General features: G+C 64.5%; 48 protein-coding genes and 9 pseudogenes (2 of these 57 running past the window's edge). 38 read left to right on the top strand and 19 right to left on the bottom strand.

What is annotated here, in order from left to right:
- From QT386_RS14785 to QT386_RS14765, 5 genes and pseudogenes are all read right to left on the bottom strand, one after another.
- A protein-coding gene (locus QT386_RS14785; RefSeq protein WP_289274525.1) for an efflux RND transporter permease subunit crosses the window boundary here: on the bottom strand, positions 1-2,668 show its 5' portion. The gene continues 611 nt to the left of window position 1, outside the view; the window shows 2,668 of its 3,279 coding nt (coding positions 1-2,668); the start codon lies at positions 2,666-2,668; its stop codon lies beyond the left edge, outside the window.
- Positions 2,669-2,704: 36 nt separating this feature from the next.
- Complete coding sequence (locus tag QT386_RS14780; protein ID WP_289274524.1) at positions 2,705-3,748, bottom strand: efflux RND transporter periplasmic adaptor subunit; 1,044 nt, start codon at positions 3,746-3,748, stop codon at positions 2,705-2,707.
- 283 nt (positions 3,749-4,031) lie between these two features.
- Positions 4,032-4,560: pseudogene (locus QT386_RS14775) on the bottom strand (hypothetical protein).
- A gap of 257 nt (positions 4,561-4,817) precedes the next feature.
- Positions 4,818-5,678, bottom strand: a pseudogene (locus QT386_RS14770) (IS4 family transposase); the annotation flags it as partial.
- Between the two features lie 477 nt (positions 5,679-6,155).
- Positions 6,156-7,256, bottom strand: coding sequence for an AraC family transcriptional regulator (locus tag QT386_RS14765; protein ID WP_289274523.1), 1,101 nt, complete (start codon positions 7,254-7,256; stop codon positions 6,156-6,158).
- 120 nt (positions 7,257-7,376) lie between these two features.
- Between QT386_RS14765 and QT386_RS14760 the strand changes: the two genes are divergently transcribed.
- From QT386_RS14760 to QT386_RS14670, 19 genes and pseudogenes are all read left to right on the top strand, one after another.
- On the top strand, positions 7,377-7,697 hold the full coding sequence (locus tag QT386_RS14760; protein ID WP_289274522.1) for a 2Fe-2S iron-sulfur cluster-binding protein: 321 nt from the start codon (positions 7,377-7,379) through the stop codon (positions 7,695-7,697).
- Positions 7,698-7,711: 14 nt separating this feature from the next.
- Positions 7,712-9,127 (top strand): cytochrome P450, encoded by a 1,416-nt coding sequence (locus QT386_RS14755; protein WP_289274521.1) that lies wholly within the window; start codon positions 7,712-7,714, stop codon positions 9,125-9,127.
- 800 nt (positions 9,128-9,927) lie between these two features.
- Positions 9,928-11,042, top strand: a pseudogene (locus QT386_RS14750) (IS3 family transposase).
- A gap of 250 nt (positions 11,043-11,292) precedes the next feature.
- The gene (locus tag QT386_RS14745) at positions 11,293-11,565 is read left to right on the top strand and encodes an enoyl-CoA hydratase-related protein (protein ID WP_289274520.1); all 273 of its coding nucleotides are present in this window, start codon (positions 11,293-11,295) and stop codon (positions 11,563-11,565) included.
- Positions 11,556-11,720: a hypothetical protein gene (locus tag QT386_RS14740; RefSeq protein ID WP_289274519.1), complete on the top strand. Its 165-nt coding sequence runs from the start codon at positions 11,556-11,558 to the stop codon at positions 11,718-11,720. The genes QT386_RS14745 and QT386_RS14740 overlap by 10 nt, the downstream gene beginning before the upstream one ends.
- Before the next feature lie 12 nt (positions 11,721-11,732).
- A complete protein-coding gene (locus tag QT386_RS14735) occupies positions 11,733-11,855 on the top strand; it encodes a hypothetical protein (RefSeq protein ID WP_289274518.1) in 123 nt (40 codons plus the stop codon).
- Positions 11,856-11,863: 8 nt separating this feature from the next.
- The gene (locus QT386_RS14730; RefSeq protein WP_289274517.1) at positions 11,864-13,138 is read left to right on the top strand and encodes an OmpA family protein; all 1,275 of its coding nucleotides are present in this window, start codon (positions 11,864-11,866) and stop codon (positions 13,136-13,138) included.
- A 94-nt stretch (positions 13,139-13,232) separates the two neighbouring features.
- Positions 13,233-15,479: a PQQ-dependent dehydrogenase, methanol/ethanol family gene (locus QT386_RS14725; RefSeq protein ID WP_289274516.1), complete on the top strand. Its 2,247-nt coding sequence runs from the start codon at positions 13,233-13,235 to the stop codon at positions 15,477-15,479.
- Between the two features lie 697 nt (positions 15,480-16,176).
- Positions 16,177-17,631 carry an aldehyde dehydrogenase family protein gene (locus tag QT386_RS14720; RefSeq protein WP_289274515.1) on the top strand — a complete coding sequence of 485 codons (1,455 nt, stop codon included), beginning with the start codon at positions 16,177-16,179 and terminating at the stop codon, positions 17,629-17,631.
- Positions 17,632-17,742: 111 nt separating this feature from the next.
- Positions 17,743-18,921 carry a lipid-transfer protein gene (locus tag QT386_RS14715; RefSeq protein WP_289274514.1) on the top strand — a complete coding sequence of 393 codons (1,179 nt, stop codon included), beginning with the start codon at positions 17,743-17,745 and terminating at the stop codon, positions 18,919-18,921.
- Between the two features lie 14 nt (positions 18,922-18,935).
- Positions 18,936-19,394, top strand: a complete 459-nt coding sequence (locus tag QT386_RS14710) for a MaoC family dehydratase N-terminal domain-containing protein (RefSeq protein WP_289274513.1) — start codon at positions 18,936-18,938, stop codon at positions 19,392-19,394.
- Positions 19,391-19,810 (top strand): MaoC family dehydratase, encoded by a 420-nt coding sequence (locus tag QT386_RS14705; RefSeq protein ID WP_289274512.1) that lies wholly within the window; start codon positions 19,391-19,393, stop codon positions 19,808-19,810. Before QT386_RS14710 ends, QT386_RS14705 begins: the two co-directional genes overlap by 4 nt.
- Positions 19,811-19,842: 32 nt before the next feature.
- Positions 19,843-20,667: an SDR family NAD(P)-dependent oxidoreductase gene (locus QT386_RS14700; protein ID WP_289274511.1), complete on the top strand. Its 825-nt coding sequence runs from the start codon at positions 19,843-19,845 to the stop codon at positions 20,665-20,667.
- Between the two features lie 5 nt (positions 20,668-20,672).
- On the top strand, positions 20,673-21,833 hold the full coding sequence (locus tag QT386_RS14695) for an acyl-CoA dehydrogenase family protein (RefSeq protein WP_367401444.1): 1,161 nt from the start codon (positions 20,673-20,675) through the stop codon (positions 21,831-21,833).
- A 109-nt stretch (positions 21,834-21,942) separates the two neighbouring features.
- Positions 21,943-22,554: a class I SAM-dependent methyltransferase gene (locus tag QT386_RS14690; RefSeq protein WP_289274509.1), complete on the top strand. Its 612-nt coding sequence runs from the start codon at positions 21,943-21,945 to the stop codon at positions 22,552-22,554.
- A gap of 71 nt (positions 22,555-22,625) precedes the next feature.
- On the top strand, positions 22,626-23,465 hold the full coding sequence (locus QT386_RS14685) for an alpha/beta hydrolase (RefSeq protein ID WP_289274508.1): 840 nt from the start codon (positions 22,626-22,628) through the stop codon (positions 23,463-23,465).
- Between the two features lie 36 nt (positions 23,466-23,501).
- Complete coding sequence (locus tag QT386_RS14680) at positions 23,502-24,656, top strand: acyl-CoA dehydrogenase family protein (RefSeq protein ID WP_289274507.1); 1,155 nt, start codon at positions 23,502-23,504, stop codon at positions 24,654-24,656.
- A gap of 28 nt (positions 24,657-24,684) precedes the next feature.
- Entirely contained in the window at positions 24,685-25,815 is a 1,131-nt protein-coding gene (locus QT386_RS14675) for an acyl-CoA dehydrogenase family protein (RefSeq protein WP_289274506.1), read from the top strand.
- A gap of 23 nt (positions 25,816-25,838) precedes the next feature.
- A complete protein-coding gene (locus QT386_RS14670; protein WP_289274505.1) occupies positions 25,839-26,981 on the top strand; it encodes an acyl-CoA dehydrogenase family protein in 1,143 nt (380 codons plus the stop codon).
- Between the two features lie 48 nt (positions 26,982-27,029).
- Here the strand turns inward: QT386_RS14670 and QT386_RS14665 are convergent, their stop codons facing one another.
- The 4 genes and pseudogenes from QT386_RS14665 to QT386_RS14650 form a co-directional block, all read right to left on the bottom strand.
- A complete protein-coding gene (locus QT386_RS14665) occupies positions 27,030-27,965 on the bottom strand; it encodes an electron transfer flavoprotein subunit alpha/FixB family protein (RefSeq protein WP_289274504.1) in 936 nt (311 codons plus the stop codon).
- A gap of 151 nt (positions 27,966-28,116) precedes the next feature.
- Entirely contained in the window at positions 28,117-29,193 is a 1,077-nt protein-coding gene (locus QT386_RS14660; RefSeq protein WP_289274503.1) for an IS5 family transposase, read from the bottom strand.
- 68 nt (positions 29,194-29,261) lie between these two features.
- A pseudogene (locus QT386_RS14655) lies at positions 29,262-30,007 on the bottom strand (EtfB protein).
- 96 nt (positions 30,008-30,103) lie between these two features.
- A complete protein-coding gene (locus tag QT386_RS14650) occupies positions 30,104-30,778 on the bottom strand; it encodes a TetR/AcrR family transcriptional regulator (RefSeq protein ID WP_289274501.1) in 675 nt (224 codons plus the stop codon).
- Positions 30,779-30,990: 212 nt separating this feature from the next.
- Here QT386_RS14650 and QT386_RS14645 point away from each other — a divergent pair, with 212 nt between their 5' ends.
- From QT386_RS14645 to QT386_RS23470, 12 genes and pseudogenes are all read left to right on the top strand, one after another.
- Complete coding sequence (locus QT386_RS14645) at positions 30,991-31,161, top strand: hypothetical protein (protein WP_289274500.1); 171 nt, start codon at positions 30,991-30,993, stop codon at positions 31,159-31,161.
- 44 nt (positions 31,162-31,205) lie between these two features.
- Positions 31,206-32,381 (top strand): acyl-CoA dehydrogenase family protein, encoded by a 1,176-nt coding sequence (locus QT386_RS14640; RefSeq protein ID WP_289274499.1) that lies wholly within the window; start codon positions 31,206-31,208, stop codon positions 32,379-32,381.
- Between the two features lie 74 nt (positions 32,382-32,455).
- Positions 32,456-33,388, top strand: a complete 933-nt coding sequence (locus QT386_RS14635; RefSeq protein WP_289274498.1) for a ketoacyl-ACP synthase III — start codon at positions 32,456-32,458, stop codon at positions 33,386-33,388.
- A 153-nt stretch (positions 33,389-33,541) separates the two neighbouring features.
- A complete protein-coding gene (locus QT386_RS14630; RefSeq protein ID WP_289274497.1) occupies positions 33,542-34,330 on the top strand; it encodes an enoyl-CoA hydratase/isomerase family protein in 789 nt (262 codons plus the stop codon).
- A gap of 11 nt (positions 34,331-34,341) precedes the next feature.
- Positions 34,342-34,563, top strand: a complete 222-nt coding sequence (locus tag QT386_RS14625) for a hypothetical protein (RefSeq protein ID WP_289274496.1) — start codon at positions 34,342-34,344, stop codon at positions 34,561-34,563.
- Positions 34,560-34,625 (top strand): annotated as a pseudogene (locus QT386_RS23480) (hypothetical protein); the annotation flags it as partial. The gene QT386_RS14625 and the pseudogene QT386_RS23480, both read left to right, overlap by 4 nt.
- A 37-nt stretch (positions 34,626-34,662) precedes the next feature.
- Positions 34,663-35,415 (top strand): CoA transferase, encoded by a 753-nt coding sequence (locus QT386_RS14620; RefSeq protein WP_289274495.1) that lies wholly within the window; start codon positions 34,663-34,665, stop codon positions 35,413-35,415.
- An 89-nt stretch (positions 35,416-35,504) separates the two neighbouring features.
- Positions 35,505-35,737, top strand: a pseudogene (locus QT386_RS23475) (hypothetical protein); the annotation flags it as partial.
- On the top strand, positions 35,734-36,549 hold the full coding sequence (locus QT386_RS14615) for a hypothetical protein (RefSeq protein ID WP_289274494.1): 816 nt from the start codon (positions 35,734-35,736) through the stop codon (positions 36,547-36,549). The pseudogene QT386_RS23475 and the gene QT386_RS14615, both read left to right, overlap by 4 nt.
- A gap of 430 nt (positions 36,550-36,979) precedes the next feature.
- Positions 36,980-38,530 (top strand): long-chain-fatty-acid--CoA ligase, encoded by a 1,551-nt coding sequence (locus QT386_RS14610; protein WP_289274493.1) that lies wholly within the window; start codon positions 36,980-36,982, stop codon positions 38,528-38,530.
- Positions 38,531-38,835: 305 nt separating this feature from the next.
- A pseudogene (locus QT386_RS14605) lies at positions 38,836-39,135 on the top strand (DDE-type integrase/transposase/recombinase); the annotation flags it as partial.
- A 155-nt stretch (positions 39,136-39,290) separates the two neighbouring features.
- Positions 39,291-39,425 (top strand): annotated as a pseudogene (locus tag QT386_RS23470) (XRE family transcriptional regulator); the annotation flags it as partial.
- A 43-nt stretch (positions 39,426-39,468) separates the two neighbouring features.
- On the opposite strand, the gene QT386_RS14600 reads toward QT386_RS23470, so the two are convergent.
- The gene (locus tag QT386_RS14600) at positions 39,469-39,864 is read right to left on the bottom strand and encodes a helix-turn-helix domain-containing protein (protein WP_289274568.1); all 396 of its coding nucleotides are present in this window, start codon (positions 39,862-39,864) and stop codon (positions 39,469-39,471) included.
- Between the two features lie 224 nt (positions 39,865-40,088).
- On the opposite strand from QT386_RS14600, the pseudogene QT386_RS23465 reads away from it, so the two are divergent.
- The 4 genes and pseudogenes from QT386_RS23465 to QT386_RS14585 all read left to right on the top strand — a co-directional run.
- A pseudogene (locus QT386_RS23465) lies at positions 40,089-40,157 on the top strand (hypothetical protein); the annotation flags it as partial.
- Positions 40,158-40,184: 27 nt separating this feature from the next.
- Positions 40,185-40,535 (top strand): hypothetical protein, encoded by a 351-nt coding sequence (locus QT386_RS14595; RefSeq protein ID WP_289274492.1) that lies wholly within the window; start codon positions 40,185-40,187, stop codon positions 40,533-40,535.
- Complete coding sequence (locus tag QT386_RS14590) at positions 40,532-40,879, top strand: hypothetical protein (protein ID WP_289274491.1); 348 nt, start codon at positions 40,532-40,534, stop codon at positions 40,877-40,879. Before QT386_RS14595 ends, QT386_RS14590 begins: the two co-directional genes overlap by 4 nt.
- A 231-nt stretch (positions 40,880-41,110) precedes the next feature.
- Positions 41,111-41,422, top strand: a complete 312-nt coding sequence (locus tag QT386_RS14585; RefSeq protein ID WP_289274490.1) for a DUF2442 domain-containing protein — start codon at positions 41,111-41,113, stop codon at positions 41,420-41,422.
- 47 nt (positions 41,423-41,469) lie between these two features.
- On the opposite strand, the gene QT386_RS23460 is transcribed toward QT386_RS14585, so the two are convergent.
- Positions 41,470-41,853 carry a LexA family protein gene (locus QT386_RS23460; protein ID WP_367401447.1) on the bottom strand — a complete coding sequence of 128 codons (384 nt, stop codon included), beginning with the start codon at positions 41,851-41,853 and terminating at the stop codon, positions 41,470-41,472.
- Between the two features lie 421 nt (positions 41,854-42,274).
- Between QT386_RS23460 and QT386_RS14580 the strand changes: the two genes are divergently transcribed.
- The 3 genes from QT386_RS14580 (at position 42,275) to QT386_RS14570 (ending at position 46,090) form a co-directional block, all read left to right on the top strand.
- Positions 42,275-42,676 carry a hypothetical protein gene (locus tag QT386_RS14580; RefSeq protein WP_289274489.1) on the top strand — a complete coding sequence of 134 codons (402 nt, stop codon included), beginning with the start codon at positions 42,275-42,277 and terminating at the stop codon, positions 42,674-42,676.
- A 16-nt stretch (positions 42,677-42,692) separates the two neighbouring features.
- Positions 42,693-45,671, top strand: a complete 2,979-nt coding sequence (locus QT386_RS14575; protein WP_289274488.1) for a Tn3 family transposase — start codon at positions 42,693-42,695, stop codon at positions 45,669-45,671.
- Positions 45,672-45,763: 92 nt separating this feature from the next.
- Entirely contained in the window at positions 45,764-46,090 is a 327-nt protein-coding gene (locus QT386_RS14570; RefSeq protein WP_289274487.1) for a hypothetical protein, read from the top strand.
- Positions 46,091-46,106: 16 nt separating this feature from the next.
- Here QT386_RS14570 and QT386_RS14565 read toward each other — a convergent pair whose 3' ends face one another.
- The 8 genes from QT386_RS14565 to QT386_RS14530 form a co-directional block, all read right to left on the bottom strand.
- Positions 46,107-47,162: a DUF4238 domain-containing protein gene (locus QT386_RS14565; RefSeq protein WP_289274486.1), complete on the bottom strand. Its 1,056-nt coding sequence runs from the start codon at positions 47,160-47,162 to the stop codon at positions 46,107-46,109.
- Positions 47,159-48,586 carry a UvrD-helicase domain-containing protein gene (locus QT386_RS14560; protein ID WP_289274485.1) on the bottom strand — a complete coding sequence of 476 codons (1,428 nt, stop codon included), beginning with the start codon at positions 48,584-48,586 and terminating at the stop codon, positions 47,159-47,161. The genes QT386_RS14565 and QT386_RS14560 overlap by 4 nt, the downstream gene beginning before the upstream one ends.
- A 4-nt stretch (positions 48,587-48,590) precedes the next feature.
- The gene (locus tag QT386_RS14555; protein WP_289274484.1) at positions 48,591-50,312 is read right to left on the bottom strand and encodes an ATP-dependent endonuclease; all 1,722 of its coding nucleotides are present in this window, start codon (positions 50,310-50,312) and stop codon (positions 48,591-48,593) included.
- Positions 50,313-50,512: 200 nt separating this feature from the next.
- On the bottom strand, positions 50,513-51,844 hold the full coding sequence (locus QT386_RS14550; protein WP_289274483.1) for an MFS transporter: 1,332 nt from the start codon (positions 51,842-51,844) through the stop codon (positions 50,513-50,515).
- Positions 51,837-54,989 carry an efflux RND transporter permease subunit gene (locus QT386_RS14545; RefSeq protein ID WP_289274482.1) on the bottom strand — a complete coding sequence of 1,051 codons (3,153 nt, stop codon included), beginning with the start codon at positions 54,987-54,989 and terminating at the stop codon, positions 51,837-51,839. Before QT386_RS14545 ends, QT386_RS14550 begins: the two co-directional genes overlap by 8 nt.
- 8 nt (positions 54,990-54,997) lie before the next feature.
- The gene (locus QT386_RS14540; protein WP_289274481.1) at positions 54,998-56,257 is read right to left on the bottom strand and encodes an efflux RND transporter periplasmic adaptor subunit; all 1,260 of its coding nucleotides are present in this window, start codon (positions 56,255-56,257) and stop codon (positions 54,998-55,000) included.
- Complete coding sequence (locus QT386_RS14535; RefSeq protein ID WP_289274480.1) at positions 56,254-57,513, bottom strand: TolC family protein; 1,260 nt, start codon at positions 57,511-57,513, stop codon at positions 56,254-56,256. The genes QT386_RS14540 and QT386_RS14535 overlap by 4 nt, the downstream gene beginning before the upstream one ends.
- A gap of 59 nt (positions 57,514-57,572) precedes the next feature.
- Positions 57,573-57,671: the 3' end of a hypothetical protein gene (locus QT386_RS14530; RefSeq protein ID WP_289274479.1), read on the bottom strand. It continues 270 nt past the right edge of the window; the window shows 99 of its 369 coding nt (coding positions 271-369); its start codon lies off the right edge, out of view; its stop codon occupies positions 57,573-57,575.

Here is a 57,671-nt window from a genome sequence, read left to right as displayed (position 1 = left end):
GCACGCCAGGCGCAGCCAGTCCGTCGAACTCAGGCTCCATGTCCATGATGGCAAAGGCCGGCGCCGTGGCGGCGACCACATTGCCGCCGACATAGGTCACGCGCTCGTTGTCCTTTCGCAGAATGGGATGCTCCCGCGGCCGGCGGACCACGCGGACCAGTTCGGAAAGCGGCACTGTCCCGCCCTGCGCGTTGCGTACCGCCACGCGGTCGAATCTGTGCGGGTCTACCTCGTGCTCCCGCGGCACGCGCAGGCGGATCGGAACCGGATTGTGCTCGCCCGGGACGTGGGCCTGCGACACCACCATGCCGTCCATCACCGCGCGCACGGTCTGCTCGACATCCGCCGTAGTCACCCCCGAAAGCAGGGCCTTTTCCTTGTCCACGACCAGGTCGATCTGCTCGCCGTCCACGGCCACAGTATCGAACACATCCACCATGCCCCAGGTCTGGCGGAAGCGCGTCTTCACCGCAGCGGCCAGTTCACGCAGCGTGTCTTGGTCCTCGCCGTGGATATTCGCCAGCACCACAGCCCGGGTCGGCGGGCCCGGCGGCGCCTCCATGAAGCGCAGGTCCAACTGCGGATACCGCGCACGCAGGGGCGCCGTCGCCTCCCGCAGCTCCTCCACGATCTGCATAGAGGTCTTGCGGCGCAGCGACTTGTCGATCAGGTTGACCCGGATTTCCGCTTGGTTCGGCGCACCGCGTTGGCCACCTCCGCTGACCTGGGCCGAAAAATCGACCACACCGGGCAGACCGACATAGGTCAAATAATGCCCGACCTCCGGGTGGTATCGGATGACATCGCCGAACTCGCGGGCGACGCGATCGGTCTGCTCGACCGCCGCGGTTTCCGGCAAGTCCAGGGTGATCGCGAAGCTGTTCTTGTCCTCCTTGGGCATGAGCGATAGCGCGACGCCACCCGCAGACACCGGCCCCCCGGATCCGCCGGGGCGCAGAAACTGCCAGGTCGGCATCATCGCGGACGCCAGCAGGGCGGCAAGGACCGCGCGCACCGCCCAGCGTCGCGGGCCTGCGCTGCGGATCAGCGGACCGACCAGCCGCTGATACCGCTGCTGCAGGACGCCGCCCTGCGCCGGGTCAACCTGCGCGCCGCCGGCGTGCTGCGGCAGCCAGCGCACGCAGGCCCAGGGCACCACGGTGTATGCGACCAGCAGCGAGAAGGCGATCGCCGCGGCGACGTTGAACGAGATGGAGGCGAAATAAGCCCCGTTCATGCCGGTCAGCAGCTGCAGCGAAGAGAAAACGAGCACGATGGTGATCGTCGCCGTGGTCGTCGGCTTGCCGATCTCGTGAGTCGCCAGCACCGCAGCGCGCCGCCGGTCCTGCACGCCCTGCTCGTAATGGCGGTGGATGTTTTCCATCACCACGATGGCATCGTCGACCAGCATGCCCAGGGCCAGGATCAGCGCGAATAGCGAAATGCGGTTGATCGTGACGCCCACGACCATGTCCGCCGCCAGCGTCAGGCTCAGCACCAGCGGCACGACCAGGCAGACGATCAGCGCTTGACGCAGGCCCAGGATCGGCACCAGCACGAGCAGCACCGCGCCGATCGCGATGGCCAGGTCGAAGATCAGCTTGTTGACGGTGTGGTTGGCCTCCTCGCCGTCATTGCGGGTAGTCACGACGACCACCTCCGACGGCACGAAACGCGCCTGCATGCGCCCCACCAGGTCGAGCACCTCGCGGGCGACGACAACGGCATTGCTGTTCGGCTTCTTGGCGATGGAGATCGTCACCGAGGCCAGTTCTCCATGCAGCTCGCGCTGTGCGTGGCGCGAATCGGCAGGGCCGAAGGCCAGGCGCGTGAGCCGTTCCGGGTGCGCGGCCGGCCCGTCGACGACCTCGCCGATGTCCTCGACGTAAATGAGCCGGCCGCCGTGGGTTCCCAAGGGCAGGCTGCGGACCTCGTCCAGCGAGCCCAGCTGGCCCTTGAGCTGCACACTGCGGCTGTGGCCTTCCCGCACCGAGTTGCCGACGACCGCGGACAGGTTGCTGGCCTGCAGGCTGGCGATGCCTTCCCGCAGCGTCAGGCCATAGGCCTGCATGCGTGCCGGGTCGAGGTCGAGGCGGATCTCGCGAGTGCGACCGCCATGAACCTCGACCACCGACACCTCCCGCAGCGTGCTCAGCCGTTCGGCCATGCGCTCGGCGATCCGGCGCAGCGCGTAGTCGTCGTAGCGCGCGGAAGCCAGCGAGACGGTGACGATGGGCACGTCGTCCACGTCGAGCTGGCGCACCGTGGGCTCCAGCGTTGCCGGCGGCAGGATGTCGCGAAAGGCGGCCACGCGCTGGCGCACGCGGCTGATCGCGTCGTCTTCGTTGACGCCGACGTAGAACTGCAGCTGGATCTGCCCCATGCCCGGCGCGGCGGTGGCGAAGCTGTGCTCCACGCCGGCGATTTCGCGCAGTCGCGCCTCCATCGGCGCCACGATCAGCCGTTCGACCTCCGCGGCCGTGCTTCCCGGGAGCTGCCAGCTGACCATGGCGCCGGGCACGACAATCTGGGGATTTTCCTCACGCGGCGTTATCAGTGCCGATAGGATGCCGATTAGGAACACGGCCACCACGAACAGCGGCGTGAGCTTGGAATCGACCGAGGCCGCGGCCAGCCGGCCGGCAAGGTTCAATGTGGGCTCAGACACCGGCGCATCCTGGCGCGCGCGGCCGCACCAAGGCCCTCACGAAGCCTCCGCCGCGGCGGTGACGAGATCGCCTTCGCGCATCTGCTGCGGCGGCGCGACCACGATGCGCTCGCCGGGGTCCAGTCCGGCGCTGACGACGAGGCCTTGCCCGCTCGCATCCTCGGTGCGCAGCCAACGGAAGCGCACGCGCTCGCCTTCGCTGACCACGTACACCCCGCGGAGCCCGCCGCGCTCCACCACAGCCTGGATCGGCACAACGACGGCCTCGCGCGTGCCGACCGTGAACAGGGCGCGCCCGAACATGCCGGGCAGCAGCCCCTCGGCGCCCGGCAGCCGGACCTTCACCTCGAAGCGGCGGGTGACCGGGTCGCCCGAAGGCACGCGGCGCTGGACCTCGCCCTGAAGACTCGTGCCAAGGGCGTCAATGCTCACCTGCACGGCATCGCCGATCTGAATCGCGCCGATGGTCCGCTCGGCTACCTGCGTCTCGAACAGCAGGATCGATTCCGACTCCACCGTCAGCAGCGCCCCCCCAGGCGCCGCCATGTCGCCGGCACGCCGGTGCCGCGTGACGACTAGCCCGTCAATCGGACTCAGGATGCGGACGTACTGCCGTTCGGACTGCGCGCGCTCGCGCTCGGCCTCGGCCGCAATCAGCGCCTCGTTGGCCATCTGCAGGTGCAGCCGCGCCTTGCGCAGCTGGGCACCGGAGACGGCACCACGGTCGTGCAGGGTTTGCGCGTCGTCGAAGTCGCGCTGCGCGTCGTCCTGTGCGGCCCGAGCCTGCTCGAGTGCCGCCCCCACGGTGAGGATGGCGGCCTCGATGTCCCGCGCTTCCAAAGTGGCGAGCAGCTGACCCTTGGTCACGCGCTGTCCCTCGCGGACCTCGATTGCCCGGATGTAGGCGGCGACACGCGAACCGATGTCCACACGCTGGTCAGACACCACGGAGCCGGTGCCGGTGTGCAACAGCGGCAGCCGCTGCGCCGCTACGACCGCTGTTGGTACGGAAAACGACCGGGATGGCGGCGGCTCGTGCGGCGCACGCTCGCCGGCGCAGGCCGCAATCAGCAAGGCCACGCCCGCCAACGCGGCCCGTACCGATCGCCCGCCAGCGCCCGACACTAGCCCCGCTCGCACATCCAATTGTAAGGGCATCTCCCGGATTGTCCTCATGCTTCGACTCTCGTTGTTTGCTGATTGCCCTAACCCGGCCTGAGCGGGATCAATGTTCGCAATGAAAAAATCGCTTACAGAACGCTTGCTCGAGGCTAGCTGACTACAACTCTGCCGAACCGACCGCAAGAGCGGCCGACCGCCACCGACCCCCTTCGCGGACCGCCCGTACGACAAGCTGGCTGAATCAGCGATGACGTGGATCAACGTGATTAACCTCGGTAAGCCTGAGCCTCTGCTCGGGCCACGGCGCGGTGACTGCTGCAGCGCGGAGCCGGCGCACGAGCATGACGGACAGATCGACGCGACAGTTGAAGCGGTACGCGACCTCGGCCAAGTAGCGATGTGGCCCGACCTCGCGGTGCTCCTGGATGCTCGCCGCCAAGATAAGTGTCGTCGATATCGATGCGGGCCTTGAGCACACGCCGCCCCTCGCGCACGGCCGTCACCGCCATCAACTGGTGCTTGATGCGCCAGTCGGTGGTGTAGCGCACGCCCAGTCGCATCAAGTCCAACGCCAAGATGTTGTTCTTGACCGACGTCAGCAAGTGCATCGCCAGAAGCCACCGCGTCAACGGCAGCTTGGTTGCCGCGAAGATCGCCGGCGGTGACCGTCGTCTGATGGCAGCAGCGGATTCCGGACAGATGAAGCCCTGCGGCCAGCGCGATTGCATCAGCGTCGCCTCGCATTGCTCGACCGTTCCGTAGCGCGTCATCAACTCACCCAACGACAAGCCCTTCCTGAAATTACACCCGATTGATCGGCATGGGATTTCCTCGTAGAAACGATGCCAGGATCTTCACAGTAGCCAGGTTCGCAGCAGGATCCGGGCCGAGGGTCAGGGATAATCATGTGGATCAATTGTGTTCCGGCTGTTTGCCGCCAACATGAAATTAAAGAGTTATAGGTCGAGACTACCTAGCATTTGTTTTATACACCAGGGGCGACCAACAGTGGAGGATTACAGCGTGATTAAGTGCGTTTATGGGTAAAGCTCAATCGGTCCGGATCAAGCCCGCGTGGCCAAGCGGCTTGCGCCATGAGCTGACGAATCGCGAAGTAGGTCAGCAGCAGACCCCACAGTTCCTGCTCGACGAGTTCGGTGGTCTTGCTGCGCAGCACCGCGCTGTTGGCACGCAGGTGGTACTTGAATTCGCAAAGACACTCTCGATCTCCCAGCGCTCGTGGTATAGCGCCGCCAGTTCCATGGCCGGCGCTGCGGCAGTATCCAGCAGATTGGTCACCAGCCGATAGTTTTCTTGCGTCGGTGTGGCCGATTCCTGCAGCGCATAGTCAATCGCGCGCACCCACTGTCCTGAGCGGCGAGCACGATCGTCGCTGTCGAAGACCATGCTCAGGTATGAGCCATCGGGAAGGGCTTGTTGCGCCGGCAACTGGGGGTTGGACTTGATCCGCCAGGCCAGCTTGGCGCCGCTGGCGTCTGCGAGCTGCCAGAGCTTGAAGCTGTAGAAGTTGCGATCGGCCAGCACCAGCATGTCGCGGTCGAGTTTGGCGGGCAGCAATCGTGCGGCCATGGCCTGCTCGCTGTGACGGTATGGCGCGATGTCAGCGACCACCACGGCGTGAGTGCTGCATTCCACCAAGCCCAGCACGCGCGCCTGCGGAAAAGCGCTCTGGCCGCGCGAGGCCGCGGGGTAACCGAAAAACCTCCGCATTGGCCGCTTCGTCGGCCACGTCCATGCAACTGCCATCCAAGGCCATGACGCGAAGCCCGCTGTACCAAGCGCTTAGGGCGCCCGGCCCGGCCAGCGGGCGCAGTACTCGCTCGGCCAGCCGTTTCATCACTTCGGGTCCCAGGCGAGTGCGAGCCTGGCGATCTCGCAGCGGCATCGACGGCGATTGCGGGGGCGCCTGCACATGCGCGCCCTGCCACCGCTACCTCGATGGATCAGTGGCGGACAAACTGCCGGAGATCAGCGATACCGAGCGCTCGATGCTGGAGTTGTCCGAAGGCGTTACTGACTAGCTCGCGTCTTGCCTGTCAGATCACGACGTCGAATGGTCCAGGCGCAGACTGCGCTTTCGCCGACTTGCACGGCAGGCGCCACAGTGACGCGCCGACGGGAACCGTGAACGGCGAGGCCGGTCAGTGCTGCCATTTCTGGGGGCGCACGACCAGGCCTTCGAGATCACCGCAACGGCATCGCCACTCTTAAAGGGAGCTTCAGTCCGACAACATCACACCGAGCTTTGCTCAGTGCGTCGGTCAGGGGCTATGTCCTTGCCAGCCCAGCCTTTGAGCGGATGGCGCACCCCGATGTCGATGCACAGCGGCGGCGGACCCCGGCGCTACGTTTCGGTGATCGTCGGGTCCCGAGATGCCCGGCCAGAAGGACGCCTGGCTTGCAAACCAGCGCATTGTCTGTGTAGCTCGGGCGGCTGCGCGAACCAGCGCTTGAAGGCACGCCTGAAATTTGCGGTGTCGTGATAATTCAATAGCGCGGCGATGGCCTCGATTGACAATTGGCTATCACACAAGTAGCCGACCGCCTGCTGGGATAGAATCTCGTCGCGAATTTGTCGGAAGCCGCTGTGCTCTTGTTTAAGCTTGCGCGCCAGTGTGCGTTTGCTCATGAATAGAGAGGCCGCCGCTTCGTCTTCACTGAGCGTTCCGGGCGGGCGGGACAGCATCATTTTCTTGACCCGGGTCCGATAGCTCGGCTGACGGAACTGCAGTCGCGCCAGCATAGACTCGCACTGCTGAAAGGCCAGGCGATAGTTTTCATGATTGGCAGAGGCGTTCGGTTTCCGGCACAGCGCCATAGGCAGTATGAGCTTCAACTGATCGCAGCCAAAGCGAATCTGTCCGGACAAATAGTCCGAATAGATCGTATGGTCTTCGGGCGCCTGATGAGCGAAGCATATTTGGGCCTCATGCAAGGGCCGGCCGACTATGAACTCGCCGAATTCTAATAGTGCCTTGACCGCCATATCCGCGAGGCAGCGATGGATAGCCTTGTCCACGGGCCCCTGGACGTTCACCACGCATTCCAGACGCTCCTCAACCTGCTGCAAATCCAGTTGGATGAAGTTCGCGCGCGTGGGAAGGAATGTGTGAATCGCCTGTAGCGCGGTGATCAGGTCAGGGCTGCTACAAGCGACAAACCCCATCGCACCGTGGGTTGCCGGGGTCAGACGCGCGCCCAGCCGCAATCCGAACTCCGGCTTGCCGGACAAGTCGAGCGCGTTGCGCAGAATCCGAAACTGCTGCGCCGCGGTGAGCAGACTGTCCTCGCTCAGGAACTGCGCAACGTCGAGCCCGGTGCCGCGCAACAGTCCGGGCAGTTGCCGCGCCAGCAAGCCAAGTTCACGGGCGATCAGCCGTGAGTAGTTCGACGGAATATCGGCTTCGGGATTTTGCGAGTCATTTGTCTGGTGCGTCGTCGCCATACGCCCCCTTGGAATCCGAGCATTGTCCGGAAATGACCCTGTTCTGTCAAAAAATGACCTCACCGCCGCCGAGGCATTCACTCAAGATCCAAGAACAAAATCGTCTGAAGGAGAGAGAGATTGGGCAAGATAACTTTTATCGCTCACGACCAAACCGAACATGTCGTTGACTTCGAAGCCGGGGCCTCCGTGATGCAAGTCGCCGTGGACAACGCGATTCCCGGCATTGATGGAGACTGCGGCGGAGAGTGTGCTTGTGGCACCTGTCACATCATCGTCGCCAAGGAGTGGTTCAACAAGACCGGCGCGCCTGGTCAGGACGAAGAGCAGATGCTGTCCATGACCCCGGAGCGAACGGAAACCTCGCGTCTGGGCTGCCAGGTTCGAACCACTGAGGCGATGGACGGCATAACCGTTCGCCTGCCTGAATTTCAGATGTAAGCAAGGAGGACGCCATGTCAACACGATTGCAGGCAATCGATGTAGCGCAGACCAAGCTGGTCAACGCCACATCCAGAGTAGTGCCGATGCACTTGCAGATTCAGGCACTGAAGATGTTGGTGAGGGTGAAGAAGAAGATCATCGGTCCGCGGCGGACCGCACCCAACTTCGTTGAAGCGCCCGTTCCCGATGTCAACACCCTGGCGCTCCAGGACATCGACCTCAGCAACCCATTTCTGTACCGTCAAGATCAGTGGCGCGCCTATTTCAAGCGGCTGCGTGACGAGGCTCCCGTGCACTACCAGAAGAACAGCCCCTTCGGTCCGTTCTGGTCGGTGACGCGCTACGAGGAAATCCTGTTTGTGGACAAGAGCCATGAACTGTTCTCGTCAGAACCGCTCATCGTCATCGGCGACTTCCCGGAAGGACTGCCGGTAGCAATGTTCATCGCGATGGACCCGCCCAAGCATGACGTGCAGCGCCGGTCTGTCCAAGGCGTGGTGGCGCCGCAGAACCTGAAGGAAATGGAAGGGCTGATCCGCGAACGCACTGGGGAGGTGCTCGACAACCTCCCCCTGGATAAGGCCTTCAACTGGGTGCCGACGGTATCGAAGGAGTTGACGGGCCGCATGCTGGCCACACTGCTGGATTTCCCTTACGAGGAACGTCACAAGCTGATTGATTGGTCGGATCGATTGGCCGGCACGGCAGCGGCGACCGGCGGCGAATTTGCCGATGAAGAGAACATGTTTGACGCTGCTGCTGAAATGGCTTGGTCGTTCTCCAAACTTTGGCGCGACAAGGAGGCACGGCGCGCGTCGGGCAAAGCGCCCAGTTTCGATTTGATCAGCCTGCTGCAGAGCAGCGAAGACACGCAGGACATGATTAATCGTCCGATGGAGTTTATCGGCAATCTGGCACTACTGATCGTGGGTGGCAATGACACCACGCGCAACTCCATGAGCGGCGGCGTGCTGGCCCTGAACCAGTTCCCGGAGGAATTCGCCAAACTGAAGGCGAATCCGAAGTTGATTCCGAACATGGTGTCTGAAATCATCCGCTGGCAAACCCCTCTGGCACATATGCGCCGGGTCGCCACGCAGGACGTGGAACTGCACGGACAGACCATCAAGAAGGGCGATCGCGTACTGATGTGGTTCGCCTCCGGCAACCGCGACGAGCGCAAGTTCGAGGATCCCGATCGATTGATCATCGATCGGGAGGGAGCACGCCACCATCTCTCCTTCGGCTATGGGATCCACCGCTGCATGGGCAACCGCCTGGCCGAGTTGCAACTGCGTATCCTGTGGGAGGAACTGCTTAAGCGCTTCGACCAGATCGAAGTCATGGACGAGCCCGAACGGGTGCAGTCTAACTTCGTGCGGGGCTATTCCAAGTTGATGGTCAAACTGACGGCGAAGCCGCAGTAGACCGGGCAAGCGTCAAAACTGGCGACGTAGCCGCCGGCTACCGCCCGGGGGCCGGCCGCGCGCCTCAGCCCAGCGAGGGCCAGCGTGGCTTGCGCTTCTCCAGAAAGGCCGCTTGGCCTTCGGCGCGCGATAGCGGTAGGGGCGCTCGTTGCTGAGCGCTCCCGCACAAATTCCAGCGCGCAATTCACGCACTGGTTCCGGCCTTGGGTTATTGACGGCGAAACGCCGGCCGGCAGCGGGTGGAGGATACGGGTGGCGGCAGCCATTCTGCAGCGGCTTCGTCATCCGCTCCCAAGTCGTGCAGTACTTCTGGCTGCGGCGCCGAAGCGCGCGCCGCCAGAGGTCCGTGACGTGGTAGCGGAATGTCTCAAGTGCCCGAGAGTTTGTGGGGACCGCGTGGTACGCAAAGTAGCCTGCGACCACCGCTCTGAGCCACCGTCCTTGTGAGGGAATGGAGTCGTGCATGCGTTCCCGCAGTTCGAACTTGATCTCCTGAAGCGCGGCCCTCATGCGGTCACCCCGGGATTTGCGCTGGAGCTGGAAAGCTCCGCGCCGGGCCTTGACGCAGACGAAGACGAACCCTAGGAAAGTGAAGGGTTCAAGCCTGCCCAGCCCGCAGTGCCGACGTCGAGTCACCGTGTGGCGGCCGAACTCAAACAGGCGGGTCTTGTCCGGGTTTTGGGCATCGATCCTCCTTTGCGCAATCACAGCGGTGCACCGCCCTTGGTGGCGGCGACGTCTCCCCGTAGTTGAGTAGCGGCGCGGTTTGGAATCCAATCCCCTAACGACGGAGATTGGACGTGAAGAAGCGATTTACAGAAGAGCAGATCATCGGTTTTCTGAAGGAAGCCGACTCGGGCGTTTCGGTGAAGGATCTGTGCCGACGCACGGATTCTCGGACGCCAGCTACTACCTGTGGCGCAGCAAGTTCGGCGGTATGGACGTGGCTGACGCGAAGCGGCTCAAGGCACTGGAAGCGGAGAACACGCGGCTGAAGAAGCTGCTTGCGGAATCTCTGCTGGAGATCGAGGTGACCCGCGAGGTGCTTCGAAAAAAACGGTGACCGCATCCGCTCGTCGAGAAGTGGTGCGGATCATGAAAGACCGCGGGATGACGGAACGGCGCGCATTGCGTGGGCATGAGCGCGAGTGCTTTGCGCTACTGCCCGGCCCCGGACCGGAATGTCGAGCTGCGAGAGCAGATCGTTACTTTGGCGCAGCGACACAAGCGCTATGGATCCGAGATGATCTACCTGAAGCTTCGCCAGGCAGGGCATCTGATCAACCATAAACGCGTCGAGCGACTGTACGCCTTGGAGAAACTGCAAGTTCGTCGACGGCGACGGAAGAAGATCCAGCCGGGCGATCGGCAGCCGTTGATTCGACCTGGCGCAGCTAATGAGGTCTGGTCGATGGACTTTGTCTTCGATCGCATCGCCTCTGGCCGCGCGCTCAAGTGCCTGGCCATTGTCGACGACGCCACGCACGAAGCAGTCGCTGTCATCCCCGAGCTCAGCATAGGCGGCGACCATCTGGTCAGACTGCTGGACGAAGTCTGCGCGATCCGCGGCAGGCCATCGATCATCCGGACCGACAACGGCAAGGAGTTCACCGGCCGGGCGATGCTGACCTGGGCTCATCGCCACGGCATCGCACTGCGGCTGATCGATCCAGGCAAGCCGAATCAGAACGCCTACATCGAATCCTTCAACGGGCGGCTACGCGACGAGTGCCTCAACGAGCACTGGTTCGTCAGCCTCAATCACGCACGAGCGGTTATCCGCGCATGGGCCAAGGAATACAACGAAGAACGACCCAAGAAAGCACTCGGCGGGCTGACGCCCGCCAGCTACGCAAAGCAGTTGGCCGCAAAGGCAGTTACATTAACCTCGGATTCCAAAGCTGCCCGCTACTGAACGCGGGGGGACGTCGGCGGCTCCGGCCTAGCGTGTCCCGATCGCTCGATTCCGCGCCGTACCCATCTTCGGCGGACTTGAAAGTCTTTCAAACGTTTGATAGGTTGCTGAACATAGGAGGAGCTTCCGACTGTGCGGCCAGACAGGCGGTGAGAGACCTGGAGTCCGTGGGCGGACGACCGCGCTGCACGGTGCGCCTTGTGAGGAGACGCCAGGCAATGAATTTTGATTCGAGTGGCGGCCGCCGCACATGAAGCGAGAGCTGGGCGGCCCGCCGGCGATCCACAAGTACAACCTACGGTCGAGCGAGCATCGGATTCGGCTGATACAGCTGAACAAGCCGGTGGTCGCCGCGGCGCTGGGCGTGGCCGCCGGCGCCGGGATCGACATGGCCTTGCAGTGCGACCTGCGCATCGCCGATGACGACGCGCGCGTAGTGGCGAGCTACAACCGGATCGGCTTGGTGCCGGGAGACGGCAGTGCCTGGCTGATCGGTCTGCCGAGGGGCTGGAGATGCTGCTGACAGGGGAATTCGTCGACGCGCATCGCGGACTGGAGCTAGGGCTGTTCAACCGCGTCGCCCCGGCGGACGCGTTGGCGTCCGAGGCATGCATGCTGGCGCAGCGGTTCGCCGACGGCCCGGCCACGGCCATGCGGCTCACCAAACGAGCCGCCTAACAGGGGCTGCGCATGGACTTCCTGAGCCATCTCGACCAGATCTCCTCGCACTTCGTGCTCGCGGCCAAGAGTCCCGAACACCGCGAGGGTATCGAGGCGATGCTGGAAAAGCGTGCGCCGCAATTCAGGCAATGAAGCAGTCCATGAACAAGCAGGACCCATTGGCATGCCCGCCGCGATGGCCGGTGCGCCGCCGTGAGCAGCACATCCCTTGGAGCGCACGGGAACGATCCCATGCGCAGGTACAAGCAGAAGGAGGAGCAATGATGATTCGCAAACAGCAGTTACTGGTGTTGCTGGCCGCGTGCCTGGGGGCCGCCCTGCCCGGTGCGTCGGCGGCACAGGATCACGACAAGACGGCATCGGCGGCCATCGACAACCGCTTCTACGTTTCGCCGATGGCGTCCTACACGCTCGCCGACTCAGACCGCGGCACCGAAGACAGCCTCGGCGGTACCCTGGTCGTCGGCAAGATGTTCCGATCGCAGTTTGGCATCGAACTCGAAGCCGTCTACAGCAGCTACGATCCTGACCAGGGAGGCGACCCCGCCACCTTGGTCGGAGGCGGGCTGCGCGGCATGCTGTTCCCGTCCATGGGTAACTACTACGGCCTGCTGGGTCTGGGTTACGGGCGCTTCGAGGATCATCCGGGCGCGGACCCGGAGTACGACTCGGCGCTGATCACGCTGGGCTTGGGCTATCTCGTGGGCCCCTTCGACTTCATCGCCAGCGGCATCTCGGTGCGCGCCGAGGCGGCCCTGCGCACTGACGTCCACAGCGGCGATCAGACCGCGGACAGCTTCAACAACGCGCTCAACGAGGGCCTGTTCAATCTGGGCCTGCTCATTCCTCTGGGGCCGGCGGCAAAGCTGCTGCCGCCGCCCGAACCCGAGCCGGTCGCGGTCGTCGAACCGGTCGAAGTCGCCGACGCCGATGGCGACGGCGTCGCCGACCCGGCCGACCAGTGTCCCGACACGCCGCCCGGCACCAGCGTCGATGCGCAGGGCTGCCCACCACCGCCCCCGCCGGCCTGCGAGAGCGGCGCGGAGGGCGTGGAGCTGGCCGGATGCCAGCCGGGGCAAACCCTCGTGCTGCATGGTGTCAACTTCGAGTTCGACAAGGCCACGCTCACCGTCAACGCCAAGACCCTGCTCGATCAGGTCGCATCCGAGCTGACGGACGCGCCACAGATCCGGGTCGAAGTCGGCGGTCACACCGACGCCCGCGGATCCGACGCGTACAACCATGAGCTGTCCGAACGCCGCGCACAAAGTGTCGTCGACTATCTGGTCGGCCGGGGGATTGCGCCGGAGCGTCTGCAGGCTGCCGGTTATGGAGAAGCCGCCCCGGTCGCCGACAACGAGACTGACGAGGGCCGCGAACTCAACCGCCGAGTGGAATTGCGCATCGTCGAGTGATGCCCGCGAGCGCCGGCCCGCAGGATCGGCGCTCGCATGACCCGGCGCGTACTACTTTCAGAGACGTTCAACAATCAGATCGAGAGTCACAATCATGCCCAAGCTACAGACCAACTTAAGCCGGATCCGCCGACTTCTGGGACTAGCCGTCTTTCTTGCCACGCTGTCCGCAGTCACTGGCGCCAGGGCTGCCGGTACCGGCACCGCCGTCGGTGCCGAGCGCCTGGCTGCGGCCGACGCCGAAGTGGCCAACTGGATCCAGCACGGCCGCACCCAGTCCGAGCAGCGCTACAGCCCGCTCGACCAGATCCGCGCCGACAACGTCGACCGGCTGGGGCTCGCCTGGCACCTCGATTTGGGCTCCAAGCGCGGCCTGGAGGCGACGCCGCTGGTAGTGGACGGCGTGCTCTACTTCACCGGCGAATGGAGCACCGCCTACGCAGTCGACGCCCGCAGCGGACAGCTGCTGTGGAAGAACGACCTCCAAGTCGATCGCGAGCGCGGCCGCTTCGCCTGCTGCGACGTGGTCAACCGCGGCATGGCGATGTGGAACGGCAAGGTCTACGTCGGCACCATCGACGGCCGCCTGGTCGCGCTCGATGCGGCCACCGGCGAGATCGTCTGGGACAGGCTGACCGTGGATCTGGAGCGGCCGTACACGATCACCGGCGCGCCGCGCGTGGTAAAAGGCAAGGTACTGATCGGCAATGGCGGCGGCGAGTACGGCGTGCGCGGCTATGTCAGCGCCTACGACGCCGAAAGCGGCGCGCTGGCCTGGCGCTTTTACACGGTGCCCGGCGATCCATCCAAGCCCTACGAGCATCCCATTCTGAAAAAGGCCGCAGCCACCTGGGACACCACCGGCGGCAAGTATTGGGAAATCGGCGGCGGCGGCACGGTCTGGGACTCCATGGCCTACGATCCGGAGCTCGATCTGCTCTACATCGGCGTGGGCAACGGCGCGCCGTGGAACAAGCACCTCCGCAGCCCCTCCGGCGGCGACAACCTGTTCCTTTCCTCGATCGTCGCGCTGCGACCCGAGACCGGCGACTACGTCTGGCACTACCAGACCACGCCGGGCGACGGCTGGGACTACACCGCCACTCAGCACATCATCTTGGCCGATCTGGAAATCGCCGGCCAGCCGCGCAAGGTGCTGATGCAGGCGCCCAAGAATGGCTTCTTCTATGTGATCGACCGCGGCAGCGGCGAGCTGCTGTCGGCGGAGAACTACGTGCACGTGTCCTGGGCCGAGCGCGTGGACCTGAAGACCGGCCGCCCGGTCGAAACCGACAACAGCTACGAGGAACGCGGCGTCTACCAGTTCCCCTCGCCGATGGGCGGGCACAACTGGCAGCCGATGTGCTTTCATCCCGACACCGGCTATGTCTACATCCCGGCGCGCGAGCTGGCCATGATGTACCGGCAGGATAAGTCCTTCGTGTACAACCCGAATTTCTGGAACGTCGGCATGGAGGTCATGAAGGACGTCACCGTTCCGGCATGGATGCCGTCGGATCTGGTCCGCAAGGTGGGCGCGAGCACCGCCCAGGGCTTCCTGCTCGCCTGGGACCCGGTGCGCCAGCGCGAAGTGTGGCGCCACAACAGCGATAGCCCCTGGAACTCCGGCGCTCTGTGCACCGGCAAGGATCTCGTGTTCGAGGGCACCGGCCACGGCTATCTCGACGCCTATGACGCGGCCAGCGGCAAGCGCCTGTGGCACTACGACGTCCAGCAGGGCGTGATCGGCTCACCAGTGACCTACAAGGTGGACGGCGAGCAGTATGTCTCGGTGCTGGTCGGCTGGGGTGGCTCCTTCGGTCTGTCCTTCGGCTTTGCCAGCAACACCCGCGACCAGCCGTCGACGGAAGGCCGGTTGATGACCTTCAAGCTCGGCGGCCAAGCGCAGCTGCCGCCGGTGGAGCGCCCGCGGCGCCTGCCCCAACCACCGTCGCAGACCGCCTCCAAGGACGAGATCGCGCAGGGCGCGAAGCTCTACCACCACTACTGCGTGTACTGTCACGGGCCCGGCGGCATCAGCCACCCCAATCTGGCCGATCTGCGCTACATGGACGCGGAAACGCACCGGAGCTTCGATGCCATCGTACTCGGCGGCGCCCAGCGCGACCGCGGCATGGTTTCCTTCGCCGGCATGATGACGCCCGAGGAGTCCCGGCTGATCCACGCCTACCTGACCGAGTTGGGCCACAACACGCTAAAAAATGAACAGGCGCAGGGGTCGCTGTGGTCACACGTCAAGGCCTGGGCCTACGCCGCGGCCGCCCGGATCGCCGACTGGGGCGTGGGCCTGCTGCGCTGGGTCCGCAGCGCCGCGGACTGACTTATTAAGAAAACCCCTGCATAACCATCCTCTGCGGAGCGAGGGCACGGCGGGCGGGGGTTTTTCATGACTTCGGAAGGCGCCAGAATGCCCGAAAGGCGGGAATCGGCTCGATTCCCGCCCTGTGGACGCACTACGCCTGCGCCAGGAACTGCCAGCGTCTAAGATTGTGCGCCACGGCAGTGTAGGTGCAAGGTGTTGCGCGCCAAGCCGACATAGCGTCCCCACCGCAGGCGCGACGCTGCTTTCAGTCGGCAAAGATCCTGGCTCAGCAGTGCGTCGATCTGGGTGCTGTCATGTGGCTGGGCCGAGGTGATGCCCGCACGTATCAGCTCGCTGCTGTAACAGCAGCATCTTGAAGGCCATCAGCGGCGGGTGCGAGGGCTTGCCGGTCTTGCCGTACAACCCTTTCAAGTACGGCTCGAAGCGCCCCCCAGTCCACCAGGGACTCCACCCGACCCAGAAACCCGGCCCACTTTCCCTGCTGGTCGATCCAGCGGAGAACGTACATAGCCGGCCATAGAGACCGCGAAACGACCGGCTGCGGACATGGACCTGGAGTACGCAGGCCCGACACCTCCCTTCAAGGAGGATCAATTACATAACAAACGTTTGGTTGACAACTTCGCCCGGGCTGATACATATTCCGATACCCCGTGCTGCAGTCTGAAAAATTTCTCGTTGAGGAGCGGCGATCATGAAAGCACTCAGCCCTATTCGCATCGCAGAGCCCGCGGCAATCCCGGAAGCCATACCGATCCATCGCGTCTTCGAATCCCAGCGCGCCACCGCACTGAGATGGCGTGAATCGACCGCGGAGGAGCGCATTGCCCGCATCCGCAAGCTGCGTGACGCCGTGCAGGCGGCGGCCGACGATATACGCCGCGCCGCCGCGGCAGACTTCCGCAAGCCCGAGGTGGAGGTGGACCTGACCGAGCTGTTCACCGTCGTCTCGGAAGCCAACATGGCCATTCGCAAGCTCAGGCGCTGGATGAAGCCCACGCGTGCCGGCTTCTCGCCGCTGATGGCCGGGACCCGGGGACGCATTGAGTACCAGCCGCGCGGGCGCTGCCTGATCATTTCGCCGTGGAACTACCCGGTGAACCTGACCTTCTGCCCACTGGTGCTGGCGCTGGCCGCCGGAAACACGGCCATCATCAAGCCCTCGGAGATGACGCCAAACCTGTCGTCGGTCATGCAGAAGATCGTCGACCGGACTTTCGCCGTCGACGAGGTGGCCCTGTTCCAAGGCGACGCCGAAGTCGCCAAGGCCCTGCTAGATCTGCCGTTCGACCACATCTTCTTTACCGGCGCTCCGACCCTGGGCAAGGTGGTGATGGCCGCCGCGTCCAAGCATCTGACTAGCGTTACGTTGGAACTCGGCGGCAAGAGCCCGACCATCGTCGATGCCAGCGCCGATCTGAAGGCCGCTGCTCAAAACGTGTGCTGGTCCAAGTTCATGAACAACGGCCAGACGTGCATCGCTCCCGACCACCTGTTCGTGCACCAATCAGTCGCTGACGAGTTTGTGGATCTTCTGCGCGAACGTCTCACCGAGGTATTCGGACAGGACGACGAGGCGCGTTTCCGCTCGCCCGACCTTGCCCGCATCGTCAATGCACGCCACACCTCGCGCGTTCGCCGGCTGCTGGATGATGCACGCGAACGCGGCGCCACCGTCGTCGCTGGCGGCGACGTGCGCGAAGAGCATTGCTACATCTCGCCGACCATCCTCGAGCGGGTACCCGCGGACGCCGCGATCCTGCGGGAGGAGATTTTCGGCCCCCTGCTGCCGGTGATCCGGTTCGGCGAACTCGACGAGGTCATCGACCGCATCAATGCCGGTGAAAAGCCGCTGGCGCTGTACGTCTGGTGCCGGGATCGCACGCGCGTCCGCCGAGTCCTCGACCGGACTTCCTCGGGAGGCGTCTGCACCAACAACACCGTCGTGCATGCCCTCCACCCCCTGCTGCCTTTCGGCGGCGTCAACAATTCCGGACTGGGCAGCACGCATGGCGAATACGGCTTTCGCTCGTTCTCGCACGCGCGGGCGATCGCGGACACGCGGATTGGGCTGGTGAAGCTGTTCTACCCGCCCTACACCGCGCGCGTGAAGCGCCTGATTGCCCTGACATTGCGCTGGTTCGCCTGAGTCTTGTTTCGCGGAGCCTCCCCCCTTCATGGTTCCGCCATTGGCCTCGGCATAGAGGTCTCCTTTCTTCGCGTCATCCTCGTCCAACTCAACCCCTTGGAGCTTAACCTAATGAGTCAAACCGTCGTTGTTGCCGGCGTGGGCATGGTGCCCTTCACCAAGCCGGGCACTTCCGAACCGTATTACGACATGGGCTCCGAAGCGGCCCGCCGCGCGCTGGCCGATGCGGGCGTCGATTACAAGCTCGTGCAGCAGGCCTACGTCGGCTATGTGTACGGCGATTCCACCTGCGGGCAGCGTGCGCTGTACCCGGTGGGCATGACCGGCATCCCGGTGATCAACGTCAACAACAACTGCTCGACGGGATCCACTGCGCTGTTTCTTGCGCGCCAGGCCGTGCAGAGCGGCGCAGCGGACTGCGTGATCGCGCTCGGCTTCGAGCAGATGAAACCGGGCGCGCTGGGTTCGTACTTCCATGACCGGCCGAGCCCCTTCCAGCCCTTCGACACGGTTTGCGACGAACTGGTCGGCCAGCCGGACGTGCCGCTCGCAATCCGCTACTTCGGCGGCGCCGGCATGGCACACATGGAAAAATACGGTACCAAGGCCGAGACCTTCGCGAAGATTCGCGCCAAGGCCAGCCGCCACGCCATGAACAACCCCGTAGCCCTGTTCCGCAAGGAAGTAACGGTAGAGGAAGTCATGGCCTCGCCGGTCCTGATCGGGCCGATGACGCGCCTGATGGCCTGCCCGCCCACCTGCGGCGCGGCGGCCGCAATCGTCTGCTCGGAGAAGTTCGCCAAGCAGCATGGTCTGGACTCGCGCGTGAAGATCGTTGCGCAGGCCATGACCACCGACACGCCGGAGACCTTCGAGGCGCGCAACATGATGCAGCTCGTCGGTTTCGACATGGCGCGCGCCGCCGGCGACCAGGTCTACGCCGCCTCCGGCGTTGATCCCAAGGACGTCAGCGTCGTCGAGCTGCACGACTGTTTCGCGACCAATGAACTGCTCACCTACGAGGCCCTGCGCCTGGCGCCGGATGGCGGCGCCGAGAAGATGGTGAACGACGGCGACAACACCTACGGCGGTCGCGTCGTGACCAATCCCTCCGGCGGCCTGCTGTCCAAGGGCCATCCGCTGGGTGCCACCGGCCTGGCCCAGTGCACCGAGCTGGTCCAGCACCTGCGCGGCACGGCCGAGGCGCGCCAGGTCAAGGGTGCTCGCACGGCGCTGCAGCACAACCTGGGCCTGGGTGGCGCCTGCGTCGTGACGATGTACCAGGTCTGAAAGGGAGGGCCTCCATGATCGATACCAAGCACATCGGCCGCCAGTTGCCGAGCACCACTTTCGAGGCGGAGAAGGGGCGCCTGCGCTTCTTCGCCAAGGCCACCGGTGAAACCCGGCCCGAATACCTCGATGAGGCTGCGGCCAAGGCGGCGGGCTACCGCAGCCTGCCGGTGCCGCCGACCTTCCTCATGGCCGCGGACCTGGATGCCGGGATCATGTTCACGCTGCTCGACGAACTTGGCGTACCCATCGGCAACATCCTGCACGGCGAACAGAGTTTCACTTACCACGCGCAGGTTTGTGCCGGCGACGTGCTGAAAGTGGACTCGCGCATTGCCGACATCTACCACAAGAAAGGCGGCGCACTCGAATTCATCGTGAAGGACTCCGTCATCACCGACCGGAACGGCGTCAAGGTAATGGAAGCCCGCAGCGTCATCGTGGCCCGCAACCATAAGGAGAATTCGGCATGAGCGTCCCCACGTTCGATCAGGTCAAGGTCGGCGACGATCTGCCGACGCTGAAGCTGCCGCGCATCACGCGCACCACACTGGCCTTGTTTGCTGGCGCCTCGGGCGATCACAACCCGATCCACATCGATCTGGATTTTGCCAAGACCGCCGGAATGCCGGACGTATTCGCGCACGGCATGCTGTCGATGGCCTACCTCGGGCGCTTCCTCACCAACTGGGCGCCGCAGACGCAGCTTCGGCATTACGCGGTTCGCTTCTCGGCGATCACACCGATCGGCGCCAAGCTCACCTGCGGCGGCAAGGTGGTGGAGAAACTAGAACGCAATGGCGAACAGGTCGTAAAGCTCGAGATTGGCGTCGTCGATGACAGGGGTGAGCTGAAGCTCTCCGGCGACGCGCTGGTCGCGCTGAAGTAACCCGTCCCAATTTCAGACAGGAATCAGAAATCATGAAACTCGAAGGCAAGGTGGCTCTGGTCACCGGATCTGGCCGTGGTATCGGCCGTGAAATAGCGCTCAAGCTCGCCTCGGAAGGCGCCAACCTGGTCGTCAACGATCTCGATGCAGGGCCCGCCGAGGAAACCGTCGCTGCAATCCGCGCGATGGGCCGAAAGGCCGTCGCCTGCTCCGGCAGCGTGACCGAAAAGGGCTTCGCCGAGCGCTTCGTCAACACCGCCATCGAGCAACTGGACGGACTCGACATCATCGTCAACAACGCCGGCTACACCTGGGACAACGTCATCCACAAGATGACCGACGAGCAGTGGCACGCCATCATGGACGTGCACGTGACCGCTCCGTTCCAGATTCTGCGCGCCGCGTCCGAGTACCTGCGCGTGCAGACCAAGAAGGAAGCCATGGAAGGGCGCGAGGTGTTCCGCAAGGTCGTCAACATTTCGTCGATCGCCGGCACTGGCGGCAACGCAGGCCAGGCCAATTATTCCGCCGGCAAGGCGGCGATCATCGGCCTGACCAAGGCGATGTCCAAGGAATGGGGCCGCTACAAGGTCAACGTCAACTGTGTGGCCTTCGGCCTCATCAAGACACGCCTGACCGAGGCTGCGGCCGGCAGCGATGCGAGCATTGACGTTGAAGGTCGCAAGATCAAGGTCGGCGTCAATCCCGACCTGCTCAAGACGATGGAAGCCACCGTGCCGCTTGGCCGCGCCGGTACGCCGACTGAGGCGGCAGGCTCGGTGTACCTGTTCTGCATCCCGGAGTCCAACTACGTCAGCGGACAAGTGCTGGTCTGCGGCGGCGGCTTCTCAATGTGAGCGGCATGGGCACCATGACATCGGATCAAGCACCCTGGATGAACGAAGAGCTTGCGCTTTTCCGCGACAACGTCCGCAAGTTCATCGCCACCGAAATCACACCGTTCGAGGAACAGTGGAACGAGCAACAATACGTCGACCGCGCGCTGTGGACCAAGGCTGGCGCAGCCGGCCTGCTGTGCACCGACGTGCCCGAGGAGTACGGCGGCGCGGACGGCAGCTTCGCCCATGAGGCGGTGATACTGCAGGAGCAGGCCCGTGCCGGCAATACTAGCTGGGCCAAGGGCGTCCACGAGATCGTCAGTCACTACATCGCCGGCTGCGCCACACCCGAGCAGAAGCGGCGCTGGCTCCCCAGGCTTGCCTCCGGCGAATGGGTTGGGGCCATCGCCATGACCGAGCCGGGCACCGGCTCGGATCTGCAGGCGGTGCGCACGCGCGCCGAGCGCAAGGGCGAGACCTACGTGGTCAACGGGGCGAAAACCTTCATCTCCAACGGTCATCACTGCGGCCTGCTGATCATCGTCTGCAAGACCAATCCGGCCGAAGCCGCCAAGGGCATCTCGCTGCTGGTGGTTGAACAACCAGCCGAGCAGCCTGGCTTCCGCCGTGGCCGGCTGCTGCACAAGATCGGCCAGAAAGGGCAGGATACCGCCGAGCTGTTCTTCGAGGATCTGCAGGTACCGGCCGAAAACGTGCTGGGCGGCCGTGAGGGCCAGGGCTTCTACCAGCTGATGAACCAGCTGCCACGCGAGCGCCTGATCATCGGCGTCGGCGCTATCGCCGCGGCCGAGGCGGCCCTGGAGCACACTCTGGCTTACGTGCGCGAGCGCAAGGCATTCGGCAAGCACCTGCTCGAGTTCCAAAACACGCGCTTTCGGCTCGCCGAGCGGCACACCGAGCTGACTCTCGGCCGGGTCTTCATCGACCACTGCATCCAGCGCCTGATCGACGGCCGGCTCGACGCGGCGACGGCCTCGATGGCTAAATGGTGGTGCACGCAAAAGCAGTGCGAGATCGTCGACGAGTGCCTGCAGTTCTTCGGCGGCTACGGCTACATGCTCGAATACCCCATCGCGCGCTTTTACGCCGACGCCCGCGTGCAGAAGATCTACGGCGGCACCAACGAGATCATGAAGGAGCTGATCGCGCGGGGGCTGGAGTGAGCACTCGTGATTATTTGATCTCTCGGACCGGCCCGGAAGGGCCGGAAGAAATGCACAGGACGTGCAATTCTTCGCGCGCTGTACGGTCGCCTGGGGAGGCTGCGCCGGCATGAATCTCTACGAACGCCACGTCCTGCCCTATCTGATCGATGCGGTTTGCGGCCTCCCGACCTTCGAAGACGAGCGCAGGCGACTGGTTCCCCGGGCGCAGGGGCGCGTACTGGAAATCGGCGTGGGCACCGGGCGCAATCTGCCGCACTATGCAGCCGGACGCGTCAGCTGCGTCTGCGGCGTTGATCCGGGCCTGCATCCCAGGGCCGTGCGGCGCGCGCAGGAGCAAGGCATCGAGCTTCAGGCCTTGCCGCTGTCAGCCGAGCGCATTCCGGTGGATGACCGCAGCTTCGACTGCGTGGTCTGCACCTTCAGCCTGTGCACGATTCCGGATCCCATTGCAGCGCTGGCGGAGATGCGGCGTGCCCTCAAACCCGGAGGGCAGTTGCTGTTCGCCGAACACGGGGCCGCACCCAATCCTGGCCTGCGGCGATGGCAGGATCGCCTCACTCCCTACTGGAAGCTGCTTGGCGGCGGATGTCATCTCAACCGCCCGATCGACGCTCTGGTGGAGCGCGGCGGCTTCCGCATCCAGGAAGGCTGGCAGGGATTCGTTCAAGCCCCGCGTCTACTTGGTTACTTCTACACCGGCATCGCGGTTCCTCTCTGATACTTCACTTCCACCGGCAACGGGCTGTGCTCGATCAAACTCCCTCAACATCTCTGCGTGCGACCGAATTTGTGGGCCACAACGGCAACATCCTCGTCGCCGACCTGGCCGGCTCCGCGCAGGCGCCGCCGATCATTCTGCTACACGGCGGCGGCCAGACGCGCCACGCCTGGGCCGGCACCGCACTGCGGCTGGCGCAAGCCGGCTTTCTGGCGATTGCCTTGGACGCCCGCGGTCACGGCGACAGCCAATGGGTGGCGGACGGCGACTACAGCGCCGATGCAATGGTCGGCGACCTGGCCTGCGTGCGCGCCTCGCTGAGCGCGCCGCCTGCGCTGGTGGGCGCCTCGATGGGCGGCCTGACCTCCCTGCTGGCGATCGGCGAGGGACCAGCGGATTTTGCCCGCGCCCTGTTGCTGGTCGACATCGCCACGCGACTGGAGCCCGACGGCGTGGCGCGCGTGCTGGATTTCATGCGCGCGCACGTCGGCGGCTTCGCCAGTCTGGAGGAAGCGGCGGAGGCGATAGCCGCCTACAATCCGAACCACAAGTCGCGCAGCACCGCCGGCTTGCGCAAGAACCTGCGGCAACGCGAAAACGGGCGCTGGTACTGGCACTGGGATCCGCGCTTCCTTGATCATGCCACGCGTTCCCGCGCCGGCGAGGCGCTGGTGCAGCAGGAGCGCCGCGAGCAAGCCGCCAGGCGCATCCGCGTCCCCACCCTACTGGTGCGCGGCGGGTCCAGCGACGTGGTCAGCCCGGAAGGCGCGCGCGAGCTGCAGCAACTAGTTCCGCATGCCGAGCTGTTCGACGTCGAGGACGCCGGACACATGGTCGCCGGTGAACGCAACGACGTCTTCAGCAACGCAGTCATCGAATTCCTGCGCCGCAAGCTGCCCACCGGCGGCTGAAGCCCCCCGACATTCCCCCGTCACTACGGAGTTTCCATGAATCTTGATTTTTCCCCCGAGGACCAGGCGTTTCGCGCCGAGATCCGCGCCTGGATGCGCGACAACGTGCCGCTGCAGGAGGGCCCGTCGATCGGCATTCCCAGCCACAGGGAGACGCAGTTCGCCTGGGAGCGCAAGCTCGGCGCCAAGGGCTGGCTCGCCTATACTTGGACCAAGGAGTACGGCGGCCCCGGCTGGACCGCCACGCAACGGTACATCTTCGACACGGAACGGGCCCTGGCCGGCGCGCCGTCGTCCAGCCCCTTCGGACTGTCCATGCTCGGGCCGGTGCTGATGCACTACGGCAACGAGGCGCAGAAGCGGCGTTACCTGCCGCCGATCGCGCGCGGCGAGGAGTTCTGGTGCCAGGGCTACTCGGAGCCGGCTGCGGGCTCGGACCTCGCCGGACTCAAGACCCGGGCGACGCGCGAGGCCGACCACTACCTCGTCAACGGCCAGAAGATCTGGACCACGCAGGCGCACTGGGCCAACTTCATGTTCTGCCTGGTCCGAACCAATCCCGACGTGCCCAAACAGCAGGGCATCTCCTTCCTGCTGATCGACATGAGCACCCCTGGCATCGAGATCCGGCCGATCACCACTATCGACGGCCACCACCACCTCAACGAGGTCTTCCTCACCAACGTCCGCGTTCCCGCGGAGAACCTGGTCGGCGAGGAGGGTAATGGCTGGACCCTCGCCAAGTACCTGCTCACCCACGAGCGCACCAGCATCGCTGGCGTCGCCGACAGCTACTACCAGCTCGGACGCCTGCGCGAAGCGGTGGACGCCGATCCGGTACTGGTCCGAGATCCCGCCGTGGCCCGCCGTCTGGCTGCATTGGAAGTCGACCTCATCGCACTTGAGTACACCAATCTGCGCACGCTCGACCGCGTGTCCAAGGGGCAGCCGCCGGGCAGCGAGTCCTCCGGACTAAAGATCAAGGGCACCGAGCTACAGCAGGCGATCTCCGAGGCCCAGATGGAGCTTGGCGGCCTCAGCGCGCTGCCCTGGCTCTCGGCGGGCGAGGACGTGGATCCAGCGTTTGCGGGCGCCACGCAGCGCTACAACTTCCTACGCGCCAGCTCGATCTACGGCGGCACCAACGAAATTCAGAAGAACGTCCTGGCCAAGCTGCTGCTGCAGCTCTGAAACGCACAAACACACACAAGGACACCTCATGGACTTTTCCTATTCTCAAGAACAGAAGATGCTGCGCGAGAGCGCGACCAGGTTCGCCCTCAAGGGCTACGGCTTCGAACGCTACAAAACCACGCTGCCGCTGCCCGGCCACTGCGATCCCGCACTGTGGTCGCAAATAGCGGAGTTCGGCTGGCTCGGTCTGCCCTTACCTGAGGACGCGGGCGGCCTTGGCGGCAGCGCGCTCGACATATCACTGATCTGCGAGGCTCTGGGCGGCGGCATGGTGCTGGAGCCCTATGTCGCCGGCGCGGTGCTGCCGGGCCGCCTGCTGAGCTTCTGCGGCGCGGATGCGGGCCGGCTCGCTGGCCTGGCCGAGGGTAAGGCGCAGCTCGCCGTCGCCTGGGCCGAGCCGGGCTCCGCCGAGGACCCGGCGTGCTGCGCCACGCGCGCGCAGGCCGAAGGCGACGGCTACGTCCTGAGCGGACGCAAGCAATGCGTGCTCAACGCGCCCAACGCCGCCACTCTGATCGTCAGCGCCCGGACGTCCGGCAGCGACAGCGAGCCGGGAGGGATTAGCCTTTTCGCCGTCGACGCCGGATCCTCCGGGGTCGAGCTCAAGCCCTACCCGGTGATGGGCGGAGGCTACGCCGCCGATATCCGGCTCGACCGGGTCCGGCTCGAGGCCACGGCGCTCATCGGCGCGGCGGACGCCGGCTTTGCGCCGCTGGAGGCCGCGCTCGACCACGCCACCGTCGCCGCCTGCGCCCAGGCGCTGGGCGCGATGAACGCGCTGCTCGAGCGCACCGGCAATTACCTCAAGGTGCGCAAACAGTTCGGCACGCCGATTGGCAGCTTCCAGGCGCTGCAGCATCGTTTGGTGGAGATGTTCGTCGAAGTCGAGCAGTCGCGCTCGATGGTGGTCATGTCCAGCGTGCGCGTCGAGAGCGCCGAGCCGGCGGTCCGGCGGCGCGCCGTGTCGGCGGCCAAAGCCTATCTGGGGCAGTCCAGCAAGTTCGTCGCCCAGCAAGCGGTGCAGCTGCACGGCGGCATCGGCGTGACCGAAGAGCTCGACGTGGGCCACTACTTCCGTCAGCTCAGCGCGTTCGGCACGCTCTATGGCAGCCGCGAGTACCATTTGCGCCGCTTCGCTGCCACGCCGGCTCCATGAGCACGGCCCCGGAAGCACACTGCATGGCACCCCACCCGTTTCTCACCGAGGCCCACGAAGCCTATCGCAGCCAGCTGCGGCGTTTCGTGCAAAAGGAGTGTGAGCCTTACATCGACGCCTGGGAGCGCGCGGGCGAACTGCCGCGCGCGCTGCAGCGCAAGGCCGCCGAGGCCGGCGTGCTGGGCATCGGTTTTCCGGAGGAGTACGGCGGCAGCGGCGACAACGATCCGTTCTACCAATCGATCATGGCCGAAGAGCTGGCGCGCGCGGGCGCCGGCGGTCTGCTGGCCAGCTTGGTCAGCCACCGCATCGGCAGTCCGCCGGTGGCCGCCTCGGGCACACACGAGCAGAAGGAGCGGTTCCTGCGGCCGGTCATAGAAGGCCACAAGATCGCGGCCCTGGCCATCACCGAACCCGGCGGCGGTTCCGACGTGGCCAGCTTGCGCACCACGGCACGGCGCGAGGGCGATCACTACATCGTCAACGGCTCCAAGACCTTCATCACCTCCGGCATGCGCGCCGACTGCATCACCGTGGCGGTGCGCACCGGCGGCCCCGGCATGGGCGGCGTGTCACTGCTCGTGGTGGAGGCCGGAACGCCGGGCTTCACGCGCACGCCTCTGGAAAAGATGGGATGGTGGTGCTCCGACACCGCCACCCTCTACTTCCAGGACTGCCGGGTGCCGGCGCAAAACATCATCGGAGAGGAGAACCGCGGCTTCAAGGCCATCATGCACAACTTCAACAACGAGCGGCTGATGCTGGCCGCCCAGGCCTGGGCCTTCGGGCAGGTCTGCTACGAAGAGTCGCTGGCATATGCGCGCCACCGGCAGACCTTCGGCGAGCCGCTGGTCGCCCGGCAGGTGATCCGCCACAAGCTGGTGGACATGAAGATGCAGCTCGACGCGGTCAAGGCCCAGCTCGATCTGCTGTGCTGGCAGGTGCTCCAAGGCTACACGTCGGTGGCCGAGATCTGTCTGCTGAAGAATCTCGCCACCGGCATGCTGGAACGCGTCGCCGGCGAGGCGGTGCAGATCCTCGGCGGCGCTGGCTACTTGCGCGGCACCAAGGTCGAACGCATCTTCCGCGAGACCAAGGTTCTGTCCATCGGGGGCGGCGCGACTGAGATCATGAAGGACCTGGCCGCGCGCCAGCTTGCCTACTGAACGCGCGCCCACCCGCGGCGGACCGGAATCCGCCGCGGGTCGGCCGGATCAGAGCTTCTGCGATAGCTCCGGCACGACCTGGAACAGGTCGCCGACGAGGCCGAAGTCGGCGACTTCGAAGATCGGCGCTTCCGGGTCCTTGTTGATCGCCACAATCGTACGCGCGTCCTTGATGCCGGCGAGATGCTGTATCGCACCCGAGATGCCGATCGCGAAGTACAACTCCGGCGCTATTATCTTGCCGGTCTGGCCGACCTGCATGTCGTTGGGCACGTAGCCCGAGTCGACCGCGGCGCGCGACGCGCCGACCGCCGCGCCGATCTTGTCGGCCAACTCATAGATCACCTTGAAGTTCTCGGAGCTGCCTAGCGCGCGGCCGCCGGAGACGACACGGCCCGCCGACTGCAGGTCGGGACGCTCGGACTTCTGCGCCTCGAGCTTCAGGAAGCGCGTGTGACTCGGCAGCGCGGGATTGACGCTGACGGTTTCGATGGCGGCGGCGCCGCCGCTGCCGACAGCCTGGAACGAGGCCAAACGCACCGTCGCGACGACCGTACCCGTCGGCGCTTCGACCGTCGTGATCGCGTTGCCAGCGTAAATCGGCCGCTCGAAACTGGTAGGACTGTGCGTGGCCATGATGTCGCTGATCTGCTGCACGTCAAGCTTGGCAGCGACGCGCGGTGCGAGATCCTTGCCGAAAGTAGTGCCGGGGAACAACACATGCGTGTAGCCATTCTTGGCGACTTCGGCGACCTGCGGCGCGAGGATCGCAGCCAGCGGGTAGGCGTTAGCAGCGTTGTTGACGGTCAGCACCTTGGCGACGCCATCGAGCTGCGCGGCCTGTCCGGCAACCGCCGCCGCGTCGGCGGCGAACACGACGACGTGAATCTCGCCGCCGATGCCCTTGGCCGCAGCCACGGTTTTGGCGACACCGTTATTGAGCTTGCCCTCGGCATGCTCCGCGACAATCAGAATCTTGCTCATGTCTGTCTAATCCTTGAAGCGTGCGCGCTCTTAGGAGTTCGCTGAAAAACCCACGCAATTTTCGACGCGCGTCGTGGGCTTGATCATTTTCGAGACATTTTGGGACTTGTTCTGAGGTTCTACGCGCCCGTTGGGCGCTGATTTCCGATCATCAGACGCAGCTCGGCTGCGGCATCATCAGCGTTCGCAGCCGGACCAGGTTGTAAGCCGCCAGCGCGAAGGTAAACAGGCTGTGGACCTTGGCGGTACCACGCAGCTTCACCTTCTTCATGCCGCCAATGCGCTTGAGCCAGCCGAAGATGTCCTCGATGCGAGGACGCGCGTTGAGGCTCTTGGCGTAGCCTTCGGTTTGAGCCACAGCCTCCGGCACCGCCGAGCGCCGGTTCGTGGTGTTCTGGGCAATATGCGGCTTGACCCGGCCTCGTGTCAGGCGCTCGACAAAGGCCTCGGTGTCATAGCCCTTGTCGGCGCCCAAGGTAATCTCACCGCCGGTCTTGATCCAGTCGATCATCTGCGCGGCGGCATCACGTTCTGCGGTGCCAGTGGCCTGGGTCGCACAGCCATCCACGGCCAGGCCATGTCGGTTGTCCATCAGGGCGTGGCCCAGGTAGGCCAGCCGCGCCTCCTGGCCCTGTGACTTGCGGTAGGACTGCGCCTGCGGATCGGTCACCGAGGCATGGGTGTCGTTGGTGCGTGACTGACCGCGAAAGTTGCTCCCGCCATCCGCCGGGGGCTCGCCGTCCTTGCGCTGAAAGCTCTTCTGGCTGGCCCAGGCTTCAATCAGCGTTCCGTCCACGCTGAAGTGCTCGTCCGACAGCAGCTGGCGCTCGCGGGCCTGGCCCAGGATCGCCGCCATCAGGGCGCGTCCGGCGTCCGCGTCAATCAAGCGCTGGCGGTTGCGGGTGTAGCTCGTGGCATCCCACACCGGCTCGTCCAGGCCAATGCCGACAAACCAGCGGTACAGCAGGTTGTAGTCCAGCTGCTCTACCAGCTGCCGCTCGCTGCGGATCGAGTACAGCACCTGCAGCAGCAGCGAGCGAATCAGACGCTCCGGGGGAATCGACGGCCGTCCCGTGTGCGAGTACATCGTCGTCAGCACGCCGCTCATCGCCGACAGCGATTCATCCACCAGCCGGCGTATGGTGCGCAGAGGATGTGCCGCAGGTACCCGATCCTCCAGTGAAAACGCTACCAGCATCTCCACCTGCTTGATGTCCGCTCCGCGCATCCCATGCTCCACCCTCTGATGTACGCCCCTCAGACAACAGAATTCTTGCGGAGTTTTTCAGCAAACTCTTAGAGCAGGCCCTTGTTCTTGAGGGCATCGAAGAGTTCGTCGACGGTCTTGACCATCACGCCCTTCGAGCGGCTCGGCGGCGGTACGGTCTTGGCGGTCTTGAAGCCGGCGCCGACGGTGACGCCCAGGTCACCGAGCGCAACCGTCTCGATCGGCTTCTTCTTGCCTTCATGATGTCTGGCAGCTTGAGATAGCGCGGCTGATTGAGGCGCAAGTCGGTCGTGATGACCGCCGGAAGGTCGACTTCGAGCGTCTCCAGTCCGGTGTCGACTTCACGCGTCACCGTCGCCTTGTTGCCGTCAACTTCGACCTTCGACGCAAAAGTTGCCTGCGCGATGTCGAGCAGCGAGGCGACCATCTGGCCGGTCTGGTTGGCGTCGTCGTCGATCGCCTGCTTGCCGCAAAGGAATAGCTGCGCACCTTCCTTCTTCATCGCGGCGGCGAGCGCCTTGGCCGCTGTCAGCGGCTGAACTTCGCCTTCTTCCTTGATGTGGATCGCACGGTCGGCGCCGAAGGCCAGCGCGGAGCGCAGGGTCTCTTCGCTCCTGGCGCCGCCGATTGTCACGGCGACAATTTCGGTGACCTTGCCCTTCTCCTTCAGGTGCACCGCTTCTTCCATCGCGATCTCATCGAAGGGATTCATGGAGTGCTTGACGCCGTCGGTGACCACGCCCAATCCGTCGGACTTGATCTGGATGCGGACGTTGTAGTCCACGACGCGTTTGACACTGACGAGCGCTTTCATCGGCTTCCTAACTTGGTTTTGAGATTCGGTATCGGGTCCGCGTGCACTGGACGTCCGGTCCGCATACACGTCCGCCGGACACCCGGCGTTCGTCGATCAGCGTGCCGACCTGACCCGTGCCTGCGGTGCAGGCGGTGCAACGGGCGCAAATAAGCCGTCCGACAGTATGCTCACCATCTGCCGTACAACATCGTTCAGCGTCCCCTGGCCTGGATCGAACCACTCCACCGTCCAGTTGATCGTCCCCAGCACGATCAATCGCGTCAGGTGCAGATTGGCTCCGGTCCGGATCTCGCCACGCGCCTGCGCTTCGGCCAACAGCCGGTCCCAGAGGGCACTGTACCTGCGTCTGCGCGCTTGGTTCGGACGCCGGAGATCCGCCGGCAACTGGCCATATATCCGGATGCTGGCCGACGTATATTCGCCGTGCTGGAGGAGTCCCGTGAGATGCCCCTCCAGCGCGGCGGCAAATCGCTCCCGGCCCGAGGCGTCTTCAGGCAAGGCCTTGAGCCGATCGAGCACGGTTTGATGAACCAGATCGATCCCCAAGTCCAGAATCTCGACAAGAATCCTGTCCTTCGACTCGAAATGGTAGTAGACGCTGCCAGCCTGGATTCCTGCATCATCTGCGATCTGCCGGAGAGTGGTCGCCGCGTAACCTTGCCTCTTGAAGAGGCCGGCTGCCGCCTTGAGTACCTGTTCCCTCGTCAACTCAGCGGCTGAATCACGGACCCGGATTGCGGCGCTCTTTCTTTTTTTCACAGTTGCCATCACGTAGCGGAAAAATTTTTGCCTTGCACAGCACAGAATGTTACACGACTCGCAGGGCCGTCGACCGCTGCGTTGAAATAGCACATCTTCTAACTATCATTTGATAGAATCCTAAACTAAACTAACGCAGAGTCAAGTGTCCCGTCAGTTTTTGTCCGCACCGAAGCCGTGCTGACGATTCGCCCATCAAAGTGCGAGGGAGCACGTACGTCATGAATCTCGAGATCGGCAACAAGTCAATCATCATCACAGGCAGCGCCGAGGGACGGATCCTGCGCTGTTATCGCGAGGCCGGACTGGGGCTGATCGACCTTGAGATTACGCTCGGCACAGCGCGCAGTCTGTACGTGCAAGCCAGCGTCTGCGCCCGGCTACCGCTGTAGCACGACGATTTCCTCCCGTCCCCTACTACGAAGACGAAGAAACCATGAACGAGCTTTCCATCCCGGCCGAGTCCCTCGCCAGCCGCATCCGTCAGGTGCAGGAGGCCACGCACGGCATCTCCGAGCAATACCCGCGCACCTATATTCGCCGGTGCATCGAACAAGACCGCTTCCCCGATGAGATGTGGAGAGCCATGGGCGAATACGGCCTGCTCGGCCTGTCCGTACCCGAGAAGTTCGGCGGCTCCGGCGGCGGCGTCGTGGAGATCGTCGCGCTGGCCGAAGCGCTGGCGCTGAGCGGCGTACCGACTCTGTTCCTCGTCGTCACTGGCCTGGGCCGCGTACCCATTGTGAGACACGGCACGCCGGAGCAGATCAAGAAGTTCGTGACGCCGACCTGCGACGGCTCGATTAAGCTGTGCTTCGCCATCACCGAACCCAACGCCGGCACCAACAGCTTCAACATGAGCACGCTGGCCACGCGCGACGGCGAAGGCTGGGTGCTCAATGGGCAGAAGGTCTTCATCTCCGGCGCCCGCGACGCCGACATCATGCTGGTGATCGCGCGCACACAGAAGGCATCGGAGCTCCAGCACCGCACCGAGGGCATGTCGCTGTTCGTGGTCGACATGAAAACCCCGGGCATCACCCTTCAGCAGTTGAACATCCAGGTCGAGACCGCGGAGCGTCAGTACATGGTGTTCTTCGACAACGTGCACCTGCCCGCCGATGCGCTGATCGGGGAAGCGGGCAAGGGGGCCAAGCTGATGTTCGAGGGGCTCAATTCCGAGCGCCTGCTCGCCGCCGCGGCCGCGCTCGGCATGGGTGATTACGCGCTGAAGAAGGCGGTTGCCTACGCGATGGAGCGCAAGCCCTTCGGCAAGCCGATCGGTAGCTACCAGGCGCTCCAGCACCGCATGGCCTTGGCCAAGGCAGAGCTGGAAGCCGCGCGGCTGATGACCTACTCCGCTGCCGAGCGCTTCGACGCGGGCGAGGACGCCGGTGCGCATGCCAACATGGCCAAGCTGCTGGCTTCGCGCGCGGCGGTGGCGGCGGTGGAAGCGTCGATCCAGACCCACGGCGGCTACGCCTTCGACCGCGACTACGACGTGGTGACCCTCTGGCCCATGGTGCGGCTGATGGAGATCGCGCCCATCAACAACGAGATGCTGATGAACTACATCGGCGAGCATGTGCTCGGCCTGCCCAAGAGCTACTGAATGGCGCACAAACCGGCAGAGGCAAGGTCCGTGAATCATCGTAAGCCACGCAGGTCCGCGGCCCGAGCCAAGCCATGATCGGCATCGCGGACATCGCTTACGTGCTGCCGCCCCAACGGATCAGGAATGCGGCGCACGCCGAGCGGCTGGGCGTGCCGCTCGCCACCCTGGAACGCCGCATCGGCGTGCAGCAGACCTCGCGCCGCGCGGCGGATCAGGACACTTCGGACCTGGCCGCGGCCGCCGCCGAGGCGCTGTTCGCCCGCGGCGCGGTAGAACGCGAACAGGTCGACTGTCTGGTCGTGGTCACGCAGAATCCCGACGGCCGCGGCCTGCCGCATTGCTCCGCCCTGGTGCATGCGCGGCTCGGCCTGGCGCCCGACTGCGCCGTCTTCGATATCGGCCTGGGCTGTTCCGGTTACGTTTACGGCCTGTCGATCGTGAGAAGCTTCATGCAGTCCAACGGCCTGCGACATGGACTGCTGATCACCGCAGATCCTTACTCCAAGATAGTGGACCCTGACGACAAGCGCACGGCGTTGCTGTTCGGCGACGGCGCGGCCGCCACGCTGCTGAACGACAGGCCGACGTGGCGCCTCGGACGCTTCGATTTCGGCACCGAGGGACGCTACGCCGGCTCGCTGAAGGTGGATGCCGCGAGCGGCCGCCTGTTCATGGATGGTCGCGCCGTTCTACAGTTCTCCATGAGCGTGGTTCCCGGCAGCCTGCGCCGTGCGCTCGACATCAACGGCCTGAGCCCGCAGCAGATCGACCGCGTGGTACTCCACCAGGGCAGCCGCGTGATCGTGGAGAACATCGGCGAAGCGCTGGGACTCGCCGACCGCACGCGATTCCATGCCGCGGAGTACGGCAACACCGTCAGCTCGTCGATCCCAATCGTGCTGGCCGATCATCTGCTGCCAGAGGACCGCCACGTGGCGCTGTCCGGCTTCGGTGTCGGACTGTCCTGGGCCTCCACCGTGCTCAGCCGAGTGCCCGCGCCGTGAGCGCGCAATCGCATACCGGCCTGTCCGCGGCACGCGTCCTCGCCGGCACACGACCACCCTACCCGGCGCCGCGGGGGCCTTGTCCGTTGCCCGCTAGCGGCGGTTGCATGACTCTATCGCCGCCCGCGGCGAATGATTCTCAGGAGACTTCGCATGACTGAACACCAGGAGCTTCTCTACTCGGTCGAGGATGGCATCGCGACCGTGACCCTCAACCGCCCCGAGCGCCGCAACGCGCTCTCGCCGCAGGTCACGCACATCTTGGCCGACACCTGGAAGCGCATCGACGCCGATCCCGGGGTGCGGGTGGCCATCCTCACCAGCAGCTACTGCGGTACCTTTTGCGCCGGCATGGACCTGCGCGAGGCGGCACGCCTGAAAATCGAAACCGGCAAGGACATCCTCGAGTTCTTCGCCGACCTGCGCAACGACGGCATCGGCAAGGTGCGCAAACCGCTGATCGCTGCGATCAACGGCCACTTCCCGGCCGGAGGCATGATGCTCGCGCTCAATTGCGACCTGCGCGTGGGCCTGGCCGGCACGCGCGGCGGCATTACCGAGGTCAAGATCGGCCGCGGCTCGCCTTGGGCGGTGCCGCTGCTGTGGATGATGCCGCAGGCGCAGCTGATGGAAACCGTACTCACCGGCGAGATGCTGCCGGCCGAGCGCCTCTACGCGGTCGGCTTCCTCAATTACCTGGAGGACAGCGACGCGGCCGTCCAGGCACGCGCGCGGGAGCTGGCGCGCAAGATCGCCGATGCGGCGCCGCGTTCGGTCATGGCGGGCAAGAAGGCGCTCAAGGACGCCACCACGCTGGGTTGCGAACCCGGCCTGCAGGCGGCCTGGGATTACTACGAGCGTCACGTCTATCCCAGCGAAGACGCCATTGAAGGGCCCAAGGCCTTCGCCGAGAAGCGCAAACCGCAGTGGAAGGGCCGCTGAAGGCTCTGACGATGAGCACGACGGCCATGAGCACCGCCGGGCCGGACAATGCGCCGGCGATCCCCTCCGGCGAGTTCGGCAGCATTCACGTCGTCGGCGCGGCGCGGCGGCGGCCGAAGACCCGCCGCGGCTATACCCTGCTCGACATCCGCCACCGCGTCATCAACCAGCGCGACGAGGAGGTGGCGGACTTCACCGAGACCGTCTGCTTCCTGCCGAAGTCGCCCGCATGACGACGCTGGAAGGCATAACCGTCCTGGACCTGTCGCGGCTGATCTCCCGCCCCTACGCCGTGATGGCGCTGGCGCACTACGGCGCGCGCGTCGTCAAGCTTGAGGCGCTGCCGGCCAGGAGGCAGCAGCTTCGGCCCGCCGTTCTGCGGCGACACGGCGGCGCTGTTTCTGCAGACCAACCGTGGCAAGGAGTCGCTGGCGCTGGATCTGCGCCAGCCGCGCGGGCGCGAGGTGCAGAAGCGCCTGGTGGCGGGCGCCGACGTGCTGATCCACAGCTTCCGGCCGGATTTCGCCGAGCGCGCGCGGCTGCATTTCGAGGACCTTGCGCCGCTCAAACCGCGCCTGATCCATTACACCCTCACCGCTTGCGGCAGCGACAGCCCCTACCTGCTCAAGCTCGACGTGGCCTCGGGCATGTGCGGCGCCCCGGGCGCGATGGCCGCCCTGCTGGAGCACCAGAAGAGCGGCCGCGGCCAGAAGCTGGAGCCGGCCCTGATCGACACCATGCTCAACTTCCTGGGCAGCAAGATCGCCGAGGCGACGCTGGACGGACAGGTGACGCGCGAGATCAATCCGCCGATCGTCGCACCCAGCCGCCATTTCCGCGCCGCGGACGGTCGCTGGTTCACCCTCTCGGTGATCAACTACGCCGCCTTTACGCGCCTGTGCGCGCTGATCGACCGGCCCGAATGGACGCGCAATCCGCGCTATGCCGACAATGCCTCCCGTGTGGAACACCGGCATGTGGGGCGTGCCGGTACCGGGCCAGCTGATCACGCCGACCATGGCCGAGTACTTCGGCATTGCACCGCGCTTCATGGACGGCATCAACATCGGCAGCTCGGCCGTTGAGGCCCACGTGGCGCACGCCGCGATTGCCATAGCGGCCGGGCGCGGCCTTCGTGCCCGAACAGCGCCCGGCGTCCGGCGAGCGCATTGCGCTCAACACCCACGGCGGCGGTCTGCCCTACGCCCACCCCCAAGGATATACGGCATCTCCCTGCTGATCGAAGCGGTGCGCCAGTTGCGCGGCGAATGCGGCGAGCACCGGGTGGCGAACGCACGCAGGGCGCTGGTCCACGGCACCGGCGGCACGCCGTCCAGCGGCGCCACCTACCTGCATCCTGGGCAATCACTGACGGGAATCCGATCCACCCGAGTGGAGCCATCATGACCACACCCTCCCCCTCCACACCGGTTGCGGCCAGGCCGGCCGCCACGCTCCTGCTGCTGCGCGACGGCGCGCAGGGACTGGAAGTCTTCATGGTGGTGCGCCATCACGAGATCGACTTCGCCTCGGGCGCGCTCGTCTTCCCCGGCGGCAAGCTCGCGCCCGGCGACCGCGAGCCGCTTGCGCGCGAGTACGCCAGCGGGCTGGCGGGCCTGGACGAGGAGCAGGCGACGCTGCGCATCACGGCGCTGCGCGAAGCCTTCGAGGAATGCGGACTGCTGCTCGCGCGGGAGCGCGGTAGCCCCGACGTCGTCGGCCCGGAACGACTGGAACGCCTCGCCCACTACCGCGGCCCGCTCGACCGTGCCGAGCTGGGCATCGGTGAGATGCTACGGGCGGAGGACCTGGAACTGACCTGCGAGTCGCTGGTGGACTTTGCGCACTGGGTCACCCCGGTGATGATGCCCAAGCGTTTCGACACGCGCTTCTTCCTGGCCTCGCCGCCGGCGCGCCAGCTGGCGCGCCACGACGGCCGCGAGCTGGTGGACTCGGTCTGGATCCGGCCGGTCGATGCGCTGGCGCAGGCCGACGCGGGCCAGCGCACTATCGTCGCGCCGACGCGGCTCAACCTGCAGCGCCTGGGCTACAGCTACGGCGTCGCCGATGCCTTTGCCGCCGCCCGCGCACAGCCGGTCGTCCGCGTCCTCCCCGAGCTGGTGGCTACCGCGCAGGGTCCACGTCTGCGGATTCCGATCGAGGCCGGCTACCGCGTCAGCGAATTCGAACCCGGCGGACCGGTTTCCGAAAAGCGCTAGCACTGCACCGCCGCAGCCCACGAAACGAGGAGAGCCCCCATGGCCGTCATCGACCTGCTGCTGCGCAACGTCGCGCATACCCCGACAAGCCCGCCGTCATCGCCGCCGACGGCGAACTGAGCTTCCGCGAACTCGACGAGGCGGCGTGGCGCATCGCCCACGCGCCTGCACCAGCGCGGCGTGCGCCGCGGCGGCACCGCCGCGATGGCGAGGGACAATGCCGAGGCGGCGCATTTCACCGCCAGCTACTTCTGGGAACGCGCGTGGATCGGTTGATAACAATACTTGCACCTTGCGCGGCACGCCGCCGGCCAAGACGCGCAGCAGCTTGCCAGAAACCTCGCACAAGCAAGTGTGCTTGCGCTTGGCTGCATGACAATCTAACATTCGTTAGGTTATTCAGACAACCCCACAACATTGAGGAGCGGTCGTGTTCATTACTCAAACCCTGCGCCGGGCGGTCCAGATCAACGCCAAGGGCACCGCCACGATCTTCGGCGAGCGCCGTCAGACCTGGAAGCACTTCCAAGAGCGCGTCGCGCGCCTGGCAGGCGCGCTCAAGGAGTTGGAGGTCAGACGCGCGGATCGCGTCGCGATCCTGTCACTCAACAGCGACCGCTACCTCGAATACATCTACGGCGTGGCCTGGGCCGGGGCCGCCTGCAACCCGGTCAACATCCGGCTCGCTCCACCCGAGATCGCATACACGCTGGAAGATTCCGGGAGCGTGGTATTGTTTATCGACGACGCATTTTCCAGGATACTGTCGGCCTTGCGTCCGCTGCTCACGGCGGTCCGGCACGTGATCTTCATCGGCGACGGGCCCTGCCCCGAGGGCTGCCTTGAGTACGAGCGGCTGCTCGTGCAGAGCGCCCCTGTGCCGGACGCCAATGCTGGTGGGGACGATCTTGCCGGCCTGTTCTATACCGGCGGAACGACCGGTAAGTCCAAGGGCGTCATGCTCTCGCATGACAACATCGTCTACAACGCGCTCAACGTGCTGCCGGCTCTGGGTTATGACGACCGCTCGGTTTACCTACATGCGGCGCCGATGTTCCACCTTGCCGACATGGCGAGCACCTTTGCGGTGACAATGGGCGCCGGCACCCACGTCGCCGTGCCGCGCTTCGATGTCGACGCCGTGCTGGAGACGATCGCCAGGCATCGGGTGACGCATTCGATACTGGTGCCGACGATGATCAACCTGCTGGTGAATTCCGGCCGCATCGCCGACTATGACCTCTCCAGCTTCAGGCGGCTCATGTACGGGGCCTCGCCGATGCCCGAGGCAGTGCTGAAGAAGGCGATGGTCCTGTTGCCCGGTATCGAGCTGGCACAGGGCTACGGGCAGACCGAGGCTGCGCCGGTCATCACCTTCCTGGAACCGCGCTTTCATGTCGAGGGCGGAACCAAACTCACCAGTGCCGGGCGCCCCGCCTATGGCGTAGAAGTGATCATCGTGGATGGCCAGGACCGCGAACTGCCGCGCGGTCAGGTCGGTGAGATCTGCGCGCGCGGCATGAACGTCATGCAGGGCTACTGGGAGCTCAAGGAACAGACCGCACAGACCTTGCGTAACGGCTGGCTGCATACCGGCGATATCGGCTACATGGACGAGGACGGTTTCGTATTCATCGTGGACCGTGCCAAGGACATGATCATCTCGGGCGGCGAGAACGTGTTCAGCGTCGAGGTCGAGGGCGCGATCTACGAGCTCCCCGGCGTTCAGGAATGCGCGGTGATTGGCGTGCCGAGCGAGCAGTGGGGAGAGGCGGTACATGCCGTGGTCGTACCCAAGCCGGGCGTCTCGCTGACCGCCGAACAGGTCATCGAGCATTGCCGGCAGCGCATCGCCGGCTACAAGCTGCCGCGCAGCGTGTCGTTCCGCGGCGAGCCACTACCCGTCAGCGGCGCCGGAAAGATTCTGAAGATCGAGCTGCGCAAGCCGTACTGGGAAGGGCGCGGCCGGCAAGTGAGCTGAGCAGCCGAGTTTGGCAAGCGCGCCAAAGCGGTGGGGCTGCACCGGGCAGCCCTGCCCTCCTCGGCGAGCCTGCTCTTGGAGCTGATGCCGGCGAGATTTTGCGCCTGACCACGACCACGACTGCCGCAGCGACCCACTGGAGTATGCGCAGTCTCGCCGAGCAGGCGGGCATCAGCGACAGCAGCGTCCTGCGGATCTGGCAGGCTCACGGTCTCAAGCCGCATCGGGTCGAAACGTTCAAAGTCTCGCGTGATCCGGATTTTGTCGAGAAGCTCGAAGACATCGTCGGCCTGTACCTGTCGCCCCCGGACCTGGTCGACCGGAATTTCAGCGCCCAGTGGCCGGACCAGCTGTGGGTGGCCGACATCACCTACGTGCCGACGCTGGCCGGCTTCCTGTTCCTGGCCGTGGTCCTGGACGTGTGCACGCGCCGCATCGTGGGCTGGGCGATGGCCAACCACCTGCGTACCGAACTGATCCTGGATGCGCTCAACATGGCGCTCTGGCAGCGCCGTCCGCGGAAGGTGATCCATCACTCGGACCAGGGCTGCCAGGCCGGCGTGCGACCTTCGATGGGCTCGGTCGGCGACTGCTTCGACAACGCCTGACATGTCGACTTCGACTGGTGCAAATTTCTGGAGGTCGCGCCGCGTGGCTCAGAGGCGGCTGGCATCCCTCAGGCTGCGCGCGGCGCAGAGCAGGACTGCCGCAACGGGACATAAAAGACCCGGCCCACTTCCCGTGCATTCGGAGAACCGTCATGCCGCGATCCAGCAAGCGCCTGCTGCCGTCCCAGCAGGGCCGTATGACCGAATTCGGGGAACGCCTGCAGCGCGCTCGGCTCAGGCGCCGCATGTCAGCGGAGGTCTTGGCAATTCGAGCCGGCATTTCCAGCCGGACTCTGGCCCGGATTGAACGGGGAGACCCGTCGGTCACGATCAGGTCTTATGTGCGGGTTTTGGGCGTACTTTACCTAGAGTCCGACCTCGGCCTTTTGGGTCGGGACTGCGACCTGATCCGGAGGCTTTATGACGCTCCGACTTCGCGGCAGTTGCGCCGCCGCGGGCGGTCGTCTCCCGTTTGGGCCGGCTGATCAGCGCCAGGTTCATGGCCTTGCGCGTGGCGGTGACCATCGACTCGGCGGTGACCTCCAGCGACTCGGCGGTGACCTCCAGCTCGTCGGCGAGCAGGAAGATGGTGCCCAGCGTCGGCTGGTTGCCGCCGCGCTCCAGGACACCCACATAGGTCTTGTCCAGGCCGCAAGCCATGCTCAAGGCCTCCTGGGATCGCCCGGCCTGGATCCGGCTCGCGCGGAGGGCCACCCCGAAGGCCATGGCCACGGGGTGCCGTTTCTTCTTTTTGGGAGAGGCCACCATCCCGGGGACGATGCAGCCCCGCGGGGTCCTGTTCCACCGAGTATACTCATGAAAATGCAGCGCAGGCTGTTGATTTGCAGAGCATAGTCTGAGAAGCTTAGGGGATATCGAGCCCCGCTAATCCGCAAGAGCAAGCCGAGCAATTGGCCCGCTTACAGCCGGAATAGGGCTTCGATGCTGATCTCTCGACGCCCAGCGGACAGTCCGAATTTGCGAGAGCGGCACGGCCCCTTTTAGGTCGTGCTTCTTGAGTTCACGACAGGACTGAGGGCTACCCGGTGTTCCGACTGGTTTATGGAGACTTCGATTTCTCTCTCGTGCTGCCGTTTGAGGCGCACGTCGAGGAACGTCTCTATCGCATTATCAGCTTGGCAGACGGGGCGGAGATTGATCCCCCGGAACTTGCCCGGCGCGCCGCCGATATGATTGCGGCGAGCCTCGATGCCCACCTCATCCCTCCGACGGTCCCGCAGATCAAGTACGCGCTTGCCATTGCGCAAGAGCTCGCGCTGGAGTTGCCGGCAAACGCCCTACGGTATCGGGAATCCATGAGGGTGTTTCTCAGCACCCATGCGCCCACGTTCCGCGAATCCAAAGCCTACCGACGCAGCCAGAGGAGCGAAGGATGACCACACCCGAATCTCCCGAGGAGGTGGCCAGCCGGGTCATCGAGGCCCTCGTCCATGGTCAAGTCATCGACTACGTCAACGGCACGACCGACAAGGAATACCCCGAGGTCGCGTGGGCCATATTCGGACTGCCGCTCACGCGGGAAATTGTCGTAATCGCCAGGGTCGGAGACTTGCACTTGGGCAAGGCCGCTTTCTCAACTTTGCTGGTTCCTCCCATGGAGGAGCGGGTGTATGGCATTGACGTTTCGGACCAGATTCTGGCAAACGAGCTTTCGGACACGCTCTGGGCGGAACAATCGGAACGCCTCATTGCGGCCGCGCTGCGGCGGCGCGGACACTGAGCATGCCGCGGCGGAGGCTTGTCGCGGTATCCGTGACCCAGATGCGGCGCCGCTGGGGGCATTATCTGGCCTTGTCGCGCTGCGCGGACATCCTGATCTGCCGGCGAGGCATTCCGATCGGCGTCATGATGAGCGTCGCCCGCTATCGTCGCCTGACGGCCGCTGCCGTGAGGGCCAACCGGCCTCGCGCCCCTGTGCCACCCGCCTCCCGCAAACGGCGCCGATAGCTCAATGGCGAAAATCTCGATCCGGGCCTATCGACTCGCGGAACGTCGTGCGGCGCGACGCGGCCTGGCCTTACGTGCAACCTACGCCTATTTCGACCGGCGACGACGGCGCCTCATCGTCATGCTGGATTCCGGCGTGGAGTTGTCGGCCCCGCGACGCTTGCTGCTCCCTTTGAGCGGTGCCCGGGTGGCCGACATGAGTATGATCAGGGTGTCTGCAGCAGGCTACTACCTCCATTGGCCACGCCTTGATGGTTATCTCTGGGTGACGAATCTCGTTGGACTGAATTTTCGGCAAGGCCTCGACGAATCATAGTGATCAACTACTCGCCGAGGCGTCCTCGCGCGGTTTCACGACGGTTCTCAACTCCGGCGTTCGGGAAATCGATAGTTTCCGAATTGCCGTACCACACCTGTCACCACTCCCCAGATCGAATCTCCCCGGTCGGGCTGCAACGGTCGACTTCGATGCTCTGAGTTCGTCGAGTCGGGTTCAAGCAAAGCGGTTCGTCGTCTAGCCATGAAGCGGTGGACGGTCAGGTCCTGATGCTCCAGCACAGCGAGCACGATATCGCCGGGAGCCGGCTTCAACCGACGATCCACCAGTACGCGGTCGCCATCGAGGATTCCCGCTCGGTCCATCGCATCTCCGCGGACCGTGTACACGAAGGTAGAGCCGGGATCAGGGGACAGTGGGTCGCAGGGGCCGTCGCCGGCAACCCCACCCTCCAGTGCGCTTGTTGCCATCTCCCGCACGGGGTTTAACTCGATTCCTTGGGCCGACGATCTTCGTCCCCGCGCACCCTGTCGTCCGGCCTGGGCGTGCGTCCCACGGGAATACTCCTGAAGCTGGGCCAGCATGGAATCGACCAGCGAGGTCGGCACTCGCATGACCCGCGTTTCTTCCCCGTGATATCGCCCCGAGCCGGCCGGCCTTCCGGCACCCGCTCGACGTCCGCCACGCCTAGCCATGCGCGGCTCTCCGCGTGATGCCCGCGCCGTCGAGTGGCGGGCGCCATCGGGCATGTCTTCCCGACGCCATCAGGCGTCGGCCGCAACTATGAGGGTTCTGAATCATTTTCCTTGCAAAAAAGGGCTTTCCCGGGCTTTTGATATACGTTACAATAATCATGTTGGCAAGCTTCGAACCGGCACCAGGGGAACGGCAATGCGACAAAATCAGAGGTCTTCTCAGGCAGTCGCCCCACTGCGGGCCGCGCCCCTGGCGCTTCGTCTGGTGGAGGCCTGGGAAGCCGAACGGGCACAGCGGGGCCGCGCGAAGCGCGGATTGCGCGTCGAATTGAAGATTTGCGTTTCTGACCGTGGTGATTCGCCGGCCAGAAGCCAGGCAGCGCTTCGGCTCATCGAGCGGTGGTGCTTGAAGGATTACCGCCCGCGTCGATTGCAGGCCGATGGCTCGTTCATCGAGCTCACCCTGCCCCCCACGGGCGGTTCGATTGATCAGGCGGCGCAAGCGCTGCTCGAGCGGATTCGCAGCGTCGGGAATGATCGAGATTGCGAGGTCGATGCAGTGATCCGCCACCGCGACACCAGCCGAGTCTGGAGCTAAGCTCCCTCCCCTCTCGGTGGCCACGGTCGAGGAAACCGCATACCCGCGATTGCTTCCAGAGCCACGGCCCCGGGAGCTCAACGACCATTACATCCCTTCCGACGACGAGAAGGCTTGGGCAAAGAAGAGCGCCAATTCCGCCACCAAGCGCGTCGCACTTCTGGTGCTGCTCAAATGCGCCCAGCGCCTGGGATTCTTCCCGCGGCTAAAAGATGTTCCTCGGCCATACCTGGATCACGTCACCCTTGCGAGTGATTTCAAGCGTCCCCTGACAGGCGATGAAATCAGGATGGCCGATGATGGCGGCGTCCGCCATCGCAATCTCAATCTCCTCCGTAAGCGTTTGGACATTCGTCCGCTCGACGATGAGGATTGGATGATCGAGCGCGCCGCGACGGCGGCGCTGACTCAGCATCACCTCACAGACATCATCAATGTGCTGCTTGAGGAGCTCATCCACTATCAGTATGAGTTGCCCGGATTCACGACCTTGGAGCGCATGGCACGCCGCGCCCGCGAAAAGGTCGAGACCCTGCACTATGGCTCCCTTGCCGACCAACTGTCCTCGCAGCTTCGCAAGAAGATCGATGCCTTGTTCGAGACTGCCGGCTCGAGCACGTCCGCCTGGAACGCGTTGAAACAGGAGCCCAAGCGTCCGACGAACAATGCCGTGCGCGACTATCTCGATCACGTCCGCCAGGTGCAGCAACTTTCGGTCGGTCTTCCGGCGGTCGCCGATATACCGGTCAGCAAGCTCAAGCACTATCGCGTGCTGGCGCGAGCCCAGAATGCCACCGAAATGCTCGAGCTGGTTCCCCGCAAGCGGTACGCGCTGGCCGTCATCTTCATTCGGTCCTGCCATGCGCGGGCTCTGGATGACGCCGCCGATCTGTTCATCCGTTTGCACGACAGGCTCCGGGCCTCTGCCGAGCGTCGACTCCGCCAGTACCAGATCGAACGCGCCAAGGCGATCGACCTCTTGGTCGAGCGATTCCACGGCACCTTGAAGGCCTACCAGACCGATGCCAGCGCGGTGAAAAGGCTGCAGGCTATCGAGAACAGCATTGGAAGTGACGCTGCGATGCTCCTGGAACTGTGTGAAGAGCATCTCGCGTTCTCGGGCTCGAATTACCTGCCCTTCATGCTCAATCGATACCCGGGATCCAGATCCCTCTTTCTGAACTGCCTGGAGGTGATCAAGCCGAAATCGACGAACGAAAGCCGGGGGATGGAGAAGCTGATGGAAGCGCTTCATCGCCTCAGGCATTCCCGAGTCGAGCATGTCTCGCTGTCAGAATTGGGGCTCAACGCTAAAGCTGACCTGGGCTGGATGAGCAATGCATGGCGGCAGCTGGTGTTTGATGACGGCACGGGGTCGACTTCGGCTGGCGATATCGTTCATCGCAAGGCCTTCGAGCTCAGCGTCATCTCGCGGATTCGCGAAGACTTGGGCAACGGCGACCTGTTCATCCAGAGCGGCGAGAAGTACGACGACTATCGCGAGCAGTTGGCGGATATGGATACCGTCGAAAACGAGCTGCCTGAATACGGCGAAATGGCGGGCATCGACGTCGATGCGGCCGAAGCGGTGGCCCGGCTGCGCACAGAGCTCGCGGAGCTTGCGACGGAGGTTGATAAGCGATTCAAGCACAACACGCACGCTTCGATCGTCGATGGGAATTTGTCGCTGCGCAATCTGAAGAAGACCATGCAGCCGGCCGCCGCGGAAAAGCTCGATCTCATGATTCGGGATCGCTTGCTCCCAGTCAGCATTCTGGATGTGCTGATCGACGTGGAGCGCTGGCTGAACCTGCATCGCCACTTCAAGCACTTGGCAGGCACGGAAACCCGGATTGAAGACCTTCCAAAGCGCTTTGTCACCTCGTTGTTCTGCTATGGCTGTAACCTCGGAGCCGTCCAGACCAGCAGATCGGTCAAGGGGATCAGCCGCCGGCAGATCAGTTGGCTCAATCTCAAATACGTGACGGAGGAAGCACTCGATAAGGCGACAGTCGAGGTTACCAATGCCTTTGCCAAGTACGATCTGCCCGAATACTGGGGCAGCGGCAAAACCGCATCCGCGGATGGCATGAAGTGGGACCTCTATGAGCAGAACGCAGTCTCCGAGTATCACATCCGCTATGGGGGCTACGGCGGCATCGGCTACTACCACGTATCCGATCGGTACATCGCCTTCTTCAGCAGGTTTTTTCCCTGCGGAGCGTATGAAGGCGTGTACCTTCTCGACGCCATGGTCGAGAACGAGTCCGATCTAAAGCCCGATACCGTCCACGGCGATACGCACGCTCAGAACCTGGCGATTTTTGGCATCTCTCATCTGCTGGGCATTCGGCTGATGCCCCGAATCAGGGGTATCAAGAAGCTAAACTTCTACAGGCCTTCCACAGGGGCGAAGTACAGGCACATCGACGATCTGTTTACGGGGACGATCAACTGGAAGCTAATTCAGGCCCACTACAATGAGATGCTCCGCGTGGCGGTGTCGATCAAGCTCGGCAAGATCACGGCTTCAACGATCCTGCGACGCTTCGGCAACAAGAATCAGAGCCGGTTGGCCATGGCGTTCCGGGAGCTTGGAAAGGTCATCCGCACCAAGTTCCTCCTGAGGTTCATCGACAACCCTGACTTCCGCAAGCTGATCAGCGCGGCCACCAACAAGAGCGAGGCCTTCAACAACTTCATCCAGTGGGTGTTCTTCGGCAGCGAGGGCATCATTCAGGAAAACGTCGCTCACGAGCAGCGGAAGATGATCAAGTACAGCCACCTGGTGGCGAACATGGTCTGTCTCTACAACGTCCAGCACATGACGCGAGTGATCCGCGAACTGAGGGCGGAGGGGGTGGAGGTCACTGCCGATATGGTCGGCTTCCTTTCCCCCTATCGAACTTGGCATATCAACCGGTTCGGCGACTATGTTGTGGACTACGATCGCCCCTGGGACCCTATGGATTGGACGTTGAAAGTTTTCGATTAATAACATACACTTAAGATAAATTTGCTGCGATTTCGTCAGAATCCCTGCCAATCCTCGAGTGGGAGCGGCATGCGCAGCACGGCTTCAGCATCGTGGCCAACGCCATCACCGCAGCGCCGTTACAGGTCGGGCTTCGACTGCCAACCCCCTACATCAAGGCCAAGTGCTACGCCGCAGTCCGCTGGAACCGTGGGCAGAAGCTCTCGGGAAATGACATTTATGACTTTACCCACGCCGCCCCCGCCGTGGGCTACTGCGATGCCTTCTTCACCGACGGGCCCCTGGCACGGCTGCTGAATTCCAATCAGGTCAACCTGGCTCAGGAGTTCGGGTGCCTTGTCGAAAGCGACGAACAGGCCATCGCCGATTACGCGGCGCAGCTGCTCGGAGAACCGGACCCTGCGCCGGCGGTCGGCTGATCAACCGGCCAACCCGTCAGCGACCCGGGTGCAGGCGGGTCTCCGCCGCAGTTTGCTCCTGATGCCATAAACGCCACTGCTCTTCTTCATGCCGATGCTGCTCGGGATCGACCTTTCGAGGCCGGATCACCGGTAGCCGGTGGTCGGGAGTGCGAGCCAGAACGTGTCGATGGGCATGCTCCACGATGAAGCGAAGGAACCAATCCATCAGATCGTCCGGGACGACAGACCACTTCTCCGGAGGCTGCTCTCCGATGTGCGTATACATCAGATGCCGAGGGTTGAGCGGCATGAAGATCTCAGTACCTTTGCTGCCCCACCCTCCGCCAAAGTCGTAGTTTTCGGAGTTGTTGAAGTTCAGGCGAATCACCGGATCATCGCTGGTCGGCCACTCCATGCCCGGAGGCGCGCGTAGGATCGTCCAGCGATGCCGATGCAAATGCTGGGCGGTGCGTGTCAGCAAATGCTTGATATGAAACAGCCAGAGGTTGCGCCCGGCGATCATCTCGTAACGCATCGTGCCCATGCCGGCGCCGGCAGCAATCGAGGTCGTCAGCTTGCCGCCCAGAAGCTCGCTGTCCTCGCGCGGTTCCACTTCCAAACGCTTTCCCTGCTTTTGAGCGGCCTCCATCTTGGCAACCGCTTCGCGCATCACGTCTTCCAGCATGCCCGGCAGCTGCGCCTGCCAGCGCTTGATCGATTCCATCAGCCGCGCGGGCGTTCGCACGTCCTGGGCCGCCAGAAAGCGGACCAACCGGTGCCAGTCGTCAGCCGTGAGACGTTCCTCTCGGGAAACTTTATCGAGTACGCGTTCGGCGGGACCCTCGAACTCGGCGTCCAGCCAGCGCTCGATCTCGTCGGACTCGGTTCCTGAAACAACCTTGGTGTAAAGGTGGTCGTGGACGGTGACGGCCTTCGGGCTCGCGGGCTTCCAGAGGGGCACCCGCTCATGGGGCACCAACAGCCGGTAGACCCAGAGCCGACCGTCATCTCCAGCCCATTGCTTCAAATAGCTCCGAGGGACAAAGTGATTCCGTCTCTTGAACTGCCGATCGTTGGCTGGGTCGCTCATGAGGCGACGGCAGGCGTGATAACGGGCGATCGGGAGCACACGACCAGACGTCGTGCGCCTCGGGTGAGTGCGACGTAGAGGTGGGGGCCATCCATGCCTTCGGGATACAGAACCACGCTGACGTCAGCCTCCAGCCCCTTGAGTAGCAGGGTGCTGCCCACCGATCGACCGCGGACCGCGCGGCCCAGGAAGCGATTCCGTTCACGGGCACGAACCACCGCCTCGTAGAATGACAACCTGCCCTGATGGGCCGCATCCATGGCCGCCACACAGGGCCGGAATGCCTCGGGTCGAAAGATCCGGACACGAGGGCCGTCCGCCAAGCGGCGCAGGGTGCTTGCCGCGCTCCCGAACGAAGGTGCCGCCGCATAGTCCAGCACCGCCTGTTCCAGGATCGTCGGCTTCGTTTTTGCCCTGCCCGTGAGGTGCGACCCCACCCGCCGCAGCAGTTCAGCCTGGGACAGGTTCGTCATCATGTCGGCCGCGAACTTCACCAGCGTGGTGGCCGAGTTCTGGTCCGCCGGGTCGAAGTCGCGGCCGAACTGCGTGAGGTCCCGCAGGTCCACGGCCTCAACAGTCACGGCGCCCGGAGTTCCGGACGCGATGAGTCGTTGACCTCTGGGATTTGCAGCCTCACCGATGACCAGAACGCAGGCATCGCGGGCGTCTGCGAGCGTCTGCGCGGCAGCCATGCGCTGCTGGTGCATGTGGTTGGAGTCCCCGCTGAGGGGCACCCAGGTCACTTCCGCCGGCGCTGTCCGAAAATCAATGGGCTGTCGCGCGATCAGGGCCGGCCGGAGTGATAGCAGCCATTGGCCCAGCTGTTCGGTCCCGGCGTTGATCCATCGCCAGGGAGTGTCCAGCTCGGCGACCGGGGGGAAGGCGGTATGAACATGCTGAATCCAATCGACGATGGGACCCCCGAACCGGAAGATCGCCTGCAGAGGATCTCCGAGGACGATGGTCTTCAGTGACTTCGCCACCGCGGTCACGATGGCGTGCTGTTCGAGGCCGCAATCCTGGTATTCATCGACCAGCAGCCGGGAATAAGTGGCCTTGAGGGCATCGTCGAGGTGCCCGGCAGCGAGCATGGTGGCAACGGCATTGCGGATCGTGACGTAGTCGGTCCGGGGGTTCTCGACGTTGACCACCTGCAGTGGCAATCCACAGCGACGAGGAAACTTGCGAGCCAAGCCGATGGCCCAGCTGTCGATAGTCGAGACCCGTGCGGCGCCGCCAGGGACGCCAGCCTTTTTGATGCGGATTTCCAGCGCTGCCCTGCCGGCGTTGGTGTGCGTCAGCACCAATGCCGGCTTTCCCGGTGCTTGGTACTTCAGCATGTCGGCGATCAGTTGCGTTTTGCCGCAGCCGGCAGGTGCGGTGATGCTACCGCGAGGGACGTCGAGCAATTGAGCGGCGAGCACGCGATCAGCCCGGCGCCTGCCAGAGATGATCAATCAAAGCTTTAAACACGGGCGAGGTATCCCAGCGCGGGCCGAGGAACTGCCTGGCGATCGCCTCCATCTTGCTGATGGACTTGAACCATCCCTGCTTGCGTGTCCTGGCCGCAGCCCCCAGCAACGCGCGAGCATCTGGCGAATACTCCCCGAGAATCCGGAAGCCCTCGCGGATTTCGTCAATGGTTGTAGGCTTCCCGCCGGCGGCCTTCGTCAACGTCTGGTTCACCCGCTCCAGGCCAAGTTCCTCCACTGCCCAATCGATCATTTCGCTGATCGTCTGCGCCGGGAACGTCCGGAACAGCACGTCCTCGAGGGCAAGGCCTGGAGGCCAAGTCGCCACGATGCCTCCTAGCTGCCTGAAGGCTTCGAGGTCAGCCGGCGCTGCGGGCTTATCGTTGTCGATGAAGGCCACCGTCGTGTAGCCCAGCTTCCGAATGGCTGCGGCGCGTTTGAGGCACAACTCGGGGCTACCGCCTGCAGCATTTACGAATGCAGCGCCCCTCGCCAGTAGAGAGGTTCCATGGTTTGAAGTGAAGTACAGGTCCAGTCCCCGGAGGAGGCCGATTTCGCTGGCCCCCTCGCAGACGTAAACCGTATGTGCCAGGAAAGCCTCGGGGTCACATCGAACCGTGCTTTGAATATCGTCAGTATCCCCCACCTCGAAAGCACGGTGCTGGGTACCGAGATTACGCAGTACGTGCAGCTGAATTCCGCTCAGTTCACGAACGACCACCGGGGAGTGCGTCGTCATGAAGACCTGCAGCGGCGGCGGCGCTTCTTTTGACCCGAGGGAATGCAGCAAGCGTGTGAGCCGATGGGGCTCCAATCCGTACTCCACTTCATCCGCCAAAACGACGCTGGCGCGGGCCGCTGCGGTCCGGTGCAAGCCGGCCAGCAACAGCCGATTGGAGCCGGTTCCAAGGCTACGGAGGGGAACCCCCGCAGCCGTGTGTAGCGAAATCGCCCCCTCGGCGAACGAGACAGAGTGGACGTCCAGCAGCGCCTTCGCCTCCCCCCCGATGGGGATGCCCAGATATTGGGCGGTGGCCGTCACGGTCTGGAGTGTCGACTTCAGCTGCGTGGCGGCGGCCTCGCCAAAGCTGGACCTGGCATCTCGGGCGGCCTTGACCAGTTCCGCGCCCATGTCCGCCCGCTCCTCCGAGAGCTTGTTGAGCACGGAGCCACGAGCCCAGGAGAGATTCGAATTGGGATGCCCGCCCAACCGGATCGGGCTCAACTCGAGTCGGGCTTTCCAGGGGAGATTTCTCACCGGATCGATCGTGGCGGTCCTGTCAGAGTAAAGCCGCCAAGTGGGGTCCAGATCCGTGTTAACTTTCAGCTGGAGGGAGAGGACGGTTTCAAGACTACTGTGGGGTTCGTCCACGACATCGACCACTTCATCGAATCCACGCAGGTAGTCGCCATAGAGATCGATGTCCTTCAGCTCATCGGACAGCTCGCCGAGGGTGACCGTGATTTCGATCGGTTGCGTGACGTCGAGCCCGTAAAAATCCGTATCCGCGAAGGTGATTACACGACGCGGTGAGAGGCAGGCTTCAATGGCGTCGAGCACCGTCGACTTGCCGGCATCGCCGGGGCCGATAAGGCAGTTGATGCCCGGCCCTGGTGTCCAGTCCAGGGATTTGATCGAGCGGAAGTTCCTGATCTGGACATATCGGATTCTAGCCAAGTTCCCTTCCCCGCCTTTGATGGCACCTTTTCAGTGAATACTATCTACAGAACTCTCCTGTTGGCTGGTGGAAACCTGATTCGGTTGTCATGGGGCGCAGCGGCGGGGCCGAGTGCTGTTGGTCAATGTTGCTGTGGTGTAGCTCCCCAACGTCTTGGCGTCAGCGGCCGACCGGCCGCTTCTCTCGCGCTCCAGTGGTCTCAGGACGGCCACCTCCGATGCACTTCATCGATCACGAAAGGATGGCTATGGCCTTGGTCGCTATGCTTGCCCTCGGAAAGATGCGGGTGGTCTGACGGCAGATCGTCATGCCGGTGCACCGGCACTTCGCTGTCGTCGGCGGACCAGAACCGTGCCGCCGCGATCCAGCCTATCGCGGCGATCGCCGCCATGGTCCATAGGGTCACCCCGATCCCCGCCTGGGCTCCCAGCCATCCCACCAGCGGATAGGTGACGAGCCAGCAGACATGGGACAAGGAGAATTGTGCGGAGAATAGTGCCGGCCGATCCTCCTCCCTGGATGAGCGCTTCAGCAGACGCCCACCCGGGGTGACCAGGGCCGCATAGCTGCTTCCCAGCAGTGCCCAGCCTCCCAGCAGGAGCCACCAGTGCGCGCGCTCCGCCAGCGACCAGGCCATGGCCAGGACAGCCAGCAGAACCGTCACGCTCCCGGCCGCCGCCAGCATCACGCTGCGATCCCGATAGCGCTCCAGCAATCGCGGCAGCGCAAAGGCCATGATCATCGACCCCGCGCCGAAAGCGGCCAGTGCCAGGGCCACGGCGTGCTCCGACTTCTGCAGTTCGCCCCGCACGATCACCACGGTGTTGACGATGACCATCGCGCCGCCGGCAGCCGCCGCGAGGTTCAAGGCCAGCAGGCCGCGCAGGCGCGGCGTGGCGAGGAAGATGCGCATGCCCTGGGTGAGCTTGCGGGTGATGCTGGTCGCCGCAGTCTTAGCCGCCGGCCGCGGCAAGACCACCGAAAGCACCAGCAGCGCCGATCCCAGGAACCCGACAGCGGTCCCCATGAACAAGCCCTGGTCGGTGATGACCGTCAGCAGCACCGCCGCCAGGGCCGGGCTCAGCAAGGTCTCCAGGTCATAAGCCAGCCGTGCCAGGGACAAGGCCTTGGTGTAGTCCTCCTCCTTGGGCAGCACATCCGGGATGGTGGCCTGGAAGGTCGGGGTGAAGGCGGCCGACGCGCTCTGGAGCACGAAGATCAGCAGGTAGATCTGCCAGATCTGATCCACCCAGGGCAGCATCAGCACGACTAGAAACCGGACCACGTCGAGCGTGACCAGCAGTTTCTTTCGCGGAAACCGTGCGGCGTAGGCCCCGGCGATTGGGGCAACCAACACGTAGGCGACCATCTTGATGGCGAGGGCGGTGCCGAGCACCGCCCCCGCATTTTCGCCCGCCAGCCGGAAGGCCAGCAGCCCCAGGGCCACCGTCGCCAGGCCGGTACCCACCAGCGCCACGACCTGCGCCAGGAACAGGCGCCGGTAGGTCCGGTGCCGCAGAACCTCAAACATGGGCCACTCTCCCAGGATGGGTCGCCGGCCCTGCCTCCCTGCGATGAGCCAGGCGGTAGAGCGCCGGCAACACCAGTAGCGTCAGCAGCGTGGAGCTGATAATGCCGCCGATGACGACCGTCGCCAGCGGGCGCTGGACCTCGGAGCCGATGCCGGTATTGAAGGCCATGGGCACGAAGCCCAGGGCCGCCACGAGGGCCGTCATGAGCACCGGGCGCAGACGGGTGCGGGCGCCCTCGCGGATTGCCTCGTCCAGATCCACGCCATTCTCGCGCAGGCTGCGGATGAAGCTGACCATGACCAGGCCGTTGAGCACCGCGACCCCAGAGAGTGCGATAAATCCGACACCCGCCGAGATCGACAACGGAATGTCGCGCAGCATCAGCGCGGCAACGCCACCGGTCAGCGCCAAGGGCACACCCGTGAAGATCAGCAGCGCATCGCGCATCGACCCGAAGGCCAGCCACAGCAGGCCGACGATCAAGGCCAGCGTGATCGGTACGACGATCGCCAGGCGTTGGCTGGCCGACTGCAGCTGCTCGAAAGTGCCGCCATAGGAGATCCAGTAGCCCGGCGGCAGCTCCGCGTCGCGGGCCACCGCGGCTTGAAGCTCGGCGATGAATCCGCCCAGGTCCCGATCACGGACATTGGCGGTCACGACGACCCTGCGCTTGCCATTCTCGCGGTTCACCTGGTTGGGGCCTGGTGCCAGTTCCAGCTCGGCCACCTCTCCGAGCGGGACATAGCCACCCGCCGGAAGCGGCACCGGGAGACGTTCGAGGGCATCGATATCCTTGCGAAGCTCTTCCTGCAGGCGGATCACCAGCGGATGGCGGCGGTCACCATTGAAGACCAGGCCCACTGTTTCGCCGCCGTAGGCCGACGCCACGACCGATTGCAGGGCGGCGACATCCAGACCGTAGCGCGCCAGAGCCCCGCGCCGGGGCTGCACGCTCAACACCGGGAGGCCGGTGACCTGCTCCAGCGACACGTCCTCGGCGCCTCGAACCCCCCCGACGATCCCCTGTATCTGCTTGCCGATGCCGGCCAGCGCCTCCAGGTCATCGCCGTAGACCTTCACGGCAACGTCCGCTCGCACGCCGGACAGCAGCTCGTTGAAGCGCATCTGGATTGGCTGCGTGAACTCGTAGTTGTTGCCGGGAATCGGACGCACCACGGCTTCCAGTTCGGCGACAACCTGAGCCTTCGGCTTGCGCGGATCCGGCCACTCGCTGCGGTCCTTCAGGATGATGAAGTTGTCGGCGACCGACGGCGGCATCGGATCCGTGGCGATGTCCGCCGTGCCGATCTTGGCGACGATGCGCTCGACCTCCGGCAACTGCTTCACGGCAGATTCCAGCTGGGCCTGCATACCCACCGCCTGCGACAGGCTGGTGCCCGGGATGCGCAGGGCATGCATGGCGATATCACCCTCGTCCAGGTTCGGCAGGAACTCCGACCCCATGCGCGAGGCCGCAAAGCCCATCACCAGCACCAGCGCAGCGGCCGCGCCCGCCACGGCGACACGCGCCCGCAGGCTGGCGTCGAGCAACGGCACGTAGACCCGCTCGGCGAACCGCGAAAAGCGGGTTTCCGAGTGCGGCTTGGGCGCGGGCACCAGCAGCGCGACGGCCGCGGGAACCGCCGTGACCGATAGCACCATGGCAGCGACCAGGGCCATGACCACGGTCTGGGCCATGGGGTGGAACATCTTTCCTTCGACCCCGCTGAGGGCAAAGATCGGCAGGTAGACGGCCGTGATGATGAACACACCGAACAACGCCGGGCGAATCACCTCACTGGTCGCCTCGTAAACGATCTGCAGCCGCTCCTTGAGCGGCATTTCCCGTCCGGGGGCCGCCTCCAGGGACAATCGCCGCAGGCAGTTCTCGACGATGATCACCGCGCCGTCGACGATCAGGCCGAAGTCCAGGGCGCCCAGGCTCATCAGGTTCGCCGAGACACCCGCCTTCACCATTCCAGTGATGGTCAGCAACATCGTCACCGGGATGACCATGGCGGTCAGCAGCGCCGCCCGGATGTTGCCCAGCAGCAGGAACAGCACCACGATCACCAGCAGCGCGCCTTCGACCAAATTCTTCTGCACCGTCTTGAGCGTCTTGTCGACCAGCCAGGTGCGGTCATAGGCCGTAACGACCTGAACGCCCGGCGGCAGTGACGATTGGATCTCCTCGATCTTGGCCGCCACGGCGCTGGCCACGGTTCGGCTGTTCTCGCCGACACGCATCAGCACGGTGCCCAGAACGACCTCATGCCCGTTCTGCGTGGCGGCACCGGTCCTCAGTTCGCCGCCCGTCGTCACGCTGGCGACATCGCCGACGCGCACAGGCGCATCGCGGACCGTCTTGATGACGATGCTCCGGAGGTCATCCAGGGCGGCGTCGCCGGCGCCCACCTGACCGGGGATACGCAGCAGCATCTGCTGGCCGAAACGCTCGATGTAACCGGCGCCGGCGTTGGCGTTGTTCCGCTCCAGGGCCGCAGACAGTTCTTCGAGACTGACGCCGTAGCCCAGCAGCGTGGCCGGATCCGGCTGTACCAGGTACTGCCGCTCGTAGCCGCCGATGGAATTGACGTCAGCGACGCCTGCGACCCGCAGCAACTGGGGCCGCACGATCCAGTCCTGCGCCTGACGCAGGTCGGTCGCCGTCAGCGGCGAGCCATCTGCATTGCGCGCACCAGGCGCGGCATCGACGGTGTACATAAAGATCTCGCCGAGGCCGGTCGCTGCGGGCCCCATCGACGGCTCGATGCCGGGAGGCAACTGGCCAGAGACCCCCTGCAGGCGTTCGGCGACTTGCTGACGGGCAAAGAAGGGATCCGTTCCTTCCTCGAAGATCACCGTGACCTGCGACAGGCCATAGCGGGACAAGGATCGCGTGTACTTGAGCCGCGCGAGCCCCGCCATCGAGGTCTCCAGCGGGAAGGTGACGCGCTGCTCGGCTTCCAGCGGCGTATAGCCCGGAGCTTCCGTATTGATCTGGACCTGAACGTTGGTGATGTCCGGAACGGCGTCGATCGGAAGCTTCTGGTAGCTCCAGATGCCGAACAATGCCATGGCCAGGACGATGAGCAGCACTGGGATGCGCTGCCTGATGGAAAGACTCAGTATGCGTTCGAGCATGGTCAATCTCAGTGGTCGTGGCTGGCGCCGGACTTGTCGATGTCGGCCTTGATCAGATAACTGTTTTCGGAAACGTATCGGGCGCCGGGCTCGATGCCGCCAAGGACTTCCACGTGGGTGCTGTCCTGTCGACCGAGCTCGAGCATGCGCACTTCGTAGGTTTCCCCGATCAGCTCGAAGACCACCGTGAAGTCACGGAAGGCCTGCAGCCCGCTGCGCTTCACCGCCAGGGGCACCTCGGCCGCACCAATGCGCACCTCGCCGCGGGCAAAGAGGCCGGGTGTCCATTGGCCGGTGGCGTTGTCCAGCGCGACCCTCGCGGTGTAGACGCCGCTCAGGGTGCCGCGACCGGCTCCCTCCGCCGGGGCGATGCGGACGATCTGGCCGGAAGCCTGAACTTCCCCGCCATCGACCCCGGACAGGGTCACGGGCTGTCCGACGCGGAGCTTGGCGAGGTCGCGCGGGAAGACCGCGAGTTCGACCCAGAGCTTGGTGAAGTCCGCGATCACGAACAGCGGGCCGTTCCCCGCAAACTCGCCAGGGTTGGCATCGCGCTCCAGCACCACGCCGGCAATCGGCGAGGTCACGTTGTAGCTCTGCAGGCTGTCGTTGCTCTCGACAACCGCCAGCCGGTCGCCCGCCTGCACGGTATCGCCGACCGACTTGGATACCTTCTGGATCGTGCCGGGAAAGCGTGCGGTGACGGCGCGCACATGCTCGGCATTGGGAACCACGCGGCCCGTGAGCTTCAGTACCTCCGCGATCGTTGCGGGACCGGCGGCTTCGGTCCGGACGCCGGCATCCTGGGCATTCTTGGCCGAAATGGTGGTACGGCCTTCAAAGCTGTCGAAGGCCCAGCGATGGGCCTTACCGCCCTCCTCTGCCGTCACCACGACGCTGAAGGAATGGGGCTCGGTGACCGTGCCGCTGCCGATCAAATAGCCGTCCTTCGGCGTGAAGGCGAAGCGATTCTGCTTGTTGCCCAGCCGGGTCAGTTCGACGACCACCTTGGCCGAGGTCGGCGGAAGTAGCTTGCCGTTCCGGTACAAGTAGACGTGGTACTCGGGGGGCACGCCGTCCTCGAATATCTGGAGTTCGAGGGCGAAGTCACCGTCACGCAGCATGCGGCCGCGGTTGGGGCCTCGTTCGTACTCCGCTGATGCGGCCTTTTCGCCTCCATGCTCAGCGGCGGGTTCGGCGGACTTCGGATTGCAGGCTCCCAGCGCCAGGCCGAGCGCGATCAGGATGCAGGTCGTGTGGCGATTCATGGGGTGTTTCCTTCGATGAGACGGTCGCCGGTAATGCGTTCGAGTTCGGCGAGCAGCGAGTGATAGCGCAGGGCCGTGTCCAAGCGGGCGCGACGGGCGTCGGCAAGCTCCTGGAGCACCAGCGACAGTTCGAGGTAGCCATAGCGCCCTCGGTCATAGGCGTACTGGGTCTGCTTGAGTGCCTCCTGGCGAGCAGGCAGCACTTCGGTGTCGAGCAAGCGCAGGGCTTCCTTGGCATGGCCGAGTTCCTGGTAGCGCTCGAACAACTGCTCTTCGGCGCGCAGCAGAGCGGCCTGGCCTTCGGCTTGTGTCTGTTCCTGACGGGCGGAGATGAGCGCGGCCTCGTCCCGGGCCCGACGTCCCGCAAGCAGCGGCAGGCTAACGCCGACGACTGCTGCGACATCGTTGCCGTCCTCATAGCGGCGTGCGCCGCCGATGAAGGTCGGTCGCAGTCCAGCAGCCGCCAACGCAGCCTGGCGTTCCGCCTCCAGCGCGGCGGCTTCGGCCAGGCGAGCCCGAGCCGACGGTCTCTGCTTCAGTCGTTGACGCAACTCCGGCAGTGGGCGCAGCGGGGGCAGATCGAACAAGGGCGCTTTGAGTTCGCCAAAGTCCGGCTCGGGAGAGCCCATCGAGACCGCCAATGCGACCCGAGCGCTCATTTCCTCGTGCTCGGCGTGCTCTCGTTCCAGAATTGCCTGGGAAAGAGCAGCCTGGGCACGCGCGCGCTCGGCTACAGGAGCGCGAGCAGAGCTAACTCGAGTGTCTGCGGCCGCCAGACTTTTGCGAGCCAGATCGACCTTCTCTTCGGCAAGACGTAGACGCTCGCGGTCGGCGGCGGCCTCGAAGAAGCGCTGGGCAACCTCAGCCAAGGCGTCGCGGCGGCGCAGTTCCTGGTCGGCCGTCAGGGCCACGGCCCGGGAGTCGGCCGCGCCCAGACGGCTGGAGCGCTGGTCGCCCAACTCCAAGGCCTGGGAAAAGCTCAGGGTCCACTGGGCGCGATCAAGGCCGCTGCGGGCTCCGCTACCAAAAGCATCTTCCAGGAGGACGCTGATCTCGGGCGTGGGGGATCGCTCCGCCAGGCTGCGGCGGGCGGCGGCGCCTGAGCGCTCCGCATCAAATCCTTGCAGGTCGGGATGCGAAGCTTCTGCTCGCTGCAGGGCATCGCGCAAAGAAAGGGGCTCGGCAGCCAGCACAGGCGCGACGAGCGTGAGCGCCGCCGCAAGAGCGGCAGGACGCCAGACAACGGAAAGGTACACGGTGAAATCCTCTTCCAGGAACGCGGATGTACGCCGCGTCCTTCAGAGGGCGCGGCGCGCTAAACGGTCGAGAAAGCCTGGGGAGGGGCCTGGCTGGGAGGCAGCAGGAATCGGGGTGGCCCTGTTACACGCTGCTCCGCGAGGAGGGGCAACAAGCC

This window comes from Solimonas sp. SE-A11, from assembly GCF_030345715.1.
In the GTDB taxonomy this organism is placed as follows: domain Bacteria; phylum Pseudomonadota; class Gammaproteobacteria; order Nevskiales; family Nevskiaceae; genus Solimonas_A.
This window is presented reverse-complemented; position numbering and strand designations above follow the sequence as displayed.

What these genes read in the sequence shown, in the direction of transcription:
- QT386_RS14660 (WP_289274503.1), bottom strand. Translation starts at nt 29,193, where the DNA reads ATGCGCGGAGCGGACATCAAGCAGGTGGAGATGCTGGTAGCGTTTTCA.
- QT386_RS14705 (WP_289274512.1), top strand. Translation starts at nt 19,391, where the DNA reads ATGAGCGTCCCCACGTTCGATCAGGTCAAGGTCGGCGACGATCTGCCG.
- QT386_RS14625 (WP_289274496.1), top strand. Translation starts at nt 34,342, where the DNA reads ATGAGCACGACGGCCATGAGCACCGCCGGGCCGGACAATGCGCCGGCG.
- QT386_RS14690 (WP_289274509.1), top strand. Translation starts at nt 21,943, where the DNA reads ATGAATCTCTACGAACGCCACGTCCTGCCCTATCTGATCGATGCGGTT.
- QT386_RS14720 (WP_289274515.1), top strand. Translation starts at nt 16,177, where the DNA reads ATGAAAGCACTCAGCCCTATTCGCATCGCAGAGCCCGCGGCAATCCCG.
- QT386_RS14725 (WP_289274516.1), top strand. Translation starts at nt 13,233, where the DNA reads ATGCCCAAGCTACAGACCAACTTAAGCCGGATCCGCCGACTTCTGGGA.
- QT386_RS14765 (WP_289274523.1), bottom strand. Translation starts at nt 7,256, where the DNA reads ATGGCGACGACGCACCAGACAAATGACTCGCAAAATCCCGAAGCCGAT.
- QT386_RS14580 (WP_289274489.1), top strand. Translation starts at nt 42,275, where the DNA reads ATGCGACAAAATCAGAGGTCTTCTCAGGCAGTCGCCCCACTGCGGGCC.
- QT386_RS14635 (WP_289274498.1), top strand. Translation starts at nt 32,456, where the DNA reads ATGATCGGCATCGCGGACATCGCTTACGTGCTGCCGCCCCAACGGATC.
- QT386_RS14565 (WP_289274486.1), bottom strand. Translation starts at nt 47,162, where the DNA reads ATGAGCGACCCAGCCAACGATCGGCAGTTCAAGAGACGGAATCACTTT.
- QT386_RS14550 (WP_289274483.1), bottom strand. Translation starts at nt 51,844, where the DNA reads ATGTTTGAGGTTCTGCGGCACCGGACCTACCGGCGCCTGTTCCTGGCG.
- QT386_RS14730 (WP_289274517.1), top strand. Translation starts at nt 11,864, where the DNA reads ATGAACAAGCAGGACCCATTGGCATGCCCGCCGCGATGGCCGGTGCGC.
- QT386_RS14640 (WP_289274499.1), top strand. Translation starts at nt 31,206, where the DNA reads ATGAACGAGCTTTCCATCCCGGCCGAGTCCCTCGCCAGCCGCATCCGT.
- QT386_RS14715 (WP_289274514.1), top strand. Translation starts at nt 17,743, where the DNA reads ATGAGTCAAACCGTCGTTGTTGCCGGCGTGGGCATGGTGCCCTTCACC.
- QT386_RS14600 (WP_289274568.1), bottom strand. Translation starts at nt 39,864, where the DNA reads ATGGCCTTCGGGGTGGCCCTCCGCGCGAGCCGGATCCAGGCCGGGCGA.
- QT386_RS14670 (WP_289274505.1), top strand. Translation starts at nt 25,839, where the DNA reads ATGGCACCCCACCCGTTTCTCACCGAGGCCCACGAAGCCTATCGCAGC.
- QT386_RS14615 (WP_289274494.1), top strand. Translation starts at nt 35,734, where the DNA reads ATGACCACACCCTCCCCCTCCACACCGGTTGCGGCCAGGCCGGCCGCC.
- QT386_RS14680 (WP_289274507.1), top strand. Translation starts at nt 23,502, where the DNA reads ATGAATCTTGATTTTTCCCCCGAGGACCAGGCGTTTCGCGCCGAGATC.
- QT386_RS14650 (WP_289274501.1), bottom strand. Translation starts at nt 30,778, where the DNA reads ATGGCAACTGTGAAAAAAAGAAAGAGCGCCGCAATCCGGGTCCGTGAT.
- QT386_RS14675 (WP_289274506.1), top strand. Translation starts at nt 24,685, where the DNA reads ATGGACTTTTCCTATTCTCAAGAACAGAAGATGCTGCGCGAGAGCGCG.
- QT386_RS14545 (WP_289274482.1), bottom strand. Translation starts at nt 54,989, where the DNA reads ATGCTCGAACGCATACTGAGTCTTTCCATCAGGCAGCGCATCCCAGTG.
- QT386_RS14695 (WP_367401444.1), top strand. Translation starts at nt 20,673, where the DNA reads ATGGGCACCATGACATCGGATCAAGCACCCTGGATGAACGAAGAGCTT.
- QT386_RS14745 (WP_289274520.1), top strand. Translation starts at nt 11,293, where the DNA reads ATGAAGCGAGAGCTGGGCGGCCCGCCGGCGATCCACAAGTACAACCTA.
- QT386_RS14735 (WP_289274518.1), top strand. Translation starts at nt 11,733, where the DNA reads ATGGACTTCCTGAGCCATCTCGACCAGATCTCCTCGCACTTCGTGCTC.
- QT386_RS14665 (WP_289274504.1), bottom strand. Translation starts at nt 27,965, where the DNA reads ATGAGCAAGATTCTGATTGTCGCGGAGCATGCCGAGGGCAAGCTCAAT.
- QT386_RS14645 (WP_289274500.1), top strand. Translation starts at nt 30,991, where the DNA reads ATGAATCTCGAGATCGGCAACAAGTCAATCATCATCACAGGCAGCGCC.
- QT386_RS14585 (WP_289274490.1), top strand. Translation starts at nt 41,111, where the DNA reads ATGGCGAAAATCTCGATCCGGGCCTATCGACTCGCGGAACGTCGTGCG.
- QT386_RS14740 (WP_289274519.1), top strand. Translation starts at nt 11,556, where the DNA reads ATGCTGCTGACAGGGGAATTCGTCGACGCGCATCGCGGACTGGAGCTA.
- QT386_RS14710 (WP_289274513.1), top strand. Translation starts at nt 18,936, where the DNA reads ATGATCGATACCAAGCACATCGGCCGCCAGTTGCCGAGCACCACTTTC.
- QT386_RS14590 (WP_289274491.1), top strand. Translation starts at nt 40,532, where the DNA reads ATGACCACACCCGAATCTCCCGAGGAGGTGGCCAGCCGGGTCATCGAG.
- QT386_RS14700 (WP_289274511.1), top strand. Translation starts at nt 19,843, where the DNA reads ATGAAACTCGAAGGCAAGGTGGCTCTGGTCACCGGATCTGGCCGTGGT.
- QT386_RS23460 (WP_367401447.1), bottom strand. Translation starts at nt 41,853, where the DNA reads ATGGCAACAAGCGCACTGGAGGGTGGGGTTGCCGGCGACGGCCCCTGC.
- QT386_RS14630 (WP_289274497.1), top strand. Translation starts at nt 33,542, where the DNA reads ATGACTGAACACCAGGAGCTTCTCTACTCGGTCGAGGATGGCATCGCG.
- QT386_RS14755 (WP_289274521.1), top strand. Translation starts at nt 7,712, where the DNA reads ATGTCAACACGATTGCAGGCAATCGATGTAGCGCAGACCAAGCTGGTC.
- QT386_RS14540 (WP_289274481.1), bottom strand. Translation starts at nt 56,257, where the DNA reads ATGAATCGCCACACGACCTGCATCCTGATCGCGCTCGGCCTGGCGCTG.